Consider the following 55,618-nt stretch of genomic DNA (forward strand, 5'->3'; position numbering starts at 1 on the left):
GTCTGCAGCAGCTTGAGATCCTCGGCGAAGTACTCCCGGAAGACCAGGCCATGGGCCTGCTCGACGGCGGCGAAGTTCAGGGAGAAGTCGCAGATGAGGCGCTTGATCACCTCGCGGCGGATCAGGTCGTCCCGGTTGAGTGAGCACCCCTTCCACTGGGCGTGGCCGAGCGTCTCCACCTGGGCGTAATAGGTTTTGAGATCCTTCTGATTCTGGGAGTAGGCATCCCCCATCATGCTGATGGAAGAGACCCCCAGCCCCAGCAGATCGCAATCTCCCTGGGTGGTGTAGCCCTGAAAGTTGCGGTGCAACTTGCCCTCGCGCTGGGCCACCGCCAGCTCGTCATCGGGTTTGGCGAAGTGATCCATGCCGATGAACTGATAACCCTGACCGGTGAGGAAGGCGATGGTGTCCTGCAGCATGGCCAGCTTCTCCCGGGGGGCCGGCATGTCTTCCTCCTTCAGCTTGTGCTGGGCGGCGAAGCGGCTCGGCAGGTGGGCATAGTTGAAGATGGAGAGGCGGGCCGGATCCGTCTTCAGCACTTCCTCCAGGGTGTGGTGGAAGCTCTCCCGGTTCTGGTGCGGCAGGCCGTAGATGAGGTCGAGATTGGTGGAGCGGAACCCCAGTGCCCGGGCGCGCTCCAGCATGGCACGGATGAAGTCGTTGTCCTGCTCGCGGTTGACCGCGACCTGGACCGCCTTGTTGAAATCCTGCACGCCGAGGCTGATGCGGTTGAAGCCCAGCTCCCGCAGCACATCCAGCATGGAGAGTTCGATCTCGCGCGGGTCGACCTCGATGCTGATCTCGCCTTCGTCCGCGAACTGGAAGTGCTCCCGCAAGATGTCCATCAGGCGACGGGTCTGCCCTTCGTTCAGATAGGTGGGGGTGCCGCCGCCCCAGTGCAGCTGGGTCACCAGCCGGTCCTTGAACAGGGGGGCCTGCGCCTTGATCTCCTGCTCGAGGTAATCGAGGTATTGATCGGCCTTGTGCTGGTGACGGGTGATCACCTTGTTGCAGCCGCAGTAGTAGCAGAGCTTGTGGCAGAAGGGGATGTGCACATAGAGCGACAGATTGCGCGCCGGATACTGGCCCGCGGCCTGGACGAAGTCCGGATAACCGAAGCCCTCGTTGAACTCCAGCGCGGTGGGATAGGAGGTGTAACGCGGGCCGCTGTAGTTATATTTCTCGATCAGGGCCTGATCCCACACAATCTGTTCTGCTTGCACGCTTGCTTCCTCTTTCTTTGTTATCCAGGGCTCACCGGCTTAGCTGAAAGTCCTTCAGTCGGGCGACATCCTTGAGGATCTGCGCCTCCAGCTCGGCCTCGTAGCCGCTGCGTTCGAGATCCATCTTCATCACTTCGTTGCGCTTGAGAGCTCGCCTCGCCTCGTGAGTCGGCATCTCCTTCACCTTCTCGTAGAGGCCATAGAGACCGGGGAATTCACTGGCGAAGGCTCGCCCTCCCTTGATCTGCAAGGCATCCAGCAGGTTGGTCAGCCGGATGGCCCCCTCCGAGTAGTCGCACTGACCATCCCGTACCGCATGGGCGATCACCCTGACGCTGTCGAGGATGCGCTCGTTACGGGCCGCAATGGCCTGCCGCTGCATGTCGTGCTGACGCTTGAGACGCGCCAGCAGGGTGCCGGCATAGACAGCCATCCCCAGCAAGACAAGGCCCCCCAGCAGGGCGGCCAGCATCCATCCACTCATCACTTCTTCTTCGGCTCGGGCTTGGGTTCGGGCTGATAGTCAACCTGGCTGAAACGCTCCCACAGCTCTTCCTCGGAGGCAGGCTGTCTCGGCTCTTCATACTCGACGTCGTCAAAATCACCGTCGTCATCTTCGTCGGTGTCTATGATGCCGAGCTCGTCCATCAGCTCCTGATAGCGATCGACGCGCTGATCGACCCAGGCCTGCTCGGCCGCTTCCAGGGTTTCGCCGGCATCCAGTCGATCCAGCAGATCGTTCAGGCGATCATCGTTCTCGATGGAGGCCAGCTCCTGCTCGGGCGTCATCACCAACTTCTTCTCTTTTTGTGGTTTGCTCACCACGGACTGGGACTTCTTTTCTTCCACGATCAGCACGACCGGCTTGCGGGAGCCGATGCGCGGATCCTTGGCCTGCTTGCCACTGCCGCCCTTGTTGCCCTGCTCGACCTGCTGACGGGAGCCCGCCTTCAAGCCCTTGCGCTTGGCGGCGCGTTTGCGCTCACGGCCTTCCAGGGCACTGGCATCTGATTCTTTGCGCTTGCCGGTAGGCTTGCGGGTGGGTTGTTTGGCCGACATGAATGACTCCGACAAATAACTGGATTGAAACCCCCGGTATTGTTTCGTCCGGGGAGGATGCTGAAGCGGGGAACAGTAAATCTGGAACAAGAGTGGGATCCCGCACCAATTCGACCATATTGGGCCGCTGAACACCGCAGGATCGGCATCCTCTGGGCATGTTGCTGGTATTTTGACACAGAATGCCTTGGCGGGTTAATGACCCAACAGAAAAAAGGCAGCCGAAGCTGCCTTGATCCTGTCATGCGAGTCCCATTCCCTGGCTGCAAATCGCCTTATCCCTGGGCGTACCTCTGCGCATCATGTCGTTAGGTCTTCCTGACCCTTGTTGCTCGATCCTGAATGTGCGTGTGCTTGTCTAACCCAGGCGGACAACATCCGGTCGTCTTTCTGGGGTGGTTGCCTCCCGCAGCCCCGCTCATCCCTGGCGGTCACCATCCTGGTCTCTGACTCCCTTGCTCATCACTTGCCTGCTGAGCCGACTCCCTGTCCAACCCGCCGAACGCCAACAGCTCGCCCGGTCATTCCATGGGCTCACTGTAACAATTTCGCAGTAGGGCTCAATCCACTCGGCATTCTTTCAAATTAAGATAAGTGGCCATCTCATTTTTAACATATTGAAAGTTATAGCTTCTGCATCGAAGGCTGAATGCTGTTTCAGCCCCGACCGGGCTCGGAAATGGGGGATCTCTTACAACAATGCAGGGCATTTGCAGGCATGGCGCCAGAAGCCCCAAAAAAGAACAGGGGACCTTGATAGTTCCCTGTTCTTTTCAACAAGATAGATTCCGGACCTTATCAGTGCAGACCCGCCACATATTTGGAGAGGGCTTCAATATCCTGATCCGTCAGCTTCCTGGCCACATCCCGCATCATGCCATTGGGGTCATTGTCACGGGCTGCCGCACGGAAGGCGGTTAGCTGCGCCTTGATATACGCAGGGTGCTGCCCCGACAAGCTGGGATACTTGGCCTGCTCTACGCCGGAACCGCGAGGACCATGGCAGGCGGTACAAGCGGCCAGACCACGTTCCATGTCGCCTCCCATATAGAGCGCCTTGCCTGCGGCAACCACGTCATCGGGCACGGCAACCGGAGTCACCTTCTGGCTGGAGAAGTAGGCGGCCAGGTCGTCCATGTCCTGATCGGACAGAGGCAACGCCATGGGTCCCATGATGGGAGCAACCCGACCAGTTTGGCCAGAAGCTGCAGCCTTCAGTTCAACTAATTGTTTTTTGATATATGATGCGTGCTGACCAGCAATCTTGGGATACATGTCGACTGGGCTGTTGCCGTCCGGTCCATGACAGGCCGCACAGACGGCAGCCTTGGTTTGTCCCGCAGCGGCATCGCCCTTGGCTTGTGCCATCCCAGTTACGCCAACCATCAGAGCAAGTGTAATGACTAGGTTCTTCATGGCGTTCCAACTTTCTCGTTATTAGGCTTCCAGATCCCATGCCGCCGAAGGCATGTTAAAATAAACGCGTTTAAGCGACGCCATTTTACACGATTTCACAAAAAAGTAACTCTATAACCCTCTATCTCTATGGGGAATTTACGTTGGATACACAAACTCTGAATTTCAATAAGGTGCATTTTGTGACCAGCGCACCCGACATCCGCCACCTGCCAAATGATGGGGGTGTCGAGATTGCGTTTGCCGGGCGTTCCAACGCCGGTAAATCATCTGCATTGAATACCTTGACCAAACACAAGAACCTGGCGCGGACCAGTAAGACACCGGGCCGTACCCAGCTGATCAACCTGTTTGAACTGGAACCGGGCAAGCGCCTGGTCGACTTGCCGGGCTACGGTTATGCGCAGGTCCCGCTGGAAATGAAGCTCAAGTGGCAAAAGTCACTGGCTGAATATCTGCAGCGCCGCGAATCCTTGAAAGGTCTGGTGATCCTGATGGACATTCGCCATCCGCTCAAAGAGACCGACATGAACATGCTGGAATGGAGCTCACACCGCGAACTGCCGGTGATGCTGCTGCTGACCAAGGCAGACAAGCTGAGCCCGGGCCCCCGCAACAACCAAGTGATCAAGGTGCGCCAGGCAGTAGCCGAGCTGGGTCCGCAGATCCAGGTTGAAGCCTTCTCCTCCCTCAACAACATAGGCGTCGAGAAGCTGGCCCAGACTCTGAGCGGCTGGTATCTGTCCAATGCCGAAACCGCCCTGACCGACACAGAAGAAGACCACCAGATCGAGGAGTAAATCGCTCCTCTTCTTGCTGCAATGAGCGGAGTTGGCCCTCCGCTGATTGAAAGACTTTCAGTTCTCTCCTGCCCGGGCTAACCTCCAGGTTTCCTTCTGTTACAACCCATTCCTTATAGCTTATAAGTCTTTTCGATCAGAGAGATAGAGCGTTAAGCTGCAGTGAAAATTAACTTCCCCCTTTCATGACACCGTTTTCACCCTTCCCGCCAGACAAGCCGGGAATAATGCCTTGTACCAACAAAACTGAAAATTTATTACAAAAAAGGGGTGGGAAGGGATAAAAATGAGGCCAGTCTCGCTGTCGCGGACCGGCCTGAAGAAATGAGTTCAAAAAATTGGGAAAAAGCGAGTTCTCGAGAACAAAGACGATTGGTTTTCCTCAAGAAACATTCCTATTCTAACAAAAGCCTGCTCAATTTAAAGCATTTACTCTAAACACTGCGTATAAAAAAACACCCCGACGATGACTCATCGGGGCTGCTATTCAGCCACATTCAATTACGTGAAATAAAAGGTCTGAAAGATAGAACATCTTACCTCTGTACCCTACGTCGATAACTGTACAGCAAAGCAGCAGAAAGTGAAAGTAATTTATGTAATTTAGTTTCACATAAAACGGGAAAGATAAATTTATATATTTTTCAAACGGATAAAAAAATCCCCAGTATAAATACCGGGGAGTTATAAAGGTGACTAGCTAGCACTTCCTCAACTATCTAGTTAGTCAGCACCATTTCGTACAAGTTCCGCTGCTTTGAGAAAAAACTTGATAAACGCGAGCGGCACGAGCTTTAAATCACCATAAGGCACTGTTATCTATTGCTTTAATTCCCATTTTAAAATGGTGCCAATTTCATTCTTCCACGCGCGGGGGGGCACTTTTCCCCCGAGGAAGAGGGGTATTCTGCTCAGACATAGGGGTGGCATCGCAACCGCCCGTCAGCAGGAGTGCACATTCGCGGTTGTTCCACTCCCCGCCCGCTTGATAAGCGGACCAGCTTACAAGGTGCCTAGGTTGCGTTTCAGCTCTCTCAACACCTGCTTGGTGCCAGGCCGGATGCCGCGCCACACGGTAAAGGCTTCGGCAGCCTGCTCCACCAGCATGCCGAGCCCATCCATGGTCTGACAGGCACCATGCTGCTTGGCCCAACCGATGAAGGCCGTGTCCGTCGCACCGTACATCATGTCGTAAATGGCGATATCGGCGTGGATCAGGGCCGGCGCCAGCGGTGGCAGCTCCCCTTGCAGACTGGCGGAGGTGGAATTGATGATGAGATCGAACGGCCCCGCCAGCTGCTCATAAGTCCTGGCACTGAGCGCCCCCAGATCCTGGAATTCGGCAGCCAGCTGCTGCGCTTTTCCATGAGTGCGGTTGGCGATGACCAACTCGCCCGGCTTCTCCGCCAGCAGCGGCGCCAGCGCACCGCGAGCCGCTCCACCGGCCCCCAGCAACAGGATCCGGCTGTCCGCCAATGTCACCCCATGAGCCTTGAGATCGGCTACCAGCCCGGCGCCATCTGTATTGTCCCCCAGCAGCACGCCATCATCGGTCAGCTTGATGGTGTTGACCGCTCCTGCCCGCTTGGCCCTTGGACTCAGCCGATCGACCAGGGTGAACGCCTGCTCCTTGAACGGCACTGTGACATTGCACCCCTTGCCCCCTTGGGCAAAGAAGCTGCGCAGGGTAGCGGCAAACTCGTCGACGGCGGGTTCGGCCAGCCCATACTCCAGCTCTTGCTGGGTCTGTCTGGCGAACAGGGTATGGATGAAGGGGGACTTGCTGTGGCGCACCGGGTGGCCAAAAACCAGATAACGATCCATCAAAGAGTTCCATCAGAGGGTGATCACCCGATTTAACGGGTTTTCTCAGCCGGGAACAAGCCGAATATCGGCCAGTAAAAAGGGGGCAGTCATGGCCCCTCGAGTCACAGCCACTCTCGTGGCGTGAGGTAGTCGCTATAGAGCAAAGCCTCGGGGCTGCCCGCCTCCGGCTGCCAGTCATACTCCCAACGAGCCAGGGGTGGCATCGACATCAGGATCGACTCGGTACGTCCGCCAGTCTGCAACCCGAACAGGGTGCCCCTGTCATACACCAGATTGAACTCCACATAGCGACCACGGCGATAGAGCTGGAACGCCCGCTCCCGCTCGCCATAGGGCAGCGCCTTGCGTTGCTCGACAATGGGCAGATAGGCATCGAGATAACCCCGACCTACCGCCTGCATGAAGGAGAAGCAGTCGGCAAAGGGCCAGCGGTTCAGATCATCGAAGAAGAGGCCACCCACCCCCCGGGTCTCGTTGCGATGCTTGAGGAAGAAGTAGCGATCGCACCAGGACTTGAACTCGGGGTAGATATCATCACCAAAAGGCTGACAGAGATCGTGGGAGACCTGGTGCCAGTGCTGCACATCCTCGGCAAACGGGTAGAAGGGCGTCAAATCAAAGCCGCCGCCAAACCACCAGATGGGCGCCTCGCCCTCTTTCTCGGCGATGAAGAAACGGACGTTGGCATGACTGGTCGGCACATAAGGATTGTGCGGATGGATCACCAGCGAGACGCCCATGGCCTCGAACTTGCGGCCAGCCAGTTCGGGGCGGTGGGCCGTGGCAGAGGAGGGCATGGCATCACCATAGACATGGGAGAAGTTGACCCCGCCCTGCTCGATCACCGCGCCATGGCGCAGCACCCGGGTGCGACCGCCGCCACCGCCTTCACGGCGCCAGGCATCCTCCACGAAGTGTCCGGCGCCGTCAGCCTGCTCCAGTCCCCGGCAGATCTCGTCCTGCAACTGCAGCAGGAAGGCCTTGACCTGGGCCACATCCGGTTTGCTCATCTTGTCTCCAGTCAGGCAGGCTCTTGATTGTCCCGTCCATTTTATATTGTGGTGTCATGCCATGAGCACATCGCCCGTCATGACTGCAAATCTGCGTCCCTCAGGAGGGACGAATGATGGCGCCGGTACGGGCGTCCTTGATCTCGGATGGATTGGCTTGTCCCCCGACCTCGCCGGGCAGGATATGGGCCAGCTGACTTGCCAGCAGCTCACCTATATCGGCCACCCGTCGGGCAGGCTCCTCGCCGGTCAGGTTGGCACTGGTCGAGACCAGAGGTTTGCCAAAGGCGCGGCACAGGGCCTGTACCTGAGGATGGGCCGTCACGCGCACAGCCAAAGTATCGAACTGCCCGGTCAGCCAGGCCGGCGTGGTCGCACGGGCAGGCATGATCCAGGTGAAGGGGCCGGGCCAGCTCGCCTGCACGCGAGCAAGCTGTTCGCTGCTGAGCTGGCTCAGGTCGATGTAATCCTGCAATTGGGCCAGATCGGCGGCGATCAGGATCAGGCCCTTCTCCACCGGACGCTGCTTGATGGCCAGCAGGCGCTGAACCGCGGCCTCGGAGTCGGGATCACACCCCAGGCCAAAGACGGCCTCGGTGGCATAGGCGATCACCCCTTCGCGGTGCAGGGCGGCGATCGCTTGTTCAAATTCGTTTGGCATAGAAAAAATGCGACAGCCAGGCTGCCACCTCTCATCACTGGGTTGTAAGTTGAACCGAGGTGAGGGCACCTTGGTGCCCTCACCTCTTCAGTACATACGGACGTTTGACCCGCCAACATAGCCTCAGCTCATCATTGGCCACTGCAACGCCTGAGATGCCGGGCCACATGAACTGGTCAAGAGGCTGACGGCGCGGCAATATCGGGATCGGCGCCAACGGCACGGCCGTAAAAGGGCGGTTCACGGCAAGATGATAAATCCAGATGAAGCCCCCTCTTGCCAGCAAGCTGCCAGCCGGCTTATGGCGGCAGGATTATACCCGCTCACTCTGATGACAGCATTTCTTTTGCGGGCAGACCCAGCGCAGACTACCTCTCACTTTCTTCTCGATCATGATGCCCCAGCCACACTCGGGGCAGGGCATGGGAACAGGCTTGTCATTCACCACGTACTTGCAGTGAGGATAGGCATCACAGGAGTAAAACTGTTTGCCATAGCGGGAGGTGCGGCTCACCAGATGACCCTTGCCACACTCCGGGCAGAGGATCTGGGTATCGTCGCTCTCCTGCAGGGACTCGATATGCTGGCAGGCCGGATACTGGGTACAGCCCACGAACAGGCCGTAGCGCCCCTTCTTGATCGCCAGCGGCTGACCACAATCGGGGCAGGAGGATCCTTCGAGCACCTTTTCGATGTCGCGGCCAGAGGGCGTCAGGGAACGAATATAGTCACAGGAGGGGTAGGCCGAGCAGCCCAGAAAGGGGCCATGCTTGCCCTGACGGATCATCAGCTCGGCACCACACTGCGGGCACGGCTCGCGCTCGAAGGCATGTTCGTGGGCAGAAAAGAGGTGATGATCGATTTTTGACATGGGCCGCGCCTTGGAATCCAGATGGCCTGAATTCTACCAGCGCGGCACCGGACTGTCAGTGAATGACACCGTCTGACTCGTCAAACACCAGCTCCTCCATCTGCTGGTAGGCATTCTCGCTGCCCGGGACGTTGAACAGCACCATCATGACGACCCACTTCAGGTCATCCAGCTCGATATCCGGCTTGTCCAGCTCCAGCAAGCGCTCGATACAGATTTCGCGGGTTTCGGCGTTCAGCACCTGAGCCTGTTCCAGGAACAGCAGGAAACCACGGCACTCTGTACTGAGGCGAGCCAGCTCTTGCGGGGCGTAGATCCGCATCGAACCTTGCGCACTGGCGGTGACATACACCTCCCGCTCGCTGTCATGCAGATTGGCCAGTCGTTCCAGCCAGTTGAGTGCCTTCTCAATCTCGTCCTGATTGAAACCGGCCCGGCTAAGTTCGTCGGTGAGTTCATCCTGCTCGACCATCACATCTGCATCGCTGTGGATGTAGGTCTCGAAAAGGTACATCAATACATCAAACATGATTCGCCCTCCTCGCTCTGACGTATCCACCGGCTACCGCCATCACTGCACCGGCCAGCTCCAGCTCTACCAACCTGCCCAATACCACTTCGACAGGAAGCTGGGCCCGCTCGGCAACGGTATCCACGCTCGTGGTCTCATAATCTACGTTATCCAACAAATCGGCATAAGGCAATTCGCTATTATGCAATGGCTCGGGAGAAGGGTTCGCCAGCCTCTGTAACAGCACAAAAGCAGGCAGCTCTTCCATGACATCTGCCGCATTCAAGACCAGCTTGGCCCCCTGCTGAAGCAGGCGATTGCACCCCGCTGCCTGGGTATTTTGCGGCGCACCCGGGATGGCAAAGACCTCGCGACCCTGCTCCAGCGCGTAGCGGGCCGTGATGAGTGAGCCGCTCTGTTCGGCCGCCTCCACCACCAGCGTGCCCAGCGACAGGCCACTGATGATGCGATTGCGACGAGGGAAATGTTCCGCCAGCGGCCCCTGGTCCGGCGCCAGCTCGGAGACAAGCAGGCCGCCGTGCTCGAGGATCTGCATCGCCAGGCCCTGGTGGCGCTTTGGATAGAGACAGTCAAGCCCGGAGCCCAGCACCGCCAACGTCACACCGCCCGATGCCAAGGCCTGCTGGTGACAGATGCCATCAATGCCCAGCGCCAATCCGGAGGTGATCGCCAAACCGCTCTCCACCAGTTCTGCACACAAACGGGCGGCGTTGTCCTTGCCTGCATAGGTGGGGTGACGGGTTCCCACCATCGCCAGCTGTGGCAGGGAAAAGGATGCGAGATCCCCGCGGCAATAGAGCAACAGGGGGGCGGCGGGGATCTCTTTGAGCAGCGAGGGATAGGCGGGGCTGTCCGGGCAAAGCAGGTGATTGTCAGCTACCGCGGCCCAGTTCAGCCCCTGCTCCACCAGGGGGGACGGCCATCTCAGTTGCCGGATCTGGGACGATTGCAGGCCAAGTGATTGCAACACATCGTCATCACAGCCAAACAGGGCATCGATGTCGCCACCGAAGTGCGCTAGCAGTCGTGCGGCGGTGACCGGACCTATGCCGGTCACCGCATCCAGCGTCAACCACAGCGAAAGCCGCCCGAGTGGAAGTGGCACGTCAGAAGTTACTGACCTGATAACCCGAGCTGACCAGATCCTGGCTCTGCAGGATGAGGCCATAACTCAGCTTGTCATAGACCTTGAACAACATGACCCTGGCAACCGCTTCGGCGGGCAAGGACGACTTGCCAGCAGAGTGGAATGCCTTGTCATAGACGGAAGCATATTCCCGATACGAGACCTTGCCATTCTTGTCCACCATCTCGACTCCCGGACGCAGGATCTCGAGCACATCGCCTGGGACAATCTGATCCCGCTGCCCCTTGTTGATGAGGACAACGTCAAACTTGCCTCCCCCACGCACCTTGCTCGGCAGCTCTATCACATAACCGGGGGAAATCACTGGCGCCGCCTTTGGCATGAAAACGGCTGAGAGACTCTCCTGCGGTGGTAACGGGATGACCTTGTCTCCCTGATACACCTCGCGCCTGTTGTGCGTCAGCGTGACTCTGGTGCTGTTGTTGGCCTGGCGATCCTCCGCTCGCACAGTGCCGACAAAAATCGCCTCTTGGCCGAGCTGCTCACCGGTCTGTTTGTCCTTGTAAGTCACCCCGGGGCGATAGATGCCATAACTCTGACCCGGATTCAGCGCCCCCTGCACATAGAGGGTATCCCCCTCCAGCATGCCGATATGCTTGTCGTTATTGCCAAGCACATAGGGCAGATCCTTGCTCTGCTGACTATCGGATAGAATGTGATCGGTTTGCAGGAAGGGCACTATCTCGCTGAGAGGCAGGGTCGGAATGGGATTGGCCTTGTTCTCGTAGCGGTTCTTGGGAGACAGGTGAATGACCTGTTTGCCGCCCTGGCTTGCCTTGCCCAGACGCGGCTCACCATTGACCCAGCTCAGCTGCAGGACATCACCGGGGTAAATCCAGTGTGGGTTGGCGATCTGGGGATTGATGTTCCAGAGACGTGGCCAGAGCCAGGGTTCGGCCAGATACTGGCCCGAAATATCCCAGAGGGTATCCCCCTTCTGCACCACATAACTCTCGGGATAGCCGGATTTCAGCGTCAACTGCTGTGCCATGGCACCATTGGCCAGGGCTGTCGCCAGACAGGCGAGGATGATTTGCTTCAGATGCATAACACTCCCTGTTACTTCTGCACGCAAAGTGTTGCTGTTTTTTGTCGACGTAAATGACTAGAATTACGTCAATATTGACTGCGTTTATATGAAACTAAAGAAAAAACTATGGCCATTCTAGATGTATTGCGTTTCCCCGATGAGCGCCTGCGCACAGTCGCAGCCCCTGTCGAGACCATTACACCCGAGTTACAACAGATTGTAGATGATATGTTCGAAACCATGTACGCGGAGGAAGGCATAGGCCTGGCCGCGACTCAGGTCGACATTCATCAGCGCATCATCGTCATCGATGTCTCTGAAGACCGTGAAGATCAACTGGTGCTGATCAACCCGGAGATCCTGGAGCAGTCAGGCAGCACCGGCATCGAAGAGGGTTGCCTCTCGGTCCCCGGCAGCCGCGCTCTGGTGCCGCGCGCCGAGTGGGTCAAGGTCCGGGCGCTGGATCGCCACGGCAAGCCATTCGAGCTGGAAGCCGACGATCTGCTCGCTATCTGCATACAGCATGAGATGGATCATCTGGTCGGCAAGCTGTTTGTGGATTACTTGTCCCCGCTCAAGCGCCAGCGCATCCGTCAGAAGCTGGAAAAGATGGCCCGTGAAGATCGCAAAGTCCTCTGAGGATCTGCCCCATTGAATAAGCTGAAACTGATTTTTGCCGGTACCCCCGACTTCGCCGCCCGTCATCTGGCGGCGTTGTTGTCTTCCGACCATGAAGTCGTCGCCGTTTACACCCAGCCCGACAAGCCGGCGGGCCGCGGCCAGAAACTGACCGCCAGCCCGGTCAAGGAGCTGGCCCTCGCCAACGATCTGCCGGTCTACCAGCCGGCCTCCCTGCGCAATGAAGAGGCACAGGCCGAGCTGGCCGCCCTTGGCGCAGATCTCATGGTGGTGGTGGCCTACGGCCTGATCCTGCCCAAGGCGGTGCTCGACACCCCGCGCCTTGGCTGCCTCAATGTGCACGGCTCCCTGCTGCCACGCTGGCGCGGTGCCGCCCCCATCCAGCGCGCCATCTGGGCGGGAGATGCCGAGACCGGTGTCACCATAATGCAGATGGATGTGGGGCTGGATACCGGCGCCATGATCCGCAAGGTGAGCTGCCCCATCGCCTTTGATGAGACCTCCGCCAGCCTCTATGACAAGCTGGCCGAGCTGGGCCCGCAGGCACTGGTCGACACCCTCAATGCCATGGCCGCCGGTGACACCGCTGCCGAGGCGCAGGACGATGCGCTGGCCAACTATGCCCAGAAGCTCTCCAAGGAAGAGGCGCGTATCGACTGGTCCATGGAGGCCGTCGCCATCGAGCGCTGCATCCGCGCCTTCAATCCCTGGCCCATCAGCTGGTTCGAAGTGGCGGAGCAGACCATCAAGGTGTGGCAGGCCGAGGTCATCGACAGCGACCATGGCCAACCCGCCGGCACCCTGCTCAAGGCCGACAAGCAGGGGATCGACGTCGCCACCGGCAAGGGGGTGCTGCGCCTGCTGACCCTGCAACCGCCCGGCAAGAAGGCCATGTCCGTCCCGGATCTGCTCAACTCTCGCCGCGACTGGTTTGAACCCGGCACGCAATTGCATTGAACTGGATTGAATTGACACAAGCGGGGCCCAGGCCCCGACTTGCGCATCTAAGGTAACTCTATGAAAACACGTGCACAGGCCGCTCTCGTTATTCAACAGGTGCTGGATCAGGGCCAATCCCTCTCCGCTGTTCTGCCTGCTGCCCAGGAGAAGGTGGCGCCCCGCGATCGCGCCCTCCTGCAAGAACTCTGCTATGGCACCCTGCGCTGGCTGCCCCGCCTCGACGCGGCGGTGAGCGAGATGATGGACAAGCCGCTCAAGAACAAGAGCCGCATCTTCCACTATCTGATCCTGGTCGGTCTCTATCAGCTCATCTACACCCGCATTCCGGCTCATGCCGCCGTGGCCGAGACCGTCAATGCCGTCAAGCTGCTCAAGGGCACCTCACTGCGCGGCCTCATCAACGGCGTGCTGCGCAACTTCCAGCGCAGCGCCGAAGTCATACTGCTGCGCATCGACCGGGTGCCCAGCATCCGCCTCGGTCACCCCGAGTGGCTCACCAAGCGTCTGCGTCAGGCCTATCCCGAAGATTGGGAATTCATCATGGAGGCGAACAACCAGCGTCCCCCCATGTGGATCCGCAACAACAGCCAGCGCCAGAGCCGTGAGCAGATGCTGGCCCGCATGGCCGAAGTGGGCATCAATGCGGTCGCCGGCGAAGAGGGGGAGGATTGCATACTGCTGGAGCGCCCCTGCGACGTGACCAAGCTGCCCGGTTTCGAAACCGGTGACTGCTCGGTGCAAGACGGTGCAGCCCAACAAGCTGCCGCCTTGCTCGACCCCCAACCCGGTGACTGGGTGCTGGACGCCTGCGCCGCCCCCGGCGGCAAGACGGCTCACCTGCTGGAATTGCAGCCCAAGCTGGCCGGGGTGGTCGCCGTGGATGCAGATGAACACCGCCTCACCCGGGTGCAGGAAAATCTGGACCGCATCGGTCTCACCGCCAGGGTGATCCACGGGGATGCCAGCACGCCGGACCTGTGGTGGCCAGAAGGCCAGTTCGATCGCATCCTGCTGGATGCCCCCTGCTCCGCCACCGGCGTGATCCGCCGTCATCCGGACATCAAGTGGCTGCGCCGGGATCAGGACATCCGCGAGCTGGCCGAGCTGCAACGCCGCATCCTGAGCGCCCTCTGGGCGAAGCTCAAAAACGGCGGCACCCTGCTCTATGCCACCTGCTCAGTGCTGCCGGAAGAGAACCGCGACCAGATCCGCACCTTCCTGGCTGACACCAAGGACGCCCGTCTGGTACCGCTGCACGAGCAGGACAACCCGGATTGCCCGGGTCGCCAGTTCCTGCCCGGCGAGGCGGAGATGGACGGCTTCTATTATGCCAAGCTGATCAAGCTGTAGGCCGTGCAGCCGGATGATGAGTCCGGGCGACAGGCTGGCTTGCCTCGTTTCGAAGCAACAATCTTGAGTAAGATGTCCATATGAAAATCATCATTCTGGGTGCGGGTCAGGTGGGTGGCACCCTGGCGGAAAACCTCGCCGGCGAGAACAACGACATCACCATCGTCGACACCGACAGCGACCGCCTGCGGGAGCTGCAGGACAAGTTCGACCTGCGGGTGGTGAACGGTCACGGCGCCCACCCCAGGGTGCTGCGCGAGGCGGGGGCCCAGGATGCGGACATGCTGGTGGCGGTCACCAACAGTGACGAGACCAACATGATCGCCTGTCAGGTGGCCTACTCCCTGTTCAACACCCCGAATAAGGTGGCGCGGATCCGCTCCCCCGCCTATCTGGTGGAGCGGGATCGCCTGTTCCTGCCGGAATCCGTACCCGTGGATCACCTGATCGCCCCCGAGCAGCTGGTGACCGACTATGTGCGTCGCCTCATCGAGTATCCGGGTGCGCTGCAGGTGGTTGATTTTGCAGGCGGCAAGGTGGGTCTGGTGGCGGTCAAGGCCTACTACGGCGGCCCCCTGGTGGGCAATGCGCTCTCCACCCTGCGGGATCACATGCCGAACATAGAGACCCGGGTCGCCGCCATCTTCCGCCAGGGCCGCTCCATCCGCCCGCAAGGCACCACCATCATAGAGGCGGATGACGAGGTGTTCTTCGTCGCCGCCGCCGGCCACATCCGGGCCGTGATGTCGGAGCTGCAACGGCTCGAGAGCCCCTATCGCCGCATCATGATAGTCGGAGGTGGCAACATAGGCGCCGGACTCGCCCGCCAGCTGGAGAAGCGCTACAGCGTCAAGCTTATCGAGCGCAACCAGAAGCGGGCGGAGCAGCTCTCGGAGAACCTGGAAAACACCATCGTCTTCTGCGGCGACGCGGCGGATCAGGAGCTGCTGGCGGAGGAGCACATCGATCAGATCGACGTCTTCATCGCGGTGACCAACGAAGACGAGGCCAACATCATGTCGGCCCTGCTCGCCAAGAAGATGGGTGCCAAGAAGACAATGGTGCTGATCCAGCGCGGTGCTTACGTGGATCTGGTGCAAGGCGGCTCCATCGACATCGCCATCTCGCCCCAGCAGGCCACCATCTCGGCCCTGCTGACCCACGTGCGCCGGGCCGACATCGCCAACGTCTACAGCCTGCGCCGCGGGGCGGCCGAAGCCATCGAGGCCATCGCCCACGGTGACGAGAACACCTCCAAGGTGGTGGGCAAGACGGTGGGTGAGCTCAAGCTGCCGCCGGGCACCACCATAGGCGCCGTGGTGCGGGGAGACGAGGTGCTGATCGCCCACGATCGCACCCAGATCCAGCAGGATGACCACGTGGTGATGTTCTTGGTGGACAAGAAGTACATCCCGGAAGTGGAACGCCTGTTCCAGCCCAGTCCTTTCTTCCTGTAAGCCCTCCATGCAACAGGCTGCGACATCCAGACCCGAACATTTCCCAGAGGGAAGGTCCGGGTCTTTTTTCAATCAACGACCAGGTTATCTTGCATGATCAAGCTGCGTCCCATCGTCTTCACCCTCGGGCTGGTGCTCTCCAAGCTGGCCCTCTTCATGTGGCTGCCCACCCTGCTGGCGCTGTTCACCGGCTCCGAGGGCTTCGTCGAGTTTCTCAAGTCCGTGCTCATCACCCACGGCGCCGCCCTGCTCTGCCTGCACTACGGGCGCAAGGCGGAGTTTCATCTCGGGGTGCGGGAGATGTTCCTGCTCACCACCTCGGTCTGGGTGGTGGCCTGCATCTTCGGCGCCCTGCCCTTCTTCTTCATCAACCACATCGACTTCACCGACGCCTACTTCGAGACCATGTCAGGGGTCACCACCACGGGATCCACAGTGCTGTCGGGGCTGGACGGCATGGCCCACAGCATCTTGCTGTGGCGCTCCATCCTGCAGTGGCTGGGGGGCGTGGGCTTTATCGTGATGGCGGTGGCCGTGCTGCCCTACCTCAACGTCGGCGGCATGAAGCTGTTCCAGACCGAGAGCTCGGATTGGTCAGACAAGAGCGCTCCCCGCGCCAAGACGGTGGCCAACAACATAGTGGTGGTCTATCTGGTGCTCTCCATGCTCTGCTTCCTCGCCTACTGGGTGAGCGGCATGACGCTGTTCGAGGCGGTCAACCACGCCATGACGACGCTGAGCACCGGGGGCTACTCCACTTCGGACCAATCCATGTCCCACTTCTCCAACTCGGCGCACTGGATCGGCACCCTCTTCATGTTCCTCGGCGGCCTGCCCTTCCTGCTCTATGTGCAGGCCCTCTCCCGCCGTGACAACAGCCTGCTCAAGGATGCGCAGGTCCAGGGCTTCTTCTGGCTGGTGGTCTGGGTGACGGTGGTGGTCACCTTCTATCTCTGGGTAAGGGATATTTACGGCTTCATGGATGCCCTGCGCATCAGCAGTTTCAACATCGTCTCGGTGATCACCACCACCGGCTTCGGCCTCGGCGACTTCGGCACCTGGGGGCCCCTCACCAGCATCATCTTCATCATTTTGCTGGCGCTTGGCGCCTGCTCCGGCTCCACCGCCGGCGGGCTCAAGATCTTCCGGGTACAGGTGGCCTTCGCCCTGTTCAAGAAGCAGATGCGCCAGCTGATGCACCCCTCCGGCGTCTTCCCCCAGAAGTACAACGGCCGTCCGGTCAACGACGCCATCATCCGCTCCCTGATCTCCTTCGTGCTGGTCTACTTCGCCGTCATACTGCTGATCGCCGCCCTGCTCGCCGCCATCGGCCTGGATCCCCTGACCGCCATCTCGGGCTCCATCACGGCGGTGGCCAACGTGGGCCCCGGCATGGGCCCCGTCATAGGCCCCAGCACCAACTTTGCCAGTCTGCCGGATACGGCCAAATGGATACTGTCGTTCGGCATGTTGCTGGGACGGCTCGAGATCCTGACGGTGGCGGTGATCTTCTTCCCCTCGTTCTGGCGCCAATGAGATCGGAGTGACGGATCACCATGACAAAAAGGGCAGCCCGCGGGCTGCCCTTTTTGTCTGCGTTCGACCGTCGTCGTTGCTTCAGTCGGCAGCGTCTTCCCGCTCCAGCGCGCGATTGACCAGGGGCTCAGGCAGGGGCTTGGTGACCTCCACCCCCAGCTCGCGAAAACGCTCGGCCTGGGCGATCAGGTTGCCACGGCCGTTGACCAACCGCCCCATCGCCTTGTCGTAGCTCTCCTGCGCCTTGTGCAGGCTGCCCCCCATCTGCTGCATCTCCTCCACGAAGAGCCGCAGCTTCTCGTAGAGGCGGCCGGCCCGCTCCGCTATCTGGCGCGAGTTCTGGTTCTGCCGCTCGTAGCGCCACAGGTTCTCTATGGTGCGCAGCGCCACCATCAGGTTGGTGGGGCTCACCAGCAGTATGTTGTGATCCAGCCCGTAGCGTACCAGGGAGGGGTCTGCCTCCAGGGCGGTGAGGAAGGCAGGCTCCACCGCCACGAACATCAGCACATAGTCCAGGGTGCGCACCCCGGGCAGTTGCTGGTAATCCTTGCGGCCCAGCTCGCGGATATGGTTGCGCACCGAGGCAACGTGCTCCTTGAGCGCCACCGCCTTCTCCAGCTCGTCGTCCGCGTTGTACCAGCGCTCGTAGGCGGTCAGCGACACCTTGGCGTCGATGATGATGTCTTTGTCCTGGGGCAGGTGGACTATGACGTCGGGCTGATAGCGCTTGCCCTTGTCCACCTCGATGTTGACCTGGGTGTGATACTCGTGACCCTCCCGCAGGCCGCACTCGGAGAGGATGCGGGCCAGCACCACCTCCCCCCAGTTGCCCTGCTGCTTGCTGTCCCCCTTGAGGGCCCGGGTCAGGGCCGCTGCCTCTTCTGTCATGCGGGCATTGAGCTCGGCGAGGCGCTCCAGCTCGAACTTTAGGCTGTGGCGCTGTGCCGTCTCCTGAGCATGGGTCTCCCCCACCTGTCGACGAAAGCCCTCCAGCTGCTCCTTGAGCGGAGTCAGCAGCAGATCCAGGCTGTTCTGGTTCAGTTCGCGGAAATTGCCGGAGTTTTGTTCGAAGATGCGGTTGGCGAGGTTCTCGAACTGCTGACTGAGGCGCTGCTCAGCCTCTTGTTGCAACTGCAGCTTCTCGGCGCTGGCGATACGCTCGCTGCGCAGGGTGGCTTCGGCATCCTTGAGGCGGGCGGTGAGCTTGAGCAGCAGGGCCTGCTGCTGCTCCAGCTTCTGCTGGCCCAGCATCTTCTCGTCCTGCAGCTCGTCGAACCTGTCCTGCAACGCCTGGTGGCGCTCCTCGGTGAGCATTGTCTCCTCACGGGCCGTGCGACGCCCCGCCAACCAGCCGAGGAGCAGGGCCAGCAGACCCGCCAGCAAGGCAGGCAGCCAGGTCGTCATCGGGATCATCGGCAGCTCCGCTGGCGCAAGAAGAGTGCGAGATAACGGCCAAGCCGAGGCCCTGACTGGACATCAACTCGTGCGGCGATCATCGGCGGCTCCGCTGGCGCAGGAAGAGCTCGAGATAACGGTTGAGCAGCAACCAGAACAGCACATAGATGAGGTAGGCGGCCAGCACCACCCACTTGTGACTGTTGACCCCGGTGTCGAGCTCGGTGAACTCGATCTCCTTGATGCGGCAGTAGGCCCACATCAGCAGGGGGAAGATATACAGCAGAGAAGCACGCCACAGAAATAACCACATGAGTTCATCAGATCCCGCAAAAAGACCCGCCTAGCTTACACAAGGGCAACCCGGCTTGCGATCCTGGCTGGCGCTATTCTCTGGCTTGCCGGCGGAAAACTGGATAAAATTAACCCCTAATAGGTATAGGGGTGAGCATGACTCATTTTTTCTGTCGCTGGCTGACGCACGCACTGGGGGGCCCCCGCAAACCGGACATGGTTTGCCACGAGGCGCGCCCGCCCTGGGCCATTGAAGAGTCGCAATTCCTCGCTCTGTGCCGCCGCTGCGGCGAGTGCTTCAAGGCCTGCCCCAACGGCCTGCTCAAACCCGCCGACCAGCCCGAATATGTCGGTACCCCCATAGCCGGCACCCCTGTGCTGGATCTCGCCTGCGGCCAGTGCAGCTACTGCGGCAGCTGCGCCAGAGCCTGTCCCACCGGAGCGCTGGACCTGCGGCTCGGCCGCCAAGTGCAGACCCGGGTCAGGATAGAGGCGAGCTGTCAGGCCCGTCAGGGCTTCTACTGCCTGCTGTGCGAGGATGCCTGCCCCCAGCAGGCGATCAAGGCCAGCAGCGAGGGGGTAAGCGTCAACATGGCGGCCTGCGACGGTTGCGGCGCCTGCGGCCTCGCCTGCCTGCACGGCGCCATCACCCTGATCCCCCAGCTCTGACGACTCCGGCATCCGACGCACTCACATCCGCCCCCGGCATTCATGCCAGACAGCAAAAAGGGCCCTCGGGGCCCTTTCACCGTCATGACCCTCAGGCCATGGTCAGGATATTGTCCTGCTCGATGCCAAGCAGGTGGCACAGCCGGGTGGGATCCCGCACCGCATCCGCCAGCGTGTATTCCCCCAGCACCTCGAGGAAGGCGTTCATGGCGCGGCGCAGTATGCCCTGGATGCGGCAGCCGCCGGAGAGGCGGCAGTTCTCACGCTTGCAATCCACCGGGCAGAGCACGTGCTCCATGTCCATCACCACATCGCGCAGGTTGATGGAGACGGCTGAGCGACCGAGACGGATGCCACCATGCTTGCCACGTACCGTTTCGATGTACCCCTTGATGCCGAGCTGATGCACTATCTTGACCACGTGGTTGCGGGAGATGGCGAAGGTGTCGGCCACTTCCGTGATGGTCGACAGGCGATCACCGGGCTGGATAGCCAGAAAGGTCAGGGTACGCAGGGCGTAGTCGGTAAATCGTGTCAGTTGCATGGTCGCACTTGCCTCTTACTACAAGCCAGAAATCAGGACGACAGCCAGTGGCCAGAGAGGTGAGACTGCACGTGCGCCCGCACAGGTGTCGCTTCTTCAGCCGGGTCGTGGAGTGACAAGGTTAAGAGCAGCTCTGGCGGGTGTCGACGAAGATGTACATAAATCGACACTTTCTTTGATTGATCGCAAACTTGCCGGCTCGGGGCGGGGTTTTGGCCATTTCCGGCGGCTAAACTCCATCGGCAGGCAGGGGACAACAGTCCGGCCAGCGGGCCGGTTCGCGGCTGTCAGTGGGGATGTTTCAGCCAGGTTTTCAGGGCCTGGGAGGGGATGGAGCTCTCGGAGGCGACCGCGAAGGCGCCCCAGTCCACCGCACACTGCAGGGCATCCCCCATCGCCATGCCCCGGGCCAGACCGTGGATAAGGCCGCCGGCGAAGGCATCTCCCGCCCCCGTGGTGTCGACCACGGACACCGGCCGCGCCGCCACCCGCACCTGCTCCTCGCCGTGGATGGCAACGGCCCCCGCCTTGCCCTCGGTCAGCACCAGCCATTCGAGCTGCTCCCCAGCGAGCTCCCGGGCATGCCGCCAGGGATCGCCCACCTCGGCGAGATCGGCGCGGGAGGCCACCAGCACGTGGCAGGGGCGGCGGCTCTGCCCGCCCTTGGGGTACTGGGCCACCACGAAGCTTCTGGCGAGCATCTGGCGCATGTAGCCGATGATGGCGGTGCCGGGATAGTTCACGTAGAGACAGTCCACCCCCTCCAGCGGCAAGTCGCCAGGCAGATCCGGGCGGCGCGGTCGCCTTAGAATGGTGCGCTCCCCGGTGGAGTCCACCAGCACCAGCAGCTCCCCCGTCTCGCCGCCAAAGCGCTCCACGTGGGAACAGTCCAGCCCATGGCCCGTCGCCTGCTCCAGCAGCCAGTCGCCGGTCTCGTCCAGCCCAATGCGGGAGGCAATGATGACCTCGTGCCCCGCCCACACCAGCCCTATGCCGGTGTTGGCGGCGCCGCCGCCGAGCCTGCGCCCCTGATCAACGTATTGCATCCGTGCCCCCGCCACCAGGGGTTCGGCCAGGGAGAGCACATGATCACAGTTGAGATTGGCAAGCAGCAGGATGCGGGACATGGGGACCTCGGCAGGGCGGGTCCGGCATCCAGCGGCACCGGACCGATGACGGAAGACGACTCAGTAGACGGGCAGTTCCACCCCGACCAGCAGTTCGTCGATGCGCGCCTGGGTCGGCTGCTGCATCACGTTCTGGATCATCTCCTTGGTGAGATGGGGGGAGAAGGAGCTGATGAAGTCATACATGTAGTTCTGCAGCAGTATGCTCTTGCTGAAGCAGAGCTGGGCCGGGCAGGGCTCGAACAGGTGCTCCAGGTTGATGGCCACCAGGCTGGGGGCATCGTGGTCGTTGGCCACCAAGGACGAGATGATGCCGATGCCAAAGCCCAGTTCCACGTAGCGCTTGATGACGCCCGCATCCATCACAGTCATGTAGTAGTTGGGGCTGAGGCCGGCCGCCTGGAACACCCTGTCCTGCACCTGACGCCCGGTGGCGCCGCTCTCGTAGCTGAGGATGGGGTACTGGCAGAGCTGCTCCAGGGTCGGTTTCTTCACCTTGGCCAGGGGATGATCCTGCGGCACCACCAGCGACAGGGTCCAGAGGTAGGCGGGCAGCGCGATCAGCTCCTTGTCGAAGCCTATCTCGTGGGCCACGATGGAAAAATCCGAGTAACCCTTGCTGATCTGCTCCTTGGTGGCCGACATCACGGGGTGCAGGTGGAACGAGATCTTGGGGTACTTCTTGGTGAAATAGGTGACGCTTTTCGGTAGCAGGTAGCGGGCTATGGTGTGGGTGGTGTGGATGTTGAGGGTACCCACTGTCGGATCCAGGTACTCCCGGGAGATGGCCTTGATCTTGCTCTCTATGTTGAGCATGGCCTCGGCGCACTTGATGATCTCCTCCCCCACAGGGGTGATCCTGTGCAGGTGCTTGCCGCGACGCTCGAAGATGCGCACCCCCAGCTCGCTCTCCAGCAAGCCGATCTGCTTGCTCACCCCAGGCTGGCTGGTATAGAGCGCATCGGAAGCGACGGAGACGTTGAGATTGTGGTCCCGCACCGCGATCAGATACTTCAACTGCTGTAGTTTCAAGGTTGCACCCTCACAGGCTGGCGCGGCTGTCATCAGATGGACAAGGCCGCCACAAATGGCGGCCAGTGTACCATCCGAACTCGGCATATCACCGCTTGATCCTTCATTTTGCTACAAAATCTAGCATCTGCCGGGGGGATATGACAAACGGACGCTCAGCGCACGGCGGGGCCGACCGGCAGCATGCCGAGGAACTGCAGCAGCCACTGCATCATGGTGGCCGAGTCCACTTCTCCCTCCAGGGAGGAGAGGCTGCTCTGGTAGTGCTCGTCGGGCAACCGATCCCGCCGCCGCTCGATCAGCGCCCGGTTGTACTCCACCGAAAACTCCGGATGACCCTGGATGGCGACTATGTGATCCCCCTGCAGGAACATGAAGTTCGGGCAAAAATCGTTGCCCGCCAGCAGGGTCGCCCCCGGTGGCAGCTGCTCCACCTGATCCTGGTGACTGGCCAGGATCCGTATGGTCTCCAGCCCCGGTTGCATCCAGGGTTTCGCCTCCTGCATGGGGTGGACGGAGACGCCGAGCCCCCAGCCCTTGGTGGACTTCACCACCTCCCCCCCCAGCGCCTGGGCGATCACCTGATGGCCGAAGCAGATGCCGGCCAGCTTGACGTTGGCATCGTGGGCCCGCCGGATCCAGTCGCGCAGCGCCAGGATCCAGGGGATGTCGCTGTAGGCATCGTGGCGCGATCCTGTGATGAGCCAGGCATCGCACTCGTTCAAGTCGCTCGGCAGCTCCCCATCGAGCGCCGACCAGACCCTGTATTCCAACGCCGGGGCCAGCGCCCGGAAGCCCTTGATAAACATCTCGGAGTAAACGGGGCCGAAACTCCCAACCAAGTCGGGGTCCAGCCGGTCACAATCGAGAATTCCCAGTCGCATCTGTTACTCCTTCACAGGGATAGCGGGACACGCCGGCGGACTCCTTCCGCCGGGCCATGCCAGGGCTAGCTGCTGCATGTTGATCATTTCATGGTCGGCATGGAGAACTCGGCGCCGGCCCGCAGGCTCTGGGGCCAGCGGGCAGTCACCGTCTTCATCCGGGTATAGAAGCGTACCCCGTCCGGCCCGTGCATGTTGAGCGGCCCGAAGATGGACCGCTTCCAGCCACCGAAGCTGTGAAACGCCATGGGCACCGGTATGGGTACGTTCACCCCTACCATACCGACCTGAACCCGAGTGGTGAAGTCCCTTGCGGTATCCCCGTCGCAGGTAAAGATGGCGGTGCCGTTGCCGTACTCGTGTTCGTTGATGAGGCGCAGGGCCGTCTCGTAGTCCGGCGCCCGCACTATGGCGAGCACCGGGCCGAAGATCTCCTCCCGGTAGATGCGCATCTCGGGGCCGACCCGGTCGAACAGACTGCCGCCGATGAAGTAGCCCTCACCGTGGCTGACACCGCGACCATCGACCACCAGACTGGCGCCCTCGGCCACCCCCTGATCCACGTAGCCGCGCACCTTGGCCAGGTGCTCGCGACTGATGAGGGGGCCCATCTCGTTCTCGGGGCTCTGGCCAAGGCCGGGCCCGACCCGCAGCGCCTCCACCAGCGGCGTCAGCTTGGCCACCAGGGCATCGGCGGTGGCATCGCCCACCACCAGGGCCACCGAGATCGCCATGCAGCGCTCGCCGGCCGCGCCATAGGCCGCCCCCATCAGGGCGGAGACCGCCTGATCGAGATCCGCATCCGGCATCACCAGCATGTGGTTCTTGGCGCCGCCCAGGGCCTGCACCCGCTTGCCGTGAGCCGAGGCGGTGGCATAGATGTACTGGGCTATGGGGGTGGAGCCGACGAAGGAGACGGCGGCCACCCGCGGGTCGGTCAGCAGCACGTCCACCACCTCCTTGTCGCCGTTGACCACGTTCAGCACACCGTCCGGCAGGCCCGCCTGCTTGAGCAGCTCGGCCATGCGCAGGGCCAGGGAGGGATCCTTCTCGGACGGCTTGAGGATGAAGCTGTTGCCGCAGGCCAGCGCCACCGGGAACATCCAGAGCGGCACCATGGCCGGGAAGTTGAACGGCGTGATGCCGGCGCACACCCCCACCGGCTGCATCATGGAGTGGCTGTCCACCCCCCGGCCCACATTGAGGGAGTGCTCCCCCTTGAGCAGATGGGGAATGCCGCAGGCAAACTCCACCACCTCCAGCCCCCGGGTCAACTCTCCCTGGGCGTCGGAGAACACCTTGCCGTGCTCGCGGCTGATGAGACGGGCCAGCTCGTCCCTGTGCTGCTCCATCAGCTCCTTGAAGCGGAACATCACCCTCGCCCGCACCAGCGGCGGGGTCTGGGACCAGTCGGCGAAGGCGCGCTCGGCGCTGGCGATGGCATCGAGGCACTCGGCGGCGGCGGAGAGGGCCACAGTGCCCTGCTGCTGGCCGGTGGCCGGATCGAAGATGGCGCCGAAACGCTCGCTGCGACTCTCGGTGGTTTCGCCGTCGATGAAGTTGTCGATCCTGTAACTCATAAATCCTCCGTGATGGGTCATTCGCGTCATCCCTGCGCGCGGCCGTGGGCATCAGGCACAGGAAGAGGGCGCCCGGCGGGCGCCATGCAACAAAGGGTGAAAGATCAGTCCTGGGCCTGCAGGACATCCTGCAGCAGGGTGAAGAGGTCGTCGATCTCGCTGCGCTCGATGATGAGGGGTGGCGACAGGGCGATGATGTCGCCGGTCACCCGGATAAGCGCCCCCTTCTCGAAGCAGCGCACGAACACCTCGTAGGCCCGCTTGCCCGGCGCATCCGGCATGGATTCCAGCTCTATGCCCGCCACCAGGCCGTAGTTGCGCACATCCTTCACATGCTTGCAGCCCTTCAGCGAATGGGCCGCCTCCTCCCAGTAGCCAGCCAGATCGGCGGCGCGATGGAGCAGGTTCTCGCTGCGGTAGATCTCGAGGGTCGCCAGACCCGCGGCCGCCGCCACAGGGTGACCCGAGTAGGTGTAGCCGTGGAACAGCTCGATGGCGCCCTTGCCGGCGGCCATCATGTCGTCATAGATGTGGTTCTGCACCAGCACGGCGCCCATGGGGATGGCGCCGTTGGTGAGCCCCTTGGCGCAGGTGATCATATCGGGAATGACGTCGAACTCCTGGGCGGCGAAGGGGGAGCCGAGGCGGCCGAAGCCGGTGATCACCTCGTCGAAGATCAGCAGTATGCCGTGCCTGGTGCAGATCTCCCTCAGCCGCTTGAGGTAGCCCTTGGGGGGCATGATGACGCCGGTACTGCCAGCGATGGGTTCGACGATGACGGCCGCTATGTTGCTGGCATCATGGAGGAAGACGATCTTCTCCAGTTCATCGGCCAGGGTGAGATCTTCCGCTGGCAGCCCCTTGGTGAAAGCATTTTTCCCTATGTTGAGGGTGTGGGGCAGGTGATCCACCCCCCCAAGCAGGGAGCCGAACCACTTGCGGTTGCCGGGAATGCCCCCCACCGAGATACCGCCGAAGCCGACCCCGTGATAGCCGCGCTCACGGCCGATGAGACGGGTGCGGGTGCCCTGGCCGCGTGCCCGCTGCCAGGCCAGCGCTATCTTGAGCGCAGTGTCGACGGATTCCGAGCCGGAGTTGGTATAGAAGACGTGGCCGAAGCCCTTGGGGGCTATCTCCACCAGCCGGTTGGCCAGCTCGAACGGCAGAGGGTGGCCCATCTGGAATGTGGGAGCGAAATCGAGGTGTGAGATCTGCTGGGAGACCGCCTCGGCAATCTCGCGCCGACCATGGCCCGCGTTGCAACACCAGAGCCCGGCGGTGCCATCCAGTATCTTGCGGCCATCCTCTGAGTGATAATACATCCCCTCTGCCGACTTCAGGATGCGCGGCGCCGCCTTGAACTGCTGGTTGGCGGTGAAGGGCATCCAGAAGGCGGACATGTCGGAAGGGGTATTGATGTCGCTAATCGGTTTCATGGTCACCTCATCCTTAAGGCGTTTAGTAACACTTGGCTGATGCCTATTAAATTAAACACCTGAATCCATAAAAAAGGGCCTTTTATCGCCCTGCTTGGTGTCACCCCCCAGGGGTGGTATAAGATATTTAACACAATTTTAATAATAGTAAACAGTCAAGGAGTGTCTATCGATGGATATCGGTCACCGCCTCAAGGCGGTTCGCACCAAGGCGGCCCTCTCCCAGCGCGAGCTGGCCAAGCGCTCCGGTGTGACCAACGGTTTTATCTCCCAGATCGAGAAAAATCAGGTGAGCCCCTCGGTCGCGTCGCTGCGCAAGGTGCTGGAAGGCATCCCCATGTCCCTCGCCAGCTTCTTCACCGATGAGACGGAGATGGATTCCGAGGTGATCTTCCGCGCGGACGACATGCCGGATCTCGGCACCCACCCCATCAGCTACCGTCTGGTGGGCCACAGCCGGGCCAACCGTGCCATCGGCATGATGCAGGAGGTACTTCCCCCGGGCGCCGACACCGGCGACGACATGCTGAGCCACGAGGGGGAAGAGTGCGGCATCGTCATCCAGGGCCAGGTGGAGGTCACCGTCGGCGAGCAGGTACATCTGCTGGCCCCCGGTGATGGCTACTACTTCGACAGCCGCACCCCGCACCGTTTCCGCAACGTGGGGGAGCAGGAGTGCGTGCTTATCTCGGCCAACACGCCAGCCAGCTTCTGATCCCCATGGGTGACCAGGGCCGCTCGCCACTCCACGAGACGGCCCTGCCGCCTGGGTAAAGTCCGCCGCAGCTCGGGGTCTTTTCTCCGACATTGGGCGGCAAGTGTTTAATGAATTGTTACAAGATGGATTTACAAGCGGCAGGATGTTTAGCATATTGATACGCGGAGACTATCTTTGCCGGTTCAAGGAGTGAACATGAGTGACCTGACCCTGGCCCAGTGGCAACACAAGGCCGCCCATCTGACCCTGCCCTCGCAAGCCTTTATCGACGGCAGCTACCGGGACGCCGTCAACGGCGCCACCTTCGATTGCATCAACCCGGCCAACGGCCAGTTGCTGACCAAGGTGGCCTCCTGCGACGCCGCCGACGCCGAGCTGGCGGTGCAGGCCGCCCGCGCCGCCTTCGATGACAAGCGCTGGAGCGGGCTCTCCCCGAAACAGCGCAAGCTGATCATGCAGCGCTTCGCCGAGCTGATGCGCCTCAACCAGGTGGAGCTGGCCCTGCTGGAATCCCTGGACATGGGCAAGCCCATCGGCGATGCCATGGGCTATGACGCCCCGGCCGCCGCCAACTGCATCGCCTGGAACGCCGAGGCCATCGACAAGATCTACGATCAGGTCGCCCCGGTGGAAGAGTCCGCCCTGGCGCTGGTGACCCGCGAGGCGCTCGGGGTGGTGGCCGCCATAGTGCCCTGGAACTTCCCCCTGGTGATGGCCTGCTGGAAGCTGGGCCCGGCGCTCGCCACCGGCAACTCCGTCATCCTCAAGCCGTCCGAAAAATCCCCCCTCACCGCCCTGCGCATCGCCGGCATAGCGAAAGAGGCGGGCATCCCGGATGGGGTGTTCAACGTGCTGCCCGGCTTTGGCCACACAGTGGGTGAGGCGCTGGCCATGCACATGGACGTGGACTGCATCACCTTCACCGGCTCCACCAGGATCGGCAAGCATCTGGTGCAGTGCTCCGGCAAGTCGAACCTCAAGCGCGCCTTTATGGAGTGTGGCGGCAAGAGCCCCAACATAGTGCTGGCGGACGCGCCTGATCTGGACGCCGCCGCCAAGAGCGCTGTGGGCGCCATCTTCTACAACCAAGGCGAGGTGTGCACCGCCGCCTCCCGTCTGCTGGTGCAAAACAGCATCAAGCCGCAATTCATGGAGCGCCTGCTGGCCCATGCCCGCGAGTGGATCGCCGCCAACCCGCTGGATCCCGCCACCCGCATCGGCGCCATGGTGGACGGCATCCAGATGGAGCAGGTGCTGAACTACATCGCCATCGGCCAGCAGGAGGGCGCCAGACTGCTACTGGGGGGCAAGCGCACCCACACAGAGAGCGGCGGCTTCTATATCGAGCCCACCATCTTTGACGAGGTGACGCCGCAAATGCGCATCTTCCGCGAGGAGATCTTCGGTCCTGTGCTGGCGGTGACCGGCTTCGACACCCTCGAAGACGCCATTGCCCTTGGCAACGACACCGACTACGGCCTGGCGGCGGCGATCTGGACGGCGGATCTCAACAAGGCGGTCAAGGGCTCCCGCGCCCTGCGCGCCGGCACCGTCTTCGTCAACAACTGGGATGGGGGCGACATGACGATGCCGTTCGGCGGCTTCAAGCAGTCCGGCAACGGCCGCGACAAGTCATTGCACGCCCTAGAGAAGTACACCGAGCTGAAAAGCACCTGGATCCAGCTCGAATAAGATCAGAAATGCCGCTCACCGATCGAATTGGGGGAGAAATCCCCCTTTTTCATTTTTACCCTTTCCTCAACGGCCTCAATCGATATAATCATCAAATAGACAAGCCCTTAAATATAAAGATAAAAATGCTGTTTTTTCTAGGAAGTGTACTGTTTCTGGTAGTGGGCCTGCCGCTGCTCTTCTTCATGCTGGGCGAGGGTGAGGCCTATGTGACCTGGGGTCCCTGGATCTCCGCCATCGCACTCATGCTGTGGCTGCTCATGGATGTAGAGAAGATCCGCCGCGGTGGCCGGCGCTGAGTCGATTCCATGCTGTAAAAATCTCGCCAAACGGCATTTATTAACTTCTTTCCCCCCAAAAGGATCGCTACACTGATTTTTTGCGATGTTTTCCAACATCCGACTCTCCAGTGAAGGTTATCCGCATGCAGCAACAGATCCAGCGCCAGGGCATCATCTATGCCCTGTGCGCCTATACCCTTTGGGGCCTGGCGCCCATCTACTTCAAGACCATTTCCGCCGTCCCGGCCGCCGAGATCCTGACCCACCGCATGATCTGGTCCTGCGCCCTGCTGATGGTGCTGACCCTGATCGGTCGCCAGTGGCACAAGGTGCAGGCGGTGCTGCGCCAACCTAAAGTGCTGCTCACCCTGGCCTTCACCTCCGTCACAGTCGGTGGCAACTGGCTGCTGTTCATCTGGGCCATCAACAACGGTCACATGCTGGATGCCAGCCTCGGCTACTACATCAACCCCCTGTTCAACGTGCTGCTCGGCATGCTGTTCCTGAGCGAGAAGCTGCGTCGCCTGCAGTGGTGGGCGGTGGGACTGGCGGTGATTGGGGTCGCCGTCCAGCTCATCGCCTTCGGCTCCCTGCCCTGGATAGCCCTGGTGCTGGCCTCGAGCTTCGCCATCTATGGCCTGATCCGCAAGAAGCTGGCCCTCGATGCCCTCACCGGCCTGCTGATCGAGACCATGATCATGCTGCCGCCGGCGGCCATCTACCTGTGGGGATTCGCCGACAGCCCCACCAGCCACCTCACGCAAAACGACTGGCACCTCAACCTGCTGCTGATCGCCGCCGGGGTCGTCACCACGGCGCCCCTGCTCTGCTTCACCGCCGCCGCCACCCGGCTCAAGCTCTCCACCCTGGGCTTCTTCCAGTACATAGGCCCCAGCCTGATGTTCATCCTGGCGGTCAGCCTCTACGGGGAGGCGCTGGCACTGGACAAGATGATCACCTTCGGCTGCATCTGGAGTGCCCTGGTGCTGTTCAGCCTGGACGGGCTGCGCAGCGGCAAGCGGCGTCAGCAAGCCGGTTGAGCAGGCGGGCGCGCGGTCCCTGCAATAATCTACAAGCCAGAAGCCGGATTTCGGGTTATCAATAGGCCATGAGCGCCTCTCCATCCCGCATCCACTACTGGCAATCCCGGCTGCTGCCGGGGGTTGAACTCTCCCACTCCCATCACAGGGAGTTCAGCTATGGCCGCCATGTGCACCTGGACTATCACATAGGTCTGGTGCAGCAGGGTGGCCAGAAGTTCATCCACAAGGGCAGCAGCCACAATCTGGTGCGCGGCGAGCTCTCCACCGTCAACCCGGACGAGATGCACGACGGCCTCAGTCTGCTGCCGGAAGGGTACGAGGTGAGGGTGTTCGCCATCGCCCCCGAACAGTTGGCGCGCTGGCTGCCAGACAAGCCAGAGCCCTTCTTCGACAAGGGGTTGCAGAGCCGCCCCGATCTCTATCAGGGCTTCGCCCGGCTGCACATGTATCTGGATCAGCCCGAGCCAGACGCCCTGCTGGCGGAGAGCCAGCTCTTGGCCCTGCTCGGCGAGCTGCTACACCTGGCACCGGAGCGCCATGCCCTGGCGGATCCCCAGATCAGATTCCTGCGCGACTACCTGCTGGGCCAGCTGGACGGGCACCACAGCCTGGAGGATCTGGCCGCCCTGTTCGGGCTGGATCGCTTCGCCTTCCTGCGCCAGTTCAAGAAGAAGACCGGCATGACCCCCTACGCCTGGCTCAAGCGACTGCGCCTCGAACGCGGCAAGCTCCTGCTCGCCCGCGGCCTGCCGGTGAGCGAGGTGGCACTGGCGGTCGGTTTCTTCGATCAGAGCCACTTCCACCACGGCTTCCGCCAGGCCTTCGGGCTGACCCCGGCGGACTACCGTCAGCAGATGCTCCCGGGCTAACCGACCCCACTGCAATCTTTTACAAGCCAGCCCCTGCCTCCATCCCCCATGCTGCTGCCTCATCTTTGTAGCGAGGTATGCCATGTTCACCAGCCTGTTTCTGACCATAGGTCTCATCCACCTGATCGCCCTGGCAAGCCCGGGCCCGGATTTCGCGCTGATCCTGCGCACCAGCCTGCACAGGCCCACGGCGCTCGGGGCCGCGCTTGGCATCGCCATCGCCATCCTGCTCCATGCCACCCTCAGCCTGACCGGCATCAGCCTGCTGATCGCGAGCCAGCCCTGGCTGTTTCTGGCGGTGAAGGTGGTGGGCGCCCTCTATCTGGGCTGGCTCGGCTGGGGGGCCATCAAGGCGGCGCGCCGCAGTTCCGCCACTCAGGCACTGCGGGCAGGCGGGGAGTTGCAGGGCTGGAACCGGGGGCTGAGAGCCGGGATCGCCACCAACCTGCTCAACCCCAAGGCGTTGCTGTTCTTCATGGGATTGCTGGCGGCCATGGTGACGCCCCAGGTGGATGGCCTGACCCGGGGCCTGCTGATCCTGGAGCTGTTCCTGCTGTCGCTGGCCTGGTTCGGGCTGCTGGCCTGGAGCCTCTCCACCGCCCGAGCCCAGCACCTGCTCAGCCGGGTACAAAGGCCCCTGAACCTGGTCACGGGTCTGCTGTTTGGCGCCGTCAGTCTCTCCATCCTGGCCGAGCTGGCCGTCGAGGCGAGTGCCTATGTCTGAGGCCTTGGCCTGGCGCTGACAGCGAGATTACCCCAAGCAAGCTGGCATCGGACTCATTGTGGCATTAGGATGCACGCCTTCACCACAATAACGTTACGGATGTATCGGCATGACTCGACAATGGTCGCTCCCCATAGTGGCACTCGCGGGGGGAGCCTTGCTCTGGCTCGGCACCACCTTCGGCATGAAGTGGGCCCTGATGGCCCTGATCGGCTTCGGTTTCGGCTTCACCCTCTCCTTCAGCCGCTTCGGCATCGTATTCGGCTGGCGCGAGATGCTAACCAGGCGCAACAGCTACTATGTGCGTGTGCACCTGCTCACCATCGCCATCGAGATCCTGCTGTTCACCACCTTCCTCTCCTTCACTCATGCCCTCTTTGGCGATGCCATGGTGGGCAACGTCATGGCCATCGGCGTCCCCTTCATCGTCGGCGCCTTCCTGTTCGGCATCGGCATGCAGCTGGCGGGGGTCTGTGCCACCGGCACCCTCTACTGCTGCGGCGAGGGGCAACCCCGCTTCTGGCTGGTGCTGATCTGCTACGGCATTGGTACCCTCATCAGCAACCAGTTTCGTCCCGAGCTGGAGGCCAGCTTTTCCAGCCAGGTGGTATTGGCCCGCGATCTGACCGGCAATATCTGGAGCGGCATGCTGCTCAACCTGGCCCTGGTCGCCGTGCTCTTCCTGCTGTTTCGCAAGAGCGAACTCAATAGCACCGGCGAGGTGAAGCCCATCTTCGGCGGCGGCAACCTGTTCTGGCGCGACGGCCGCTTCACCGTGCTGACCGGCGGCATCCTCATCGCCCTGCTCAACTCCGCCGTGGTGGCCCTGCACGGCTCGGCCTGGACCATCACGGGGGCCGTCTATGACATGGCGCTGCGCGGCGCCTCTCTGTTCGGCCTGTTCGAGGGCAACCCGAAATTGGCCCAGCCGCTCTTTATCAACCCCATGGTCGGCATGTTCTGGCTGGGGATCCTGGGGGCGGCGCTGGCCCGTTGCCTGAGCGGCGGCGGCAATCACACCCCGATCCGCATAGGCAACAGCCTGGCGGCCATCATTGGCGGTCTGCTGATGGGGATGGGGGCCATGTACAGTGCCTGCAACCTCGGCGGCTTCTTCGACGGCACGGCGTCGGGCAGCCTGCACGGCTGGGTCTGGATGCTGATGGCCCTGGCGGGCAGCCTCATAGGCATACGCCTGCGACCGCTGTTCAAACTCTGATGCAGTAACGGGATGGCGCTGTTGACGCCATCCCGCTCTTCTTCGCCAGGCGGGGTGCCACGCCCGACCCTCTCTCAGCCCAGCGCCCTGATCAGCAGCAGGATCGCGAAGCCGGTAAACATCACGGCCGACAGCCGGTTGATGCCCCTGGCGAAGCGCTCGCCATAGCCCTGCAAGCCCACCCAGCGAAACACCAGGCAGTAGCCGCCGTGCACCACCAGCACCACGGCGCTGAAGGTCAGCGCCAGCAGCAGGCACTGGCCCAGCGCCCCTTGGTGAAAGTCGATGAACTGGGGAAACAGGCTGGTGAAGAAAATGATCGCCTTGGGGTTGAGCAGGCTGATGAGCGCCCCCTTGACGAAGCTGCGCCAGCAATCCCTATCCGAGCTCGTGCCCATCACAGGGCTCACCCCGCGCTGACGCCAGGAGTTCACCCCCAGATAGAGCAGATAGAGGACACCACCCAGGGTGAGGATCTGCTGACCCCCGGCCAGCCAGTGGGTAAACCAGATCACCGCCAGCGAGGCCAGGGTCGCCACCAGCAGTATCCCCACCGCCACCCCCACGAAGCCGGCGATGGCGTGACGGCTTCCCCGGGTCAGGGTGTTGCCTATGGTGTAGATCACCGCCGGCCCGGGACTGAGCACAGTCCCCAGGGCGAGCAGCAGGTAGAGGGCGTAATAATCGAGACTCATCACAGGGCATTTCCCGGTCGGTTGGATGCCGCCCAGTATATTGACAGCCGCTTCGCCAGCCAGACATAGTGGCGCTCGGCTTTATAAACCAGGAGTTTAGAGTGGACCGTCTGACCGCCATCGAGATCTTCGTCGAGGTCGCCCGCGCGGGCAGCTTCAGTGCCGTGGCGGACCGCTTCGAGATGACGCCGGCCATGATCGGCAAGTACATCAAATGGCTGGAGGCCAGGGTCGGCTCCCGCCTGCTCAACCGCAACACCCGCTGCCAGAGCCTGACCGAGGCGGGCAGGGAGTACCTCGGCGGTTGCCAGAGCCTGCTGCAACACTACCGGGCGCTGGAGCAGAATACCCAGGCCCACACCGGCCAGGCGGCGGGCAAGATCCGCATCAATGCCCCCATCACCTTCGGCAGCTATCGGCTGACCCCCTTGCTGTGCCGCTTCATGGCGCAGTATCCGAAGATCCGCATCGAGCTGGATCTCTGTGATCGGCTGGTCGACGTGATCGGCGACGGCTTCGACCTCATCTTCCGGGTCGGCACCCCCAAGGATGCCGCCTACATAGCCCGCCCGCTGGCCCACTCGGCCTCGGTGTTCTGCGCCTCCCCGCGCTACCTGCAACGGCACGGCACCCCGCAGGAACTGGCGGATCTCGCCCATCACCACTGCCTGGGCTTCGCCCCCTGGCTGACCCAGTCGAGCCTGGCCACTGAGTTTCCCCTCGAGCAGCTGCATCTGTGGGACAGCCCCTTCATCAGCAACCATGGCAGCGCCCTCAAGGTGGCGGCATTGAATCATGCGGGCATAGTGCTGCAACCGCGGGCCCTGCTGAGCCAGGAGCTGGCCAGCGGCGCCCTGCTGGAAATACTGCCGGATGCCCTGCCCGCCCCGCGCCCGGTCAACATGCTTTATCCGGCGAGAGAGCCCATGCCGCTACGGCTGCGACTGCTGATCGACTACCTCAGCGAGCACCGCCAGGCGCTGGACATACAGGCGTGACACGGCGCAGGCCGGGTCATTCCCCCCGTTGCTTCACCTTGCGCAGGTAGAGATACCCCTCCCCCGGGCTGCCCCAGCGCTGGCGGGCGCCGTTGTCATAGGCCCTGTCCAGCAGCCTGACGCTGTTGGGGCCTATCCAGAGGTACTGCACCAGGGTAGTGGCGCCGCCAAAGTCGGTGGCACAGCTGCCGACCTTGCTGTGGCCCGCGTACTCTCCGCTGGCCTGGCGGGTCAGCCAGATCTCGCAGCCCTGGCGCAGGGAGAGTTGTTGCGGAGTGAGGGAGTCGAGCAGTTCGGGCTGGCGCCAGGCGCCGGCGAAATCGGTGGCCCTCGGCATGGTCAGCTCGGCCATCAGGATGCGGCCATCGGGCAGCGGGGAGAAACGGTAGATGCGCTGACGGAAGGGGCGCACCGCCCGCTCGGTCAGGAACTGCTCGGCATAGACCCAGCGAAAGGGGCCTTCCCCGGGCCAGATCTCCACCAGTCGCAGCTCGGCGCTGGTGAAACGCTGGTCATAACCGGCCTGCTCCTGGCTGGAGAACTCGCCGGTGAACCAGGAGAGCAGCGGCTCCATCTTCCCCTCCACCGGTGACGGGCTGGCCACGAAGGGAACGGGGTTGGCCCACACCAGGCAGGCGTAAAACAACCCGCACAGGGCCACCATCAGCTTTGTCATCGAATCCTTCCGAGTCGCTTGCATGGCGGCGATTATATGAGCGAACGGCGGCAATAACCTCTACCTTGATCAACTCCTCGCCAATCCGCTGAAAAATCACTGCGTTAGCGAAGAAGTACGACGCAGGAGAGCGGCGGAGCCAGGCATCCCCGCTCACCCGGCTCACCGCCCCGGCAGCGGCCAACATCGCCGTGGGCGACTATTCTTGCTGCGGACCAACCGAGGAGGGATCCCCCATGACGACTGGAACTGTGACACTGCACCGCGTACTCAAGGCCCCGCCGATGCGGGTATACAGAGCCTTTATCGAGGCAGACGCCCTGGCCAAGTGGCTGCCGCCCCATGGCTTCACCTGCCGGGTGGAGCACCTGGAGGCCAGGGTCGGCGGCACCTTCAGGATGGCGTTCTTCCATTTCGGCAGCGGCCACAGCCATGCCTTCGGCGGCGAATATCTCGAGCTGGAACCGGGCAAGCGCCTGCGCTACACGGACAGTTTCGACGACCCCAAGCTGCCCGGGGAGATGCGGGTCACCATCACCCTCACCCAGGTGCTGTGCGGCACCGAACTGGCCATAGAGCAGGCCGGCATACCCGCGCTCATCCCGGTCGAGATGTGCTATCTCGGCTGGCAGGAGTCCCTGACCCAGCTCGCCGCCCTGGTGGAGCCCGAGATCCCGAGCGAATAAGCCGATGCCATCCCGGGAATGCCGGGGCCCAAAAAGCAGAGAGCCTGCCGGATGGCAGGCTCTTTTTATTCCCGAGGTACTGGCCTTATTGCAGGTTCAGGCCACCCAGGTAGTCCTTCTTGCCGAGATCGACCCCAGCCTGGCGCAGCAGGGCATAGGTCATGGTCAGGTGGAAGTAGAAGTTCGGAATGCCGTACTCGTGTACGCAGCTGTGGCCGTCCATCCCCTTGCCACCCGCCCAGTAGGGGTAGTAGTGGCCGCTCGCATACTGGCTGAAGTCGGCGTCCAGCTTGCTCTGCAGATAGGCGATGGTCTTGGCTACATGAGCGCGCAGATCCGCCATTGTCTTGGGATCATCCCCCAGCACCGGCGGCTCGCTCAGGCTGGCGGTGGCCACCAGGGCGCGGGCGCTGTCACAGCAGATCAGCACCTGTTTGCTCAGCGGCAGCATGTCGACGATGAGGCGCTCATTGAAGAAGTTCTCCACATTGAACTTCTTCGCCGCGGCATGGGCCTCGGCCTTGGCCAGACACTGGTCCAGGTTGGTCAGCATCTTGATGAACTGGGCGGCGATTTCACGATTCATATTGGGATCCCGGTTGGTTGAAGGCAGTTAAACGAGCGGCACCACTATAACCCATCCCTTTTCCGGTTCGAGCCTGTGGCGATGAAAAGCAGAGGCGACCCGCGTGCCCTGCGACAGGCAATGGCGGCCTCGGCGAGGCCCTCTTGCCAGCGCGCCCGGCTCCCTGAGTCCCTCTTTCCCCTTTTTTTGATCTGTGACAGGCATCTCGTTTTTTCGGAGGCGTAGTCTGGGCCCGTTGTCCCGGCATGGGCCGGGACCCACACCCGAAAAGGAGAATGCCATGAAGATCTACGATAGAAACCGCAATGTGCTGACCCTGGGCCAGCGCGTCATGATTGCCGCCACCGGCGCGGTCGATACCCTGAAGGAGGCTCACACCGACAACATGACCCCCTATGAGGCGGAGCATGAGAAGTGCGTGCTGCTGGCAAACACCCAAGAGCGTTACGCGCCCATAGAGTTGATTAGACTAGGCTGATCCCCTTCCCCGTCACCCTACTCTTTACAATTCACCCGGCCGCCGCGCCCCAGCTGACGGCCGGGTTTCTGGGTTCCCTGACCCTCTCCTTTCCCTCATCCCACTATGTTGACGGCTCCCCTGCCGCCTTAGGCAACGCAGAGCGGCCCTGCCTTATGACGGTGAGGCGATGCAGCTTGCCGGTATCCAGCCCGAGCCCCCTGTTTCGTTGTGTACCCAGAGCCAGCCGGCCAGCTCTCTCTCCACCCTGACCCTTTCACCCACCACCACATCCAGTTCGCGGGCGGTGTAATCCTGGCGCGCCAGCGCCTCCCCTTCCCCGAGGAGCGTCAGCAGCGACAGCGGCGCCCACCCCTCGTTGCCATCCGCCATGACGGTGCGAACCCAGCCCGGAAACTCGTCATCCTCGTGGCCGATACGCACCCGCTCCCCGGCGCTAAAACCGATGGGATTGGGGTAACTGGTGTGGTGAGCCGTGGTGATCAGCGCCAGCATATGATTCTTCTCCGATGTGCTCTGGTTGGGGGAGTAACACTGACTTGATACCACAAGCGCCGCCCCATTGCCGGGAGCCAGGCCCCATGGCGCCCACAGCCTCTCTCGGCAACCCCCTGGCGATGACATGCCCAGCAAGGTGGGTGTCCCAGATTTCCCCTCTCCAAGGTGCCTATTACCATCGCCCACCACCGGACGGCACTAGTCACTTGCATAATGGAAGTAAGGTCCGTATGGTGACTTCCATTATGCAAGTAACCTGATAGCCCATATGCGCAAGAAGAGTCTGAGTGAACAGCAGTGCCCCATCGCCCGCAGCCTGGATCATGTCGGCGAGTGGTGGAGTCTGCTGATTATCCGCGATGCCATGCATGGCCTGTCGCGCTTCGATGAATTTCAAAAGAGCCTTGGCATCTCCCCCAACATACTGACCCGGCGCCTGACCGCCCTGGTCGAGGGGGGGCTGATGGAGAAGCGGCTCTACTCCGAGCGCCCCCCTCGCTATCAATATGCGCTCACCCCCCGCGGCCAGGATCTCAGCGCCGTGCTGATCGCGCTGCTCACCTGGGGCAATAACCACCTTGCGCCCGAGGGGGCCAGCATCCAGCTGAGGGATGCCCAGACGGGCGAGCTGGTCGAGCCCATGCTGGTGGACAGGCGCACGGGTCAGGAGATTTCACCCTCGCGCCACACCCTGGTGCCGGGACCGGCCGCCAGTGACGGCATGAAGCAGCGTCTGCGCCATGCCAATGGCGTGATGAGCGGCGATAACCCTTCGAAACAGGAATCAGAATCATGAGCTCAACTCGCATCGTGGTGACAGGAATGGGAGCGGTGACCCCGCTTGGATATGGGGTGGAAACAGTGTGGCAGCGGCTGCTGGCGGGCCAGTCCGGCTTGCGCCGCCTGCCGGAGGCCTTCACCGAAGGGCTGGCCGCCAAGGTGGGCGCCATGGTGCCCTCCCTGGCAGAAGATCCCCTGGCCGGGTTTGATCCTGATGCAGTGGTGCCGCTCAAGGAGCAGAAGAAGATGGATCGCTTCATCCTCTTTGCCATTGCCGCGGCCAAGGAGGCCCTGCTGCAGGCTAACTGGGCCCCCAGGACGGCGGCGGAGCAGGAGCGCACCGCCACCATCATCGCCTCGGGCATCGGCGGCTTCCCCGCCATCGTCGATGCGGTGCGCACCACGGATGAGCGGGGACCGCGCCGCTTGTCCCCCTTCACCATCCCCTCCTTCCTGGTCAACATGGCGGCGGGCCATGTCTCCATCAACTTCGGCTTCAAGGGGCCGCTCGGGGCACCGGTCACGGCCTGCGCCGCAGGGGTGCAGGCCATTGGCGACGCCGCCCGGCTCATTCGCTGTGGTGAGGCCGACATCGCCATCTGTGGCGGGGCCGAAGCCACCATTGACCGCGTCAGTCTGGGCGGGTTTGCCGCTGCTCGCGCGCTGTCCTCAGCCTATGCCGACGACCCCGAAGCGGCCTCCCGCCCCTTCGATGTCGACCGCGATGGGTTTGTCATGGGCGAAGGGGCCGGGATCCTGGTGATTGAATCCCTGGAACACGCCCTGGCCCGGGGCGCCACCCCCATAGTGGAGCTGGTGGGCTATGGCACCAGTGCCGACGCCTATCACCTCACCGCAGGTCCCGAAGATGGCGACGGCGCACGCCGCGCCATGATGGCGGCCCTGGCTCAGGCCGGCATTCAGGCGGCGGATGTCCAGCACCTCAATGCCCATGCCACCTCGACCCCGGTGGGTGACAGGGGGGAGCTGGCCGCCATCAAACGCGTATTTGGGGATGACAACCAGATTGCGGTGACCTCCACCAAGTCAGCCACCGGCCATCTGCTGGGGGCCGCCGGGGGCATAGAGGCCATCTTCACCGCCCTGGCCATTCGCGATCAGAGAGTGCCTGCCACCCGCAACCTGCAGCAACCCGACCCGTTCGCCGACGGCGTGGACATAGTGCGGGGCACGGCCCGTGACATGGGGATCGAGCACGCCATCTCCAATGGGTTTGGCTTTGGCGGTGTGAATGCCAGCGTGCTGTTCAAGCGCTGGCGGGGGGCCTGATCTCGCTGGTGTCATCATCCTGGGACACCCAGACTTCCTGCCATAAAAAGACCCAAACTGAAGGGCTCAGTTTGGGTCAGGTTGCGAGTCAGCCGACTCGCAGAGGGTCATCATTTGCTGCTGACGTCGTCCAGGATCAGCAGCTCAGGATCCACGCCACCGACACTGTCAGACAGGGCCGCGGCTGTCAGCACCTGACCGTTGGTCAGGGTGACCGGCAGGGGACCTATGACCGGGGTCTTGTCACCCGAGGCCGTGACTGTGACCTGGTAATCACCGGCGGCAATGGCAAGATAGCCGCTGTCTGCCTTGAAGGGCACGGCCTTGAGCGCCGGTGAGGCGCCGCTGATGTCCGTGCCCGCAGTCAGGTAGATATCGACCGCCGGTGCCGTGGGGGCGGCATGGAGCACCCGCAGTTGAGCCTCGGTAGCAACCACCCGTCCGGTATCCGTCAGCAACAGTGGCTCTATGGTTTCACCTGAGGGGTCCAGCAACTGGCCCACGGCAAACAGGGAGTAGCGAGCCCCCGCCTTGAGCGGCACGTCGCTGGCACTGATCACCTCAGGGGTGACGGCTCCGGTTGGCGTGACCACAAAGTCATAATCGGCGGCGGCCAGCCCCAGATACCCGGTGTTCCCCTTGAAGGCCAATCCTTGCAGCGGGGCCGCTGTCGGGGCAACGCCATTCACCCAGATGTCGACGGCAGGGGCATCGGCAACTGCATGGACCACCCTCAGCCGAGCCTGCTCATCGACAGACAGGATGGGGGTGGCGCCAGCATCGCCGATGGCGAGCAACTGCACCGGGCTTGGCCCCGCCCCCAGGTTATCGATCGCCGCCATCAGCAAGTCGGTCCCCCCGCTGAGCGTCTGCGGGCCAGAGTCATAAACCACATCCACAGTCCCCGCCAAGGTCAGCCTGATCTGGTATTCCCCTGCCGGCAGGGTGAGGGGGTCGCTGTAGGTCTTGAACGGAATATTGGCCAGAGTCGGGCTGGCCAGGGCGGCCCCCGGCGCGGTGACATGGACGTCGACTGCCGGTGCACTCGGTGCGGCATGCAGCACCTGCACACGAATATCACCGCCTGTCGGCGCCTGGTTCGGCCGCTCAATCACCAGCGGGCCAAAGGCGGTATCACCGCTGCCAGCCAGTTTGCCGACGGCCAGCACGTCGTACTGGGTGTCGGATTTCAGCTCGAGAGACAGAGGGCCTATGACCGTCGTCGTCGCCCCCCCTGGCAAGATGCCGTCTACCGCCACTTCGTGACTGCCAGCGGCAACCGGCTTGAGCCCGCTACTGCTGCCATAGTCAACGGCCGTCAGGAAAGGGGCACCATCGACCCTTACATCAACCTTGGGGGCATCAGGGGCCAGATGGCTGATCCTGATGATGGCATTGGGCGGACTGCTGTCATTATCACTCCCCCCACAGGCTGCCAGGGTTAATCCCATGGCAATGGCTGCACAACTCTGAAACCATTTCATTTGATCAATCTCCATTTGGTAAGTGGCCAGAGTGATATGACTGTCCCGAACGATCGGATCACAGCGCTTTCTCTCCGTGATGGCGGTTGGCGAGGTGGAAGGAGGGATGGGGGTGGGCAATACAGGGCCAGCCAGCCGCGTGGGGGAAAGGCGGCGAGCGCTTCAAGAGGGGCCTGATCTCCCTGCCAGGTGAATATCATCATGCTGGCTGAAAGGGCGGCGAACTCCCCAGCCGGGCGTTCGCCGATTTTTTCATCTTGGGATACCCAGTTTCCCCCAGGGGGATCCCCGTTCACTTGAATTTCGACTGGGCGTCAGCCAGACCGCTCTTCAGATCGTGCCACATCTGGTCGGCGGTCAGCTTGACCTGCACCCAGGACTCGCCGCTCTCCCTGCCGAGCACCTCCATGCTGTCGGAGGCGGCATGCTGCCTGGCACGCAGTGCCTGTAGCTCCTTGGTCCCCTTGACCCTCATGTCGGCCGAGAGGGTCTCCAGCCTGGCTTCCAGCAGGTTGATCTGGCAGCCCCACTCCTTGAGCTGGGCGCTCATTCGTTTCCTGTAGGCTTGGTGCATTTCCATCTTGTGCTCCCTGGGTAAGCGACCCTACTGGGTCTTGGTGAGTGTCAGCTGATTGACGACATTCTCGACGCCATCGACCGCCATCGCGATCGCGCTGGCCTTGTCGCTGTTGGCTTTCGAGTCGGCCGTCCCGGTCAGGGTGACGACACCGCCGACGGTGTCGACGCTGATCCGCATTGACTTGAGCCCGGGTTCGCCGAGGAGCTTGGTCTTCACCTTGGTGGTGACTTCGGTGTCTGCCCAGGCCTGGGCGCTCTCGGCACCTTTCTGGCTCATCTTGTTTTCATACTTGTCGAGGGTGGCATCGACCTTCTTGCCGGTCTCGCTGGCCGCCTCATCTATGCTCTTGCCGGCCTGTTCCGCCGACCCCGGTTTGTCGCACCCGCTCAGCCCCAAGGTACAGAGCAGCGAGATGGCGACGAGGGTTAGGTTGCTGTGTGGCATCTGTTGATTTCTCCGAAGTGAAGTTGCCTAGATCTTGCCTAGCAAGACCAGGATGAGCAGTACTGTCAGTACCAGTCCGATGATGCCGCTTGGCGCGTAGCCCCAGCCCTGGCTGTGCGGCCAGCGGGGAATGGCACCGATCAGTAGCAGGACAAGCACGATCAGCAGAACGGTTCCAATGGTCATGGCTTTCTCCTAGAAGTTGCATGTGGGCGACATAAACGACCCATCTGATAGTGCGACCAGTCCACAGGCCCGGTCTGTACGCAAACACACAGAGGGGGGAGAGATTTTGATCTTTCCTGGCCGGGCAGATGGGCAAGCAAGGGTGCAGAGGTTGCAAGAGGCGAACATGGAAGGAGAAAGCAGTGACGCCCCCACCTTGGGGGTCCGGCAGCGAAGGGAGGGCTTTATTGGCTATCCGGTTATCTGCCGCCCGCAGGGCTTAGGGGCGAAGGGGTGAACCGGACCATCCCTTGCCAAGAGTGCGGATCAGCAGCAGTGCCGGCAGCAGGGTGACCAGCAGCCAGTGCGCATGGGGCAGGATAAAGGCATGGATGATTTCTCGCGCCAGCCAGGTCGAGGCGGTGGCAGCAGAAGGCGGCCCCCAGCAAGGCACCGAACTCCTGCCTGGGCCGCCTTGACAGCGTGCGGCCCGGGGTGGGGGCCTCCTTTCTCTGATGCCCCTCCCGGTGCCTGCCTAAGCGGTGGGCACAGTGCCCCCGTCAATCACATATTCAGTACCGCTGATAGAGGCGGCCAGAGGCGAGGCCAGAAACGCGATGAGATTCGCGACTTCCTGCGGCCTGGCGGGGCGGCCGAGGGGGATCCCCCCCAGGGAATCCATGATGATCTGCTTGCCTCCCTCGTAATCCGTGCCGGCCTGGGTCGCAAGCCGCTCAGCCAGCGCAACGGATGCCTCTGTCTCTATCCAGCCGGGAGAGACCCGCACCACCCGCACGCCTTTTGGCGTCACCTCTTTCGACAGACTCTTGCTGTAGGTTGACAGCGCAGCCTTGGCGGCGGCATAGGCCGTGGTCGACTCCGGCAAAGGCAGCTCACGCTGGATGGAGGTGACATGGATGATCACCCCCTCCCCCTGTGCCAGCATGGCGGGCAACAGCGCCCTGTCCAGACGCACCGCAGGCATCAGGTTCAGGTTCAGCTCCCGCTGCCACTCATCCTCCCCCAGTGCCGCGAAGCCGCCACCCGGCGCCGATGAGCCGCCCAGCACGTGGACTATGATGTCCACGCCGCCCAGCCTGGCGTTGACGGCATCCACCACCGTGTTGCAGCCTTGCACAGTGGTCAGGTCGGCGGCGACAAACAGCGCCTCGGGCAGGTCCGCCGGGCGGCTGCGCGCCGTGGTCAGCACCCGGGCGCCATTGTCACGAAACAGGGCGAGCACGGCTTTCCCCACCCCCTTGGTACCTGCGGTGATCAGTACACGCCGGCCTTGCAGTGCCAAATCCATCGCCATCACAGTATCTCCAGAGATTGAATGTCATTGCCCGACATCAGAAACCGGTGTTCAAGCATCACCGGGCTGCCGGGGAAGTTGCCCGCCACCTCGGCAACCACTGTCACCCGCGCCCCTGCCTGCGTCACCGTCACCGGCTCCACCCTGTACTCGACGGCTTTTCGGGTCCCTGCCATCCAGGCCTGGATGGCGCTATGCCCCTGATGGGTATGGCTTTCGTCCCGCACGAGCGCATCTGCGGTGAAGCACCCGGCAAGGCGGGCCGGATCCGCCCCATTGCTGACCTCGAAATAGGTGGCAATGGATGGAAAGTGTAGAGAAGTCATCGTCATCCTCGCTGAGAGAGAGTTGCTGTACATCCACTTTCCACATAGGCTTACGTTTAATCAAGAACGCACAAAAAAGTAAGTGACTCACCCATGACCAGGATCTATACCCCTTCGACTGCGGCTATCGGTGTCGAAGACGTGCTCAAATTGCTGGAAGGCCGCTGGAAACTGGTCATCCTGTTTCACCTGTTCGATGGCAAAGTGCAGCGTTATTCGGACTTTGAACGGCTGATCCCGGCCATTTCCCAGAAGATGCTGGCCCAGCAGCTGCGACAGCTGGAAGCGGACGGCATAGTAGTGCGCAAGGTCTACCCGCAGGTGCCGCCCAAGGTGGAATATCGCCTGACCGACTGGGGACAGGCCCTGTGCCCGGCATTGGATGCCTTGTTGAAATGGGCGGAGCAGAAAGAGGCGCTCCAGCCCCAGAACCCAGCCGAGCAGGAAACCTCCGACTGACCCTCAGTCAATACAGGAGCCGCCGGCCCGCTCCGTCACGGGGCCCATGACCGGTCGGGGGCTCCCGGCTCAGACATCGGCTCCCGGATGCCCCTCTTCCTCGTGATTCATTACCATGAGTGAATTTTCATATCAGTCGAGTGCCATTTCAGTGAACACTTCACCGCCCTAGACTGCTTCTCGAACCTTAACGAGGAGTCTCATATGAAATTCACCAACGTCGCTCTCCTGGCTGGCGCCATCGCCTCTGCCATGTCTTTCAACACCTTCGCCGGTGACCTTGTCTCGGTGCAGTTCAGCGATGGCCGCCCCGCCGTGACCGGGGTCGAGGCAGTCAACGGGGTGCTCAACCCCATAGGGGTCAACGTGGTCACCGTCGAGATCCCCGAGGCCGCCAGGCCCCTGCTCGAAGCCTCCCACCGCCGCGCGTTGACCAAAGCTGAGCACGGCGCCCTGATTGCGGCCTTCAACCTGAGCCAGGGGGATCTGCTGGAGCAGGCCAGGCTCGCAGGGCGCGAACCCGCGGTGAAAGGGGGCGGCGTCGCCACCGAAGAGACCGGCGTCGGCCCCTACCCCAAGGTCTATGACCTGATGGCGCTGGACGAGCGCACCCGCAGCGCCGTGCTGGGCAAATATGGCCGCATGCACGTCAACTCAGCAGAAGACGGCACCGACATCGACGAGGTGATGACTGTGGTCAGCGGCGGCCCCTTCCGCTGGGGCTTTACCCTGAAAGACGGCAGCATCGCCCGCTTCCAGATCGACAAGGTGGGCCTTGAAGACAAGGCCGTGCGGATCAGCTATCACGGGCTGGGCATGCACGCCGGGCTGATGGACGCCAGACAGGGGCTGCTGGTGGCCTTCGCCCATGGCCCCGAGGCATTCACCATGCGCTACCAGGCCGAGGTGCCCCACGCGCAGCTGCTCGGCACCAACCCCTGGGCCGATGTCGGCATCAGCCTGCCCCCCGCGCCAGGCAAGACGCAATAAGCATCCTCCATGCTCCGGGCGGTCGGGCTGCAGCCCGGCCGCCCTTGTCATGCCTCTCTTTTCCATCACGGCTGGCGACCGATGGCCGGGGATGGGGGATGGACAGCCCCGGGATCCGCACTATTGTGATAAAAGTGCGCAATGATGGCGCCATCATTTACCAGTAGTGAATTAACGGGGGCAGGATGAACAAGATCACGGCGCTGAACGTCTTTCGCCGGGTGGTGGAGATGGGCACCTTCAGGGCGGCGGCGGACGACCTGCGCCTCTCCCAGGCGGCGGTCAGCAAGAACATCAACGAGCTGGAAGCCTTTCTCGGCATCGCCCTCATCAACCGCACCACAAGGCGGCTGAGCGTCACCGAATCGGGCATGGCCTACTACGGCCAGATATGCGCCGTGCTGGACAGCCTGGAGGCCGCCGACCAGTCCATCATGGCCGCCTCCTTCACCCCCAGGGGCAGACTGAGGATCGGCATGCCCATGTCCTACGGGCTGATCCGCCTCAACCCCCTTGTCTGCGACTTCCAGCGCCGCTACCCGGAGATCGGCATCGAGGTGATCCTGAGCGACGCCTACATGGATCTGGTGGATCAGGGGCTGGATCTGGTGATCCGGGGGGCAGGCACCCTGGAGGACTCCACCCTGCGCGCCAAACCCCTGTGCGAGGTGCAACGGGTGCTCTGCGCCGCCCCCGACTACCTGAAGCAGGCGGGCCAGCCCGCCCATCCTGAGGATCTCAAGGCCCACAACTGCCTGCGCTACAGCCTCTCCTCCTCCCCCAACAAGTGGTTCTTCACCCGAGACGCGGAGAGCCTGGCGGTGGAGCTGCCCCCCGCCAGCTTCTGCGCCAACAACGGCATCGCCCTGAAACAGGCGGCGGTGCAAGGGCTCGGGGTGATCCTGGTGCCCAAAGAGTTCGTGTCGAGCGAACTGGCAGACGGCACCCTGGTTAGACTGCTCCCCGACTGGCAACCCGACCCCCACGCCCTGTTCGCCGTCTACCCCTTCCATAAAGAACAGTCCCGAAACGTCCGGCTCTTTATCGAATTTATCGTCAAGGCGTTTCAGCTGAGGTGAGCCCAACAGGCGGGATCTTGGTTTTTTTTCCTGTCGGAACCCGCCTGCATGTAGGTTCGATTAGCGAAGCGTAATCGGACGATCGCGTAATCGGACGATCACCTCATCGGTCGATTCCCTGGCTACCGTCCGTCGTCCAGGATGACGCCCCCTGCCTGTGTTGCCGACGTATCCGCAAATAGTCGCCTGCCAAGCTGGCGGATCAGCAGCAGCGGCGCCAGCAGGGTGAGCAGCAGCCAATGGGTGTGGGGCAGGATAAAGGTCCGGATGATCTCGTGGGGCAGCCAGGTCGATGCGGTTGCCGTCATAAAGGCGATGTCATAGGTCTGCCACAACCAGAGCCCGGCAAAGAGCGGCAACAACAGCGGGCGGGGCGTCAGTAAGAACAGCGGCCAGAAGAGAGTGCCCAGAAGGGTACCCAGCTTCAGCATGGGCAGAGCCAGCTCGGCAAAGGTATTTCCTTGATAGGAGCCGCCCCACACAAGGAATGCATTGTCTGTCAGCGTTGGCCACCAGGAAGCGTACTGGAACAGAGCGAACGAGAGGGCAAACAGCAGGCTGGTCAGCAGCGCCAGCGCCGCTTTTCGCAACAACCACAACCCCAGCCGTCGCAGTGTCGACATCCACTTAGACATTAATGACTCCCATCTGGTAACGGGGCAGTATGCCGCGGTTCGCCGCACCGTCCAAGTGCCGCACCATGCCGGTTAATTGTCGGAATATTGAATCCCGTCACACCGGCGGTGGTTTGAGTAGTTGCCCGGTAACAAAGCCTCATGCGAACCTTTAAACCCCGTTAACCCACTCAAACCAAACCACTATGTTCAGGCAAATATTGATGAGTGCTGCCCTGCTGTCGGCGGCGCTGCTTTCCGGTTGTGCTTCCGTACCCATGGCCGATGCCACCGCAGACGCGCAGGCCAAGCAGTTTGTGGCGCCCAAGGATGCGGCCAACCTCTATATCTATCGCAACGAGACCTTCGGCACAGCCGTTAAAATGCCGGTGCTGGTGGATGGTATGGCGGTCGGTGATACCGTGGCCCACAGCTATATCCTCAAGCAGGTGACGCCGGGCAGCCACACCATCACCTCCAAGTCGGAGAACGACGCCACCCTGACCCTCAGCACCGAGGCGGGTAAAAACTACTACGTCTGGCAGGAGGTCAAAATGGGCCTGCTGATGGCCCGCTCCAAGCTGAGCCAGGTCAGTGAAGAGGAAGGCAAGCAAGGGGTGATGGAGAGCAATCTTGTGAAGTGAATTTTTAGAATCCGGTAGTTGTCATTACTTGAAAACGCTTCATGTGAGCCCGAATAAACGGTAGACTCATTTAAATTTAACAATAATATCAATAGCTAGATGTATGACAGAGATTATCAATAGAGAGGCTGCAAGTACTTCAGGGAAAGGGTTACTATTCCAAAAGTACAGAGCTGTTTTCAGATTGTTAGATAGTATTTCTAAAACTACAGAGCAAATTTATTGTGCTACTGAGTTTATCGAGGATTCTTTGGTAATTCATGAAGAGGCTAATTCTGCGTACAGCCTTGAGGAAAACAAGCATTATTCATCATCTTTAAGCTTTAATAGCTCTGCTATAAAAAATACGCTTGTCGCCTTTTGTGACCAATACTTTCATTTGTTAGAGGATAGTCAGTCATTAAATTTCTCGATGTATTGTTCTGCAAAATTAGCTGATGAAAGCATTGATAATAAACTAATAGTATCATTAGATCCTAATTACCTACCAACATCACAATGTAAAACATCATTTTCTATCCTCAAAAAATTATCATCAGATTTAGAATTATCAGAAACGGAAATATTAATTGCTAGAGCTCTTTTTGAAGAGGAGTATGTAAAGCAATATACATTTATAGATGGAGATGGTAGCAAAGTTATAGGTGGAAAAAGCACAAAGGTTAAATCTTGGTCAAATGACGAGTTTTATAATTTCATAAAGTCAATAAATTTTGATTTCGAGGTGACGTCAATTTCAGGCTATGAAGATTTGGTTCTAGAGAAAATTCGTGAGGCTAGATTTTTCAGTTATAAGCATGATGGCCTAGAAAGTTTCATCTTATCAGGGTTGGTGAACCTTTTTGATAAAAGGCAAATGAATGAGCACAAGTTGTCTAGATTCGTAAATACATCTGATGTTGAACTGGTGTTTACAAAAATTGCTACTAGTCAGAATGAGCTGAAACCTATAGATCCTACGTTTGAAATGTTCTCAGAAATTGAAATGGAATCATCTAGAAATCTTGAGGATAAATATTGTTCTGTACTGGATAGTGTACCGCCAAAATACATTTCAAGATTAAATAGGCGTGCTAGTTCATCTAGGAAGAATGAAGATCTTTTTGGGAAGGGTTATGCAGCTTTAAGATTTCGCATATATGATTTTTGCGAAGAGTACATGGATTCTAAAATTGAAAAAAGAAAGCATAGTCGAGATGAGCTTGATGCACACTTGGACTCAATGACAGAGCTGTGCATCACTAAGTTAAACTCACTTAAATGTACCTATGATATTAAAATGATTGATCGAGATAATATACAAGGTGTGATATTATCATTAATAGATGACTGTTATTTGGCTTATGATTGATATAGCTATGGATGATAAAAATAAAAGGCGTGTTAGCTTCATATCTGGTGAGGATTTTTATTATATTACGTACTTGTCTTTGTTGACTATATATCAGTTGGCTCCAAGAGGTAGTGGTGTTTTCAAGGATCATAGGAAAATATCATTCATTGCCCAGATTATATCTAAGAATACGATAATAAATACACTCATGAGGTATAAAAATACAGAGATCGTTAATGTCGACGACAAGGATTTTATTTTTTCATGTTTTAACAAGGGTTTTTTACATCAAAGGGATACATTAAAAATATTGCGTTCGCTGGAGAAAAAAGGCGTAATTTCTTTAATGAGAACGGCTCAGCCAGAAGTGTTTGATGTATTTATAGACATTAAAAAAAACAAAGCTTTCTTTGAGTCACTATTCCCTGTTAACTTGTTTGACAATGAAATAAGTAATTTGTTTAAGTTTAAAGAGTTGAATCCGACAGTTAATCGTACTGGGTTGGATAGATTCATTGGAATGGTTTTTAAAAATTGTGGCGTTGAATTATGAGCACCTTGAAAATACATCGACTTAACTATTACGGAGATAAATATTACTTCGAGTCTCCTATAATGGATGATGAAAATATCTTTATATTGGAGGCACCTAATGGGTGCGGTAAAACTACATTCTTCAATCTTCTGTATTTTGGCTTAGGTGGTAAAGTTTCTATATTCAACAAAGGAAGTTCAGAAACTCATTCTGAGATAGTGAATGACAGTAATAATTATGTAGAGTTGATTATTAAAATTGAAGGTGTTGCCTATACTCTCATAAGAAAAATGAATGAAAACATAATATCAGTAATAAGTGATAGTCGAGATATATACATATCCGGTGAGAATTACGGAAAAGCCACCTCATTTAAAATAAATAGAAATACAAGTGCTGATATTATTTTTTCAGATTGGATATTAGATGAGCTAAACATTCCTTCTATCGAACTGTATAACGCAGGGCATCAGTTTAAGCTTGGTTTTACTGATATCATGAGACTGGTATATCATAACCAAGGTTCCGATATTAAGGAAATATATAAGCCGGCAGATGATGCCAATTATATATCAGACTCTAAATATCTTAGAAAAGCTATATTTGAAATATTGGTTGGCAAAGCTATGATGAGCCTTTATAAGGCTCAGGGGTCAATGAAAAGAAAGCAATCTGACTATGAAGCCGCATCCGCTATATTTAGAGAGTTCCAGTTAATAGTTAATGAGTTGATTAGTCAGCTTGGTTTGAAAGAGATAATGAATGATGTTTTCCTTAAAAAGGAAATAAATATATTGGAAGAGAGGATCGTATATAACCAAGAGCGAAAAAACAAATTACTTAGAGATAAAGTTAGTTCTGTAGATAACACAGCAGTCATTGATGATAACAAAAGACGAGTAATCTCTCTAGAGAAAAGAGTTAGTTTTTTGAGCCAACAGTTAGACTTTTTGTTGAATAAAAAGCAAACTCTAAATAGTGTTTTATTAAGTATTTATGATGATGTTTCAAGAATTCAAAAAATAATTCATACTCATCAGCAGTTAGAGCTATTTACTCCCGATACATGTCCATATTGTCTAAAAACAGTCGAACGGCCTACTAATAAGTGTGTTTGTGGTAGTCATGTTGAGGAGGATGAATATCGAAGATATTTCTACAATCCCAACGAGTACCTGTCTTTACTGAAGAGTAAAATAAAAAGTTCTGAGACAGTTAAGTCATCTATAGCCGATATGGGTGAAGATATTTTTAGGGTTGAAGGGCTGCTGAATGCACAAAAAGATAAATTGAATTCGGTGTATGCTGAGCTCGGCTCATTATTGGAAAACATTGATATAATTACATCTTATTCATCCATAGAGAATATAGATCAAGAGATCTTTAATGATAAAGATAAATTAAATGTCCTTTTACAGGCAAACAAACTAGAAGAGCGGCTCAAGACCTATGAGCAACGTAAAGAGTCCGTTGGGCTTGAACTTAAAAGAGCTAAAGCGGTAGTAGAGAAATTAGAGGCTGATGCAAAACTTGAGCTTTTGAATCAGATTACGTCATTCAGTAAAAAATATAACTCACTCATGACTCATAGCCTCAGTGATTGTAGAAAGGCAATTATTAGTGATGATAATTACATGCCAGTTATCAATGATGGGAGTTATAAAGAAGCTAGTGCTGGCGTTCATCGTAGATTACTCTACTTTGTGACTCTTCTAGCTCTTTCATTAAATGAGGAAATCCCATTTCCTAGATTGCTGTTGATAGATACGCCAGAGAATATTGGTATTGATAAAGACCAACTGGACATTCTTTTGGAAACTCTAATAAGTCTCGAAAATAGACTTAACAAGGATTATCAAATTATTCTTTCCACTGGTGTAGGAAAATATCCTAAAACAATGGACAAATATGTAAGAATGAGGCTGAGTAAGTCAAATATGCTCTTAATAAAGAGAGGTTAGATTTGGCTTTAAGTCAGTGAGGAACCCCCCTCTCAAAGGAGAGGGGTTATGAAAAAAGTTACAATGCCTCCAATCTGGCATACGCCGTCACCAGCCACTTGGCGCCGACGTCGTCGAACTGGATCTGCACCCGGCTCTGCTGGCCGACCCCTTCGAAGTTGAGCACTATCCCTTCCCCAAATTTCGGATGGAGCACCCGCTGGCCGAGCTTGATGCCGCTGGCGTCGAAGCTCTGCTGCACCTCGTTCTGGCTGAAGCGGCCGTACTGGGTGGGGCGGCTCACCTGGGTGCGCAGCCGGATCTCTTCCAGACACTCGGCAGGCATCTCGCGGATAAAGCGGCTCGGCTTGTGGAACATCTCCCGGCCGTAGATGCGGCGGCTCTCGGCATAACAGATGTAGAGCTTCTCCATGGCGCGGGTCATGCCCACGTAACAGAGGCGGCGCTCCTCTTCCAGCCGGCCCGACTCCTCGGTGGATTGCTGGCTGGGGAACATGCCCTCCTCCACGCCGACCAGCAGCACCAGCGGGAACTCCAGCCCCTTGGCGCTGTGCAAGGTCATCAGCTGCACCGCATCGGCATATTCGTCCGCCTGATTCTCGCCGGATTCCAGCGCCGCGTGGGCGAGGAAGGCGGAGAGATCGCTCATGTCTTCCAGCTCGTCCGGGCGCTGGTACTGGCGGCAGGCGGTGACCAGTTCGTCCAGGTTCTCTACCCGTGCCTGGGACTTCTCGCCTTTTTCCGCCAGATACATCGCCTTGAGGCCAGAATTCTGGATGGCGATATCCGCCTGCTGGTGCAGGGGCAGCATGCCAACCTGCTCCTCCAGCGCATCGATGAGATCGACAAAGCCGCGCACCGCATTGCCGGCGCGGCCGGTCAGTACCTTGTCGTTGAGCAGGGTCTTGGCCGATTGCCAGAGGTTCTGGCCCTGATCCCGGGCGTTGTTGCGCAATATCTCCAGGGTGCGATCGCCGATGCCCCGGGTCGGGGTGTTGACCACCCGCTCGAAGCTGGCGTCATCGCCTCTGTTGTTGATAAGGCGCAGGTAGGCCATGGCGTCCTTGATCTCCTGGCGCTCGAAGAAGCGCAGGCCGCCGTAGATGCGATAGGGCATGGCGTCCTGCATCAGCGCCTCTTCCAGCACCCGGGACTGGGCGTTGGAGCGATAGAGGATGGCGCAGTCGGCCAAGAGGCCGCCCTTTTCCTTCCAGTCCTTGAGACGGCCCACCACGAAACGGGCCTCGTCCACCTCGTTGAAGGCGGCGTAGAGGGAAATGGGGTCGCCCTCGGCCCCCTCGGTCCAGAGCTCCTTGCCGAGGCGCTCGGCGTTGTTGGCGATGACGCTGTTGGCGGCTTTGAGGATATTGGCGGTGGAGCGGTAGTTCTGCTCCAGGCGAATGGTCTCGGCCCCCTGATAGTCGGTCAGGAAGCGCTGGATGTTCTCTATCTTGGCGCCGCGCCAGCCGTAGATGGACTGGTCATCGTCGCCGACGATCATCACCTTGCCGGATTCCCCTGCCAGCATCCGCAGCCAGGCGTACTGGATGCCGTTGGTGTCCTGGAACTCGTCCACCAGTATGTTCTGGAAGCGGTCGCGGTAGTGCTCGAGGATGTGCGGCCTGTTCAGCCACAGCTCGTGGGCGCGCAGCAGGAGTTCTGCGAAGTCCACCAGCCCGGAGCGATCGCAGGTCTCCTGGTAGGTCTTGTAGATCTGCTGATAGGTGCGGGTGACGGGGTCGCCGTAGAGGTCGATGTCGCCGGGGCGCAGCCCCTCGTCTTTCTTGCCGTTGATGTAGCCCATCACGGCGCGGGGGGCCCAGTGCTTCTCGTCGAGGTTGAGCGCCTTGAGCACCCGGCGGATCAGGCGGTACTGGTCGTCGGAGTCGAGGATCTGGAAGTCCTGGGGCAGGCCCGCATCCAGATGGTGGGCCCGCAGCAGGCGGTGGGCGATGCCGTGGAAGGTGCCTATCCACATGCCGCGCACCCCGTCGCCAATCACCTTCTCGACCCGGCCGCGCATCTCGGCCGCCGCCTTGTTGGTAAAGGTCACGGCGATGATGGAGAAGGGTGAGCAACGCTCCACCTGCATCAGCCAGGCGATACGGTGCACCAGCACCCGTGTCTTGCCCGAGCCGGCGCCTGCCAGCACCAGCAGATTGCTGCGAGGGGCCGCCACCGCGTCTCTTTGCTTGTCGTTGAGCCCGTCGAGCAGGGTTGAAACGTCCATCACCACTCCTGTTTATTTATACAGGCGGCGATTATACGGCCTGAGCGGCCAGAGACCAAGTCGAGGTGCGGCGCCCGTGCCCCCCTGCCGACAGAAGCGGCCTGGCGGCCTGATCTGGTGCCGATAGAAACCACTTTTTTCATCGCCTCAGGAAAACGCTTGCGCATAACTTCATGAATACAATAGCAAATGTCGTTTGACGCCTATTAATCGCAGCATTTAACTCTGCAAACAAACCTAAAAACAAACACTTATAAAGCAATTTGCTTATATTTCAAACCGTTAACGCAAACGTTTTTCCTCTATGATCCCCTTGACCCACAGGCTGGCTCACTTACAGTTAGCCAGCGTGCTTTATGACCTGCCAAGACAGGTTGTGGACCCTCACATAACAATCAAGGATACGATCGTGACTAAAGTGCTCAAGCTGGCCACCGTGGCCGCCCTCACCCTCGCTGCCCTTTCTGCCCAGGCAGCCTCCGAGCCCGCCGTCATCTATGACACCGCAGGCAAATTCGACAAGTCCTTCAACGAAGCCGTGTTCCGCAACGGCGTCGAAGTCTACAACAAGGACAAAGGCGTCAAGGTCAAGGAGTTCGAGCCCCAGAACGAAGCCCAGCGCGAGCAGGGCCTGCGTCGTCTGGCCAGCCGTGGCAACGGCCCCATCGTCGCCGTCGGCTTCAACATGGGCTCTGCGGTAGAGAAGGTGGCCACCGAGTTCCCGAACACCCAGTTCACCATCATCGACATGGTGGTCGACAAGCCGAACGTCCAGTCCCTCATCTTCAAGGAGCATGAAGGTTCCTTCCTGGTGGGTGCCCTGGCGGCCATCGCCTCCAAGACCGGCAAGGTCGGCTTCGTGGGCGGCATGGACATCCCGCTGATCCGCAAGTTCCAGTGCGGCTATGAGCAGGGCGCCAAGTACATCAATCCGAAGATCGACGTCTATCAGAACATGACCGGCTCCACCCCGGCCGCCTTCGCCGACCCGGCCAAGGGTGCGGAACTGGCCAAGTCCCAGTTCGCCAAGGGCGCCGACGTTGTCTATGCCGCCGCCGGCGGTACCGGCATCGGTGTCTACCAGGCTGCCAAGGACGAAGGCAAGTTCGCCATCGGCGTGGATTCCAACCAGAACCACCTGCAGCCGGGCACCATGCTGACCTCCATGGTCAAGTCGGTCGGTCTGGCCGCGTACAAGAGCTGGGATGATGCCGCCAAGGGCAGCTGGAAGCCGGGTATCCAGTCCCTGGGTCTGGCCGAAGGCGGTGTTGACTGGGCGCTGGACGAAAACAACGCCAAGCTGATCACCCCGGAGATGAAAGCCAAGGTCGAAAGCATCAAGGCCGACATCATCGCCGGCAAGATCAAGGTGCACGACTACATGAGCGACAACTCCTGCAAGTACTGATACTGCAAGTACCGAGTCTCTGCTACGACTCTCAATCCAGACCGGCCCGCACGGGCCGGTTTTTAGTCTCTACTTCATGACCCGCAAGGACTGCATCATGGACCAGACAGATCGCTATGCCATCGAATTAAGAGGTATCGATAAGCGCTTTGGCGAAGTGTACGCCAACAAGCAGATCGACCTTCAGGTTCGTAAAGGCAGCATTCACGGCATCGTCGGCGAAAATGGCGCCGGCAAGTCGACCCTGATGAGCATCATCTACGGCTTCTATCACGCCGACAAAGGCGAGATGCTCATCGACGGCAACCCCTTCAAACCCCATGGCTCACAAGATGC

Annotated in this window: 60 protein-coding genes (2 of these 60 only partly in view); 28 read left to right on the plus strand and 32 right to left on the minus strand. The window is 59.9% G+C overall.

Annotated features, from left to right (window positions below; all coding sequences use genetic code 11):
* The 4 genes from hemN to WIR04_RS19705 form a co-directional block, all read right to left on the minus strand.
* A protein-coding gene (hemN, locus tag WIR04_RS19690) for an oxygen-independent coproporphyrinogen III oxidase (RefSeq protein ID WP_338889179.1) crosses the window boundary here: on the minus strand, positions 1-1,226 show its 5' portion. It extends 148 nt beyond the left edge of the window; only the first 1,226 of its 1,374 coding nucleotides appear in the window; the start codon lies at positions 1,224-1,226; its stop codon lies off the left edge, out of view.
* Positions 1,227-1,257: 31 nt separating this feature from the next.
* Complete coding sequence (locus WIR04_RS19695) at positions 1,258-1,698, minus strand: DUF2489 domain-containing protein (protein WP_338892653.1); 441 nt, start codon at positions 1,696-1,698, stop codon at positions 1,258-1,260.
* A gap of 11 nt (positions 1,699-1,709) precedes the next feature.
* Positions 1,710-2,285, minus strand: coding sequence for a Der GTPase-activating protein YihI (gene yihI, locus WIR04_RS19700; protein WP_307766035.1), 576 nt, complete (start codon positions 2,283-2,285; stop codon positions 1,710-1,712).
* Positions 2,286-3,083: 798 nt separating this feature from the next.
* Entirely contained in the window at positions 3,084-3,701 is a 618-nt protein-coding gene (locus tag WIR04_RS19705; protein WP_025325346.1) for a c-type cytochrome, read from the minus strand.
* Between the two features lie 143 nt (positions 3,702-3,844).
* On the opposite strand from WIR04_RS19705, the gene yihA reads away from it, so the two are divergent.
* Positions 3,845-4,501, plus strand: coding sequence for a ribosome biogenesis GTP-binding protein YihA/YsxC (gene yihA / locus WIR04_RS19710; protein WP_025325345.1), 657 nt, complete (start codon positions 3,845-3,847; stop codon positions 4,499-4,501).
* A 1,002-nt stretch (positions 4,502-5,503) separates the two neighbouring features.
* On the opposite strand, the gene aroE is transcribed toward yihA, so the two are convergent.
* The 7 genes from aroE to WIR04_RS19745 form a co-directional block, all read right to left on the minus strand.
* Complete coding sequence (gene aroE, locus WIR04_RS19715) at positions 5,504-6,325, minus strand: shikimate dehydrogenase (RefSeq protein ID WP_338889184.1); 822 nt, start codon at positions 6,323-6,325, stop codon at positions 5,504-5,506.
* A gap of 104 nt (positions 6,326-6,429) precedes the next feature.
* The gene (gene hemF / locus WIR04_RS19720) at positions 6,430-7,338 is read right to left on the minus strand and encodes an oxygen-dependent coproporphyrinogen oxidase (RefSeq protein WP_338889186.1); all 909 of its coding nucleotides are present in this window, start codon (positions 7,336-7,338) and stop codon (positions 6,430-6,432) included.
* Between the two features lie 100 nt (positions 7,339-7,438).
* Positions 7,439-7,999 carry a Sua5/YciO/YrdC/YwlC family protein gene (locus WIR04_RS19725; protein ID WP_025325342.1) on the minus strand — a complete coding sequence of 187 codons (561 nt, stop codon included), beginning with the start codon at positions 7,997-7,999 and terminating at the stop codon, positions 7,439-7,441.
* A 313-nt stretch (positions 8,000-8,312) separates the two neighbouring features.
* On the minus strand, positions 8,313-8,870 hold the full coding sequence (locus WIR04_RS19730) for a type I DNA topoisomerase (RefSeq protein WP_338889188.1): 558 nt from the start codon (positions 8,868-8,870) through the stop codon (positions 8,313-8,315).
* Between the two features lie 55 nt (positions 8,871-8,925).
* Positions 8,926-9,399 (minus strand): DUF494 family protein, encoded by a 474-nt coding sequence (locus WIR04_RS19735; RefSeq protein ID WP_025325340.1) that lies wholly within the window; start codon positions 9,397-9,399, stop codon positions 8,926-8,928.
* On the minus strand, positions 9,392-10,507 hold the full coding sequence (gene dprA / locus WIR04_RS19740; RefSeq protein ID WP_338889191.1) for a DNA-processing protein DprA: 1,116 nt from the start codon (positions 10,505-10,507) through the stop codon (positions 9,392-9,394). Before dprA ends, WIR04_RS19735 begins: the two co-directional genes overlap by 8 nt.
* A gap of 1 nt (position 10,508) precedes the next feature.
* The gene (locus WIR04_RS19745) at positions 10,509-11,597 is read right to left on the minus strand and encodes a LysM peptidoglycan-binding domain-containing protein (protein ID WP_338889193.1); all 1,089 of its coding nucleotides are present in this window, start codon (positions 11,595-11,597) and stop codon (positions 10,509-10,511) included.
* A gap of 108 nt (positions 11,598-11,705) precedes the next feature.
* Between WIR04_RS19745 and def the strand changes: the two genes are divergently transcribed.
* The 5 genes from def to WIR04_RS19770 all read left to right on the plus strand — a co-directional run bounded on the left by def (position 11,706) and on the right by WIR04_RS19770 (position 17,521).
* Complete coding sequence (gene def, locus WIR04_RS19750; protein WP_025325337.1) at positions 11,706-12,218, plus strand: peptide deformylase; 513 nt, start codon at positions 11,706-11,708, stop codon at positions 12,216-12,218.
* A 12-nt stretch (positions 12,219-12,230) separates the two neighbouring features.
* Positions 12,231-13,175, plus strand: a complete 945-nt coding sequence (gene fmt / locus WIR04_RS19755) for a methionyl-tRNA formyltransferase (protein ID WP_338889196.1) — start codon at positions 12,231-12,233, stop codon at positions 13,173-13,175.
* A 60-nt stretch (positions 13,176-13,235) separates the two neighbouring features.
* Positions 13,236-14,528 carry a 16S rRNA (cytosine(967)-C(5))-methyltransferase RsmB gene (gene rsmB / locus WIR04_RS19760; RefSeq protein WP_338889198.1) on the plus strand — a complete coding sequence of 431 codons (1,293 nt, stop codon included), beginning with the start codon at positions 13,236-13,238 and terminating at the stop codon, positions 14,526-14,528.
* A gap of 80 nt (positions 14,529-14,608) precedes the next feature.
* Positions 14,609-15,985, plus strand: coding sequence for a Trk system potassium transporter TrkA (gene trkA, locus WIR04_RS19765; RefSeq protein ID WP_025325334.1), 1,377 nt, complete (start codon positions 14,609-14,611; stop codon positions 15,983-15,985).
* A gap of 93 nt (positions 15,986-16,078) precedes the next feature.
* Positions 16,079-17,521 (plus strand): TrkH family potassium uptake protein, encoded by a 1,443-nt coding sequence (locus WIR04_RS19770; RefSeq protein ID WP_307766043.1) that lies wholly within the window; start codon positions 16,079-16,081, stop codon positions 17,519-17,521.
* 81 nt (positions 17,522-17,602) lie between these two features.
* Here the strand turns inward: WIR04_RS19770 and rmuC are convergent, their stop codons facing one another.
* The gene (rmuC, locus tag WIR04_RS19775) at positions 17,603-18,934 is read right to left on the minus strand and encodes a DNA recombination protein RmuC (RefSeq protein ID WP_338889202.1); all 1,332 of its coding nucleotides are present in this window, start codon (positions 18,932-18,934) and stop codon (positions 17,603-17,605) included.
* 79 nt (positions 18,935-19,013) lie between these two features.
* On the minus strand, positions 19,014-19,229 hold the full coding sequence (locus tag WIR04_RS19780; protein WP_025325331.1) for a hypothetical protein: 216 nt from the start codon (positions 19,227-19,229) through the stop codon (positions 19,014-19,016).
* Between the two features lie 137 nt (positions 19,230-19,366).
* Between WIR04_RS19780 and WIR04_RS19785 the strand changes: the two genes are divergently transcribed.
* The gene (locus WIR04_RS19785) at positions 19,367-19,879 is read left to right on the plus strand and encodes a ferredoxin-type protein NapF (protein ID WP_338889205.1); all 513 of its coding nucleotides are present in this window, start codon (positions 19,367-19,369) and stop codon (positions 19,877-19,879) included.
* 91 nt (positions 19,880-19,970) lie between these two features.
* Here the strand turns inward: WIR04_RS19785 and WIR04_RS19790 are convergent, their stop codons facing one another.
* From WIR04_RS19790 to WIR04_RS19815, 6 genes are all read right to left on the minus strand, one after another.
* Positions 19,971-20,423, minus strand: a complete 453-nt coding sequence (locus tag WIR04_RS19790) for an Rrf2 family transcriptional regulator (RefSeq protein WP_005326180.1) — start codon at positions 20,421-20,423, stop codon at positions 19,971-19,973.
* A gap of 287 nt (positions 20,424-20,710) precedes the next feature.
* Positions 20,711-21,550 carry a PfkB family carbohydrate kinase gene (locus tag WIR04_RS19795; RefSeq protein ID WP_025325329.1) on the minus strand — a complete coding sequence of 280 codons (840 nt, stop codon included), beginning with the start codon at positions 21,548-21,550 and terminating at the stop codon, positions 20,711-20,713.
* A gap of 60 nt (positions 21,551-21,610) precedes the next feature.
* Positions 21,611-22,582, minus strand: coding sequence for a LysR substrate-binding domain-containing protein (locus tag WIR04_RS19800; protein WP_025325328.1), 972 nt, complete (start codon positions 22,580-22,582; stop codon positions 21,611-21,613).
* Between the two features lie 155 nt (positions 22,583-22,737).
* Positions 22,738-23,466, minus strand: a complete 729-nt coding sequence (locus WIR04_RS19805) for a glutamine amidotransferase-related protein (RefSeq protein ID WP_042650122.1) — start codon at positions 23,464-23,466, stop codon at positions 22,738-22,740.
* An 83-nt stretch (positions 23,467-23,549) separates the two neighbouring features.
* Entirely contained in the window at positions 23,550-25,046 is a 1,497-nt protein-coding gene (locus WIR04_RS19810) for a CoA-acylating methylmalonate-semialdehyde dehydrogenase (RefSeq protein ID WP_338889213.1), read from the minus strand.
* Positions 25,047-25,150: 104 nt separating this feature from the next.
* Positions 25,151-26,482: an aspartate aminotransferase family protein gene (locus WIR04_RS19815; RefSeq protein WP_338889215.1), complete on the minus strand. Its 1,332-nt coding sequence runs from the start codon at positions 26,480-26,482 to the stop codon at positions 25,151-25,153.
* Between the two features lie 172 nt (positions 26,483-26,654).
* Here WIR04_RS19815 and WIR04_RS19820 point away from each other — a divergent pair, with 172 nt between their 5' ends.
* The 7 genes from WIR04_RS19820 (at position 26,655) to WIR04_RS19850 (ending at position 33,028) form a co-directional block, all read left to right on the plus strand.
* Positions 26,655-27,197 (plus strand): cupin domain-containing protein, encoded by a 543-nt coding sequence (locus tag WIR04_RS19820; RefSeq protein WP_025325324.1) that lies wholly within the window; start codon positions 26,655-26,657, stop codon positions 27,195-27,197.
* 198 nt (positions 27,198-27,395) lie between these two features.
* Positions 27,396-28,892 carry an aldehyde dehydrogenase gene (locus WIR04_RS19825; RefSeq protein ID WP_338889217.1) on the plus strand — a complete coding sequence of 499 codons (1,497 nt, stop codon included), beginning with the start codon at positions 27,396-27,398 and terminating at the stop codon, positions 28,890-28,892.
* 8 nt (positions 28,893-28,900) lie between these two features.
* Complete coding sequence (locus WIR04_RS19830; protein WP_049828095.1) at positions 28,901-29,191, plus strand: hypothetical protein; 291 nt, start codon at positions 28,901-28,903, stop codon at positions 29,189-29,191.
* A gap of 125 nt (positions 29,192-29,316) precedes the next feature.
* Entirely contained in the window at positions 29,317-30,213 is an 897-nt protein-coding gene (gene rarD, locus WIR04_RS19835; protein ID WP_338889219.1) for an EamA family transporter RarD, read from the plus strand.
* 68 nt (positions 30,214-30,281) lie between these two features.
* Positions 30,282-31,085, plus strand: coding sequence for an AraC family transcriptional regulator (locus tag WIR04_RS19840; RefSeq protein ID WP_025325321.1), 804 nt, complete (start codon positions 30,282-30,284; stop codon positions 31,083-31,085).
* Between the two features lie 82 nt (positions 31,086-31,167).
* Positions 31,168-31,809, plus strand: a complete 642-nt coding sequence (locus WIR04_RS19845; RefSeq protein ID WP_111911676.1) for a LysE family translocator — start codon at positions 31,168-31,170, stop codon at positions 31,807-31,809.
* 109 nt (positions 31,810-31,918) lie between these two features.
* Positions 31,919-33,028 carry a YeeE/YedE thiosulfate transporter family protein gene (locus WIR04_RS19850; RefSeq protein WP_338889222.1) on the plus strand — a complete coding sequence of 370 codons (1,110 nt, stop codon included), beginning with the start codon at positions 31,919-31,921 and terminating at the stop codon, positions 33,026-33,028.
* Between the two features lie 74 nt (positions 33,029-33,102).
* Here the strand turns inward: WIR04_RS19850 and WIR04_RS19855 are convergent, their stop codons facing one another.
* On the minus strand, positions 33,103-33,723 hold the full coding sequence (locus tag WIR04_RS19855; RefSeq protein ID WP_338889224.1) for a LysE family translocator: 621 nt from the start codon (positions 33,721-33,723) through the stop codon (positions 33,103-33,105).
* 101 nt (positions 33,724-33,824) lie between these two features.
* Between WIR04_RS19855 and WIR04_RS19860 the strand changes: the two genes are divergently transcribed.
* Positions 33,825-34,721 carry a LysR family transcriptional regulator gene (locus WIR04_RS19860; RefSeq protein ID WP_338889226.1) on the plus strand — a complete coding sequence of 299 codons (897 nt, stop codon included), beginning with the start codon at positions 33,825-33,827 and terminating at the stop codon, positions 34,719-34,721.
* A 16-nt stretch (positions 34,722-34,737) separates the two neighbouring features.
* Here the strand turns inward: WIR04_RS19860 and WIR04_RS19865 are convergent, their stop codons facing one another.
* Positions 34,738-35,397: a chromophore lyase CpcT/CpeT gene (locus WIR04_RS19865; protein ID WP_338889228.1), complete on the minus strand. Its 660-nt coding sequence runs from the start codon at positions 35,395-35,397 to the stop codon at positions 34,738-34,740.
* Between the two features lie 236 nt (positions 35,398-35,633).
* Between WIR04_RS19865 and WIR04_RS19870 the strand changes: the two genes are divergently transcribed.
* Entirely contained in the window at positions 35,634-36,083 is a 450-nt protein-coding gene (locus tag WIR04_RS19870) for an SRPBCC family protein (protein ID WP_139746334.1), read from the plus strand.
* Positions 36,084-36,168: 85 nt separating this feature from the next.
* On the opposite strand, the gene WIR04_RS19875 is transcribed toward WIR04_RS19870, so the two are convergent.
* The gene (locus tag WIR04_RS19875) at positions 36,169-36,669 is read right to left on the minus strand and encodes a DUF1993 domain-containing protein (protein ID WP_106885286.1); all 501 of its coding nucleotides are present in this window, start codon (positions 36,667-36,669) and stop codon (positions 36,169-36,171) included.
* Positions 36,670-36,949: 280 nt separating this feature from the next.
* Here WIR04_RS19875 and ydfZ point away from each other — a divergent pair, with 280 nt between their 5' ends.
* Positions 36,950-37,147: a putative selenium delivery protein YdfZ gene (gene ydfZ / locus WIR04_RS19880; protein WP_025325313.1), complete on the plus strand. Its 198-nt coding sequence runs from the start codon at positions 36,950-36,952 to the stop codon at positions 37,145-37,147.
* Between the two features lie 153 nt (positions 37,148-37,300).
* Here the strand turns inward: ydfZ and WIR04_RS19885 are convergent, their stop codons facing one another.
* Positions 37,301-37,642: a ligand-binding protein SH3 gene (locus WIR04_RS19885; protein ID WP_234691257.1), complete on the minus strand. Its 342-nt coding sequence runs from the start codon at positions 37,640-37,642 to the stop codon at positions 37,301-37,303.
* Between the two features lie 271 nt (positions 37,643-37,913).
* Between WIR04_RS19885 and WIR04_RS19890 the strand changes: the two genes are divergently transcribed.
* Both WIR04_RS19890 and fabF read left to right on the plus strand, forming a co-directional pair.
* Positions 37,914-38,441: a winged helix-turn-helix transcriptional regulator gene (locus tag WIR04_RS19890; protein WP_163137072.1), complete on the plus strand. Its 528-nt coding sequence runs from the start codon at positions 37,914-37,916 to the stop codon at positions 38,439-38,441.
* Positions 38,438-39,715 carry a beta-ketoacyl-ACP synthase II gene (gene fabF, locus WIR04_RS19895; protein WP_338889238.1) on the plus strand — a complete coding sequence of 426 codons (1,278 nt, stop codon included), beginning with the start codon at positions 38,438-38,440 and terminating at the stop codon, positions 39,713-39,715. Before WIR04_RS19890 ends, fabF begins: the two co-directional genes overlap by 4 nt.
* A gap of 110 nt (positions 39,716-39,825) precedes the next feature.
* On the opposite strand, the gene WIR04_RS19900 is transcribed toward fabF, so the two are convergent.
* The 7 genes from WIR04_RS19900 to WIR04_RS19930 form a co-directional block, all read right to left on the minus strand.
* Positions 39,826-41,199: a DUF4397 domain-containing protein gene (locus WIR04_RS19900; protein WP_338889240.1), complete on the minus strand. Its 1,374-nt coding sequence runs from the start codon at positions 41,197-41,199 to the stop codon at positions 39,826-39,828.
* A gap of 292 nt (positions 41,200-41,491) precedes the next feature.
* Positions 41,492-41,779, minus strand: coding sequence for a hypothetical protein (locus WIR04_RS19905; protein ID WP_338889242.1), 288 nt, complete (start codon positions 41,777-41,779; stop codon positions 41,492-41,494).
* 24 nt (positions 41,780-41,803) lie between these two features.
* Positions 41,804-42,223: a BON domain-containing protein gene (locus WIR04_RS19910; RefSeq protein WP_338889244.1), complete on the minus strand. Its 420-nt coding sequence runs from the start codon at positions 42,221-42,223 to the stop codon at positions 41,804-41,806.
* Positions 42,224-42,250: 27 nt separating this feature from the next.
* Positions 42,251-42,409: a DUF3309 family protein gene (locus WIR04_RS19915; RefSeq protein WP_080675034.1), complete on the minus strand. Its 159-nt coding sequence runs from the start codon at positions 42,407-42,409 to the stop codon at positions 42,251-42,253.
* A gap of 259 nt (positions 42,410-42,668) precedes the next feature.
* A complete protein-coding gene (locus tag WIR04_RS19920; protein WP_338889246.1) occupies positions 42,669-42,842 on the minus strand; it encodes a hypothetical protein in 174 nt (57 codons plus the stop codon).
* Positions 42,843-42,923: 81 nt separating this feature from the next.
* Positions 42,924-43,703, minus strand: a complete 780-nt coding sequence (locus WIR04_RS19925) for an SDR family oxidoreductase (protein WP_338889248.1) — start codon at positions 43,701-43,703, stop codon at positions 42,924-42,926.
* Positions 43,703-44,029: a nuclear transport factor 2 family protein gene (locus WIR04_RS19930; RefSeq protein ID WP_059114014.1), complete on the minus strand. Its 327-nt coding sequence runs from the start codon at positions 44,027-44,029 to the stop codon at positions 43,703-43,705. Before WIR04_RS19930 ends, WIR04_RS19925 begins: the two co-directional genes overlap by 1 nt.
* 93 nt (positions 44,030-44,122) lie before the next feature.
* Here WIR04_RS19930 and WIR04_RS19935 point away from each other — a divergent pair, with 93 nt between their 5' ends.
* From WIR04_RS19935 to WIR04_RS19945, 3 genes are all read left to right on the plus strand, one after another.
* Positions 44,123-44,488 carry a winged helix-turn-helix transcriptional regulator gene (locus WIR04_RS19935; RefSeq protein WP_025325304.1) on the plus strand — a complete coding sequence of 122 codons (366 nt, stop codon included), beginning with the start codon at positions 44,123-44,125 and terminating at the stop codon, positions 44,486-44,488.
* Positions 44,489-44,692: 204 nt separating this feature from the next.
* Positions 44,693-45,478: a hypothetical protein gene (locus WIR04_RS19940; RefSeq protein ID WP_338889251.1), complete on the plus strand. Its 786-nt coding sequence runs from the start codon at positions 44,693-44,695 to the stop codon at positions 45,476-45,478.
* 185 nt (positions 45,479-45,663) lie between these two features.
* Positions 45,664-46,557, plus strand: a complete 894-nt coding sequence (locus WIR04_RS19945; RefSeq protein WP_338889253.1) for a LysR family transcriptional regulator — start codon at positions 45,664-45,666, stop codon at positions 46,555-46,557.
* Positions 46,558-46,679: 122 nt separating this feature from the next.
* Here WIR04_RS19945 and WIR04_RS19950 read toward each other — a convergent pair whose 3' ends face one another.
* On the minus strand, positions 46,680-47,192 hold the full coding sequence (locus tag WIR04_RS19950) for a hypothetical protein (RefSeq protein ID WP_338889255.1): 513 nt from the start codon (positions 47,190-47,192) through the stop codon (positions 46,680-46,682).
* Between the two features lie 185 nt (positions 47,193-47,377).
* Between WIR04_RS19950 and WIR04_RS19955 the strand changes: the two genes are divergently transcribed.
* The 4 genes from WIR04_RS19955 to WIR04_RS19970 all read left to right on the plus strand — a co-directional run bounded on the left by WIR04_RS19955 (position 47,378) and on the right by WIR04_RS19970 (position 51,644).
* Complete coding sequence (locus WIR04_RS19955; protein WP_338889257.1) at positions 47,378-47,815, plus strand: DUF2846 domain-containing protein; 438 nt, start codon at positions 47,378-47,380, stop codon at positions 47,813-47,815.
* Between the two features lie 103 nt (positions 47,816-47,918).
* Positions 47,919-49,166, plus strand: coding sequence for a hypothetical protein (locus tag WIR04_RS19960; protein WP_338889259.1), 1,248 nt, complete (start codon positions 47,919-47,921; stop codon positions 49,164-49,166).
* 7 nt (positions 49,167-49,173) lie between these two features.
* The gene (locus tag WIR04_RS19965) at positions 49,174-49,701 is read left to right on the plus strand and encodes a hypothetical protein (RefSeq protein WP_338889261.1); all 528 of its coding nucleotides are present in this window, start codon (positions 49,174-49,176) and stop codon (positions 49,699-49,701) included.
* On the plus strand, positions 49,698-51,644 hold the full coding sequence (locus tag WIR04_RS19970) for a hypothetical protein (protein ID WP_338889263.1): 1,947 nt from the start codon (positions 49,698-49,700) through the stop codon (positions 51,642-51,644). Before WIR04_RS19965 ends, WIR04_RS19970 begins: the two co-directional genes overlap by 4 nt.
* A 58-nt stretch (positions 51,645-51,702) precedes the next feature.
* Here the strand turns inward: WIR04_RS19970 and uvrD are convergent, their stop codons facing one another.
* Entirely contained in the window at positions 51,703-53,874 is a 2,172-nt protein-coding gene (gene uvrD / locus WIR04_RS19975; RefSeq protein WP_338889265.1) for a DNA helicase II, read from the minus strand.
* 409 nt (positions 53,875-54,283) lie between these two features.
* On the opposite strand from uvrD, the gene WIR04_RS19980 reads away from it, so the two are divergent.
* Positions 54,284-55,282, plus strand: a complete 999-nt coding sequence (locus WIR04_RS19980; protein ID WP_025325298.1) for a BMP family lipoprotein — start codon at positions 54,284-54,286, stop codon at positions 55,280-55,282.
* 97 nt (positions 55,283-55,379) lie between these two features.
* Positions 55,380-55,618: the 5' end (the start) of an ABC transporter ATP-binding protein gene (locus tag WIR04_RS19985; RefSeq protein ID WP_338889267.1), read on the plus strand. Its footprint extends 1,342 nt past the window's final position; 239 of the gene's 1,581 nt are visible here — the first part of the coding sequence; the start codon lies at positions 55,380-55,382; its stop codon lies beyond the right edge, outside the window.

Source organism: Aeromonas rivipollensis, from assembly GCF_037811135.1.
Taxonomy (GTDB): Bacteria; Pseudomonadota; Gammaproteobacteria; order Enterobacterales; family Aeromonadaceae; genus Aeromonas; species Aeromonas rivipollensis.

Coding starts and splice junctions, on each gene's coding strand:
- WIR04_RS19695 (WP_338892653.1), bottom strand. CDS start 1,698: ATGCTGGCCGCCCTGCTGGGGGGCCTTGTCTTGCTGGGGATGGCTGTC.
- yihI (WP_307766035.1), bottom strand. CDS start 2,285: ATGTCGGCCAAACAACCCACCCGCAAGCCTACCGGCAAGCGCAAAGAA.
- WIR04_RS19705 (WP_025325346.1), bottom strand. CDS start 3,701: ATGAAGAACCTAGTCATTACACTTGCTCTGATGGTTGGCGTAACTGGG.
- aroE (WP_338889184.1), bottom strand. CDS start 6,325: ATGGATCGTTATCTGGTTTTTGGCCACCCGGTGCGCCACAGCAAGTCC.
- hemF (WP_338889186.1), bottom strand. CDS start 7,338: ATGAGCAAACCGGATGTGGCCCAGGTCAAGGCCTTCCTGCTGCAGTTG.
- WIR04_RS19725 (WP_025325342.1), bottom strand. CDS start 7,999: ATGCCAAACGAATTTGAACAAGCGATCGCCGCCCTGCACCGCGAAGGG.
- WIR04_RS19730 (WP_338889188.1), bottom strand. CDS start 8,870: ATGTCAAAAATCGATCATCACCTCTTTTCTGCCCACGAACATGCCTTC.
- WIR04_RS19735 (WP_025325340.1), bottom strand. CDS start 9,399: ATGTTTGATGTATTGATGTACCTTTTCGAGACCTACATCCACAGCGAT.
- WIR04_RS19745 (WP_338889193.1), bottom strand. CDS start 11,597: ATGCATCTGAAGCAAATCATCCTCGCCTGTCTGGCGACAGCCCTGGCC.
- def (WP_025325337.1), top strand. CDS start 11,706: ATGGCCATTCTAGATGTATTGCGTTTCCCCGATGAGCGCCTGCGCACA.
- rsmB (WP_338889198.1), top strand. CDS start 13,236: ATGAAAACACGTGCACAGGCCGCTCTCGTTATTCAACAGGTGCTGGAT.
- trkA (WP_025325334.1), top strand. CDS start 14,609: ATGAAAATCATCATTCTGGGTGCGGGTCAGGTGGGTGGCACCCTGGCG.
- WIR04_RS19770 (WP_307766043.1), top strand. CDS start 16,079: ATGATCAAGCTGCGTCCCATCGTCTTCACCCTCGGGCTGGTGCTCTCC.
- rmuC (WP_338889202.1), bottom strand. CDS start 18,934: ATGATCCCGATGACGACCTGGCTGCCTGCCTTGCTGGCGGGTCTGCTG.
- WIR04_RS19780 (WP_025325331.1), bottom strand. CDS start 19,229: ATGTGGTTATTTCTGTGGCGTGCTTCTCTGCTGTATATCTTCCCCCTG.
- WIR04_RS19785 (WP_338889205.1), top strand. CDS start 19,367: ATGACTCATTTTTTCTGTCGCTGGCTGACGCACGCACTGGGGGGCCCC.
- WIR04_RS19790 (WP_005326180.1), bottom strand. CDS start 20,423: ATGCAACTGACACGATTTACCGACTACGCCCTGCGTACCCTGACCTTT.
- WIR04_RS19795 (WP_025325329.1), bottom strand. CDS start 21,550: ATGTCCCGCATCCTGCTGCTTGCCAATCTCAACTGTGATCATGTGCTC.
- WIR04_RS19805 (WP_042650122.1), bottom strand. CDS start 23,466: ATGCGACTGGGAATTCTCGATTGTGACCGGCTGGACCCCGACTTGGTT.
- WIR04_RS19810 (WP_338889213.1), bottom strand. CDS start 25,046: ATGAGTTACAGGATCGACAACTTCATCGACGGCGAAACCACCGAGAGT.
- WIR04_RS19815 (WP_338889215.1), bottom strand. CDS start 26,482: ATGAAACCGATTAGCGACATCAATACCCCTTCCGACATGTCCGCCTTC.
- WIR04_RS19820 (WP_025325324.1), top strand. CDS start 26,655: ATGGATATCGGTCACCGCCTCAAGGCGGTTCGCACCAAGGCGGCCCTC.
- WIR04_RS19825 (WP_338889217.1), top strand. CDS start 27,396: ATGAGTGACCTGACCCTGGCCCAGTGGCAACACAAGGCCGCCCATCTG.
- WIR04_RS19830 (WP_049828095.1), top strand. CDS start 28,901: ATGCCGCTCACCGATCGAATTGGGGGAGAAATCCCCCTTTTTCATTTT.
- rarD (WP_338889219.1), top strand. CDS start 29,317: ATGCAGCAACAGATCCAGCGCCAGGGCATCATCTATGCCCTGTGCGCC.
- WIR04_RS19840 (WP_025325321.1), top strand. CDS start 30,282: ATGAGCGCCTCTCCATCCCGCATCCACTACTGGCAATCCCGGCTGCTG.
- WIR04_RS19845 (WP_111911676.1), top strand. CDS start 31,168: ATGTTCACCAGCCTGTTTCTGACCATAGGTCTCATCCACCTGATCGCC.
- WIR04_RS19850 (WP_338889222.1), top strand. CDS start 31,919: ATGACTCGACAATGGTCGCTCCCCATAGTGGCACTCGCGGGGGGAGCC.
- WIR04_RS19855 (WP_338889224.1), bottom strand. CDS start 33,723: ATGAGTCTCGATTATTACGCCCTCTACCTGCTGCTCGCCCTGGGGACT.
- WIR04_RS19865 (WP_338889228.1), bottom strand. CDS start 35,397: ATGACAAAGCTGATGGTGGCCCTGTGCGGGTTGTTTTACGCCTGCCTG.
- WIR04_RS19870 (WP_139746334.1), top strand. CDS start 35,634: ATGACGACTGGAACTGTGACACTGCACCGCGTACTCAAGGCCCCGCCG.
- WIR04_RS19875 (WP_106885286.1), bottom strand. CDS start 36,669: ATGAATCGTGAAATCGCCGCCCAGTTCATCAAGATGCTGACCAACCTG.
- ydfZ (WP_025325313.1), top strand. CDS start 36,950: ATGAAGATCTACGATAGAAACCGCAATGTGCTGACCCTGGGCCAGCGC.
- WIR04_RS19885 (WP_234691257.1), bottom strand. CDS start 37,642: ATGCTGGCGCTGATCACCACGGCTCACCACACCAGTTACCCCAATCCC.
- WIR04_RS19890 (WP_163137072.1), top strand. CDS start 37,914: ATGCGCAAGAAGAGTCTGAGTGAACAGCAGTGCCCCATCGCCCGCAGC.
- fabF (WP_338889238.1), top strand. CDS start 38,438: ATGAGCTCAACTCGCATCGTGGTGACAGGAATGGGAGCGGTGACCCCG.
- WIR04_RS19900 (WP_338889240.1), bottom strand. CDS start 41,199: ATGAAATGGTTTCAGAGTTGTGCAGCCATTGCCATGGGATTAACCCTG.
- WIR04_RS19905 (WP_338889242.1), bottom strand. CDS start 41,779: ATGGAAATGCACCAAGCCTACAGGAAACGAATGAGCGCCCAGCTCAAG.
- WIR04_RS19910 (WP_338889244.1), bottom strand. CDS start 42,223: ATGCCACACAGCAACCTAACCCTCGTCGCCATCTCGCTGCTCTGTACC.
- WIR04_RS19915 (WP_080675034.1), bottom strand. CDS start 42,409: ATGACCATTGGAACCGTTCTGCTGATCGTGCTTGTCCTGCTACTGATC.
- WIR04_RS19925 (WP_338889248.1), bottom strand. CDS start 43,703: ATGGCGATGGATTTGGCACTGCAAGGCCGGCGTGTACTGATCACCGCA.
- WIR04_RS19930 (WP_059114014.1), bottom strand. CDS start 44,029: ATGACTTCTCTACACTTTCCATCCATTGCCACCTATTTCGAGGTCAGC.
- WIR04_RS19935 (WP_025325304.1), top strand. CDS start 44,123: ATGACCAGGATCTATACCCCTTCGACTGCGGCTATCGGTGTCGAAGAC.
- WIR04_RS19940 (WP_338889251.1), top strand. CDS start 44,693: ATGAAATTCACCAACGTCGCTCTCCTGGCTGGCGCCATCGCCTCTGCC.
- WIR04_RS19945 (WP_338889253.1), top strand. CDS start 45,664: ATGAACAAGATCACGGCGCTGAACGTCTTTCGCCGGGTGGTGGAGATG.
- WIR04_RS19950 (WP_338889255.1), bottom strand. CDS start 47,192: ATGTCTAAGTGGATGTCGACACTGCGACGGCTGGGGTTGTGGTTGTTG.
- WIR04_RS19955 (WP_338889257.1), top strand. CDS start 47,378: ATGTTCAGGCAAATATTGATGAGTGCTGCCCTGCTGTCGGCGGCGCTG.
- WIR04_RS19960 (WP_338889259.1), top strand. CDS start 47,919: ATGACAGAGATTATCAATAGAGAGGCTGCAAGTACTTCAGGGAAAGGG.
- WIR04_RS19965 (WP_338889261.1), top strand. CDS start 49,174: ATGGATGATAAAAATAAAAGGCGTGTTAGCTTCATATCTGGTGAGGAT.
- WIR04_RS19970 (WP_338889263.1), top strand. CDS start 49,698: ATGAGCACCTTGAAAATACATCGACTTAACTATTACGGAGATAAATAT.
- uvrD (WP_338889265.1), bottom strand. CDS start 53,874: ATGGACGTTTCAACCCTGCTCGACGGGCTCAACGACAAGCAAAGAGAC.